Below are 49,034 nucleotides of genomic sequence, written 5' to 3'. Positions count from 1 at the left end.
TCAGGAAAATGGCTACCGTAGGTAGTCAGCTTATCTGTAAAAACAATAAAAAGACGAAGAAAAATGTTAAACATACATTTTTCTTCGTCTTTTTTTATAAGCTAGAACTCCTTATGTCCCAGACTCTTCTATTGCACATACAAAAGGCGGGTTGTTCTTCTGATTGATAAACCCGTACTGGATGATATGTGCGAGATTCTGATCGAATTCACTGAGAAACTGCAAGACTGCCTCTTTCTCAATCTGCCCCTCTGCATGACCCGGATAGATGACCAGGATGATGATGCCACCCGGCTTAAGCAGATTGAAGAGTTCAGTGATCGCTGTTATCGTCGTCTCAGGCAGCGTGGTGATGGATTTATCACCTTTCGGCAGATAGCCGAGGTTAAAGATAGCGCAGCTGATTGCCTCCGTCACATATTGACTGACGTGCTCGTGCCCATCCTGGATAAAGGTGATATGCGCGTGGTCCTGTGTCTTCAGCTGCGCATTCTGAATCGCAGCTTCCTGAATATCAAAGGCATAGACATGACCTGTCTCTGTCACTTTCTCGGCCAGATAGAGCGTGTCGTTACCGTTACCACAGGTGGCATCGACGACTGTATCACCGGGCGCTGCTGCCAGGTCAATGAGCTGTTTCGAGAATGGCAGAATTCCTTTAAGCTTCATGAACAGGCTCCTTATAGTGTTTGCCTTGCCAGCTATCGCGGCGGATAAGCTCCTGGTCAATCGCGTTCAGCACTTCCCATTTATTGACGCTCCACATCGGGCCGATCATGAGCTCAATCGGGCCGTCACCTGTGATACGGTGGATGATCATTTCGGGCGGTAGTATCTCCAGTTGATCTGCGACGAGATTCACGTAGTCTTCTTTTGACATAAATTCAAGCTTACCCTTTTCGTACTGCTTGATCATCGGTGTCCCTTTCAGAAGATGCAGCAGGTGAATCTTGATACCCTGGACGTCCATCTCAGCGACAGCTCGAGCTGTTTCCATCATCATGTCATAGTCTTCACCCGGCAGGCCGTTGATGATATGCGAACAGATATTGATATTGTGTTTACGCAGCTTGGCCACACCCTCGTAGTAGCACTGCATATCGTGCGCCCGGTTGATGAGGTCTGATGTTTCCTGATGGACAGTCTGCAGACCAAGCTCCACCCATAGATAAGTTCGCTCGTTTAATTCGGCCAGATATTCGACCACATCGTCCGGCAGACAGTCAGGCCGTGTCGCGATAGACAGTCCCACAACGCCTTCTTGAGCGAGCGCTGCTTCATATTTTTCCTTCAGGACGTGAAGGGGCGCATGAGTATTCGTATAGGCCTGGAAATAGGCGATGTACTTGCCTTCTTTCCATTTCTCGTGGGTGCGGTTCTTGATTTTCTCAAACTGAACAGGAATCGGATCGACCCGTTCACCCGCGAAGTCGCCGGAACCGGCTACAGAACAGAATGTACAGCCGCCGTGTGCAACCGTGCCGTCCCGGTTCGGACAGTCAAATCCACCTTCCAGTGCGACCTTGAAGATTTTCTGGCCGAATTTCTGGCGAAGATGGTAGTTCCATGTATGATAACGTTTATTGTCTAGTGCGTATTTAAATTGTTCCATTTAGTCTCACCTTTCTTATTGTAGGATTTTAACACAAAACATTGTCTTACAGTGAGAAAAAAGTTACGCTTGAAGAAGTGAGGTGAAAAAATATGAAGATGCCTAAATTAGTGTGGCTGCTGGTTATCGGTATGGCAGTCAATGTGACGGGGGCAAGTTTTATCTGGCCGCTGAACACTATCTATATACATAATGAACTGGGCAAGAGCTTGAGTGTCGCAGGGATTGTGCTCATGCTCAACTCCGGCGCCTCTGTCGTGGGTAATCTGATCGGCGGACAGATGTTCGATCGCTTCGGTGGTTATTTATCGGTCATGACCGGTATCATGGTCGCGCTGATCAGTCTGGTCGGCATGGTTGTGATTCATTCGTGGCCGTGGTATCCAGTGTGGTTGATTCTGGTCGGCTTCGGCTCAGGGATCGTCTTTCCCTCCATCTACGCGATGGCAGGAGTGGCATGGCCGGAAGGAGGGAGACGGACATTCAATGCCATCTATCTCGCCCAGAATTTAGGGGTGGCGCTCGGTGCTGCGCTTGGTGGTTTTATGGCGGATATCAGTTTCAATATCATCTTTATCGCCAATTTGGTACTGTTCGTTGTCTTCTTCCTGATTGCGCTATTCGGTTACCGGGAGGCAGGCCAGCTTCACAAAGGCCGTAAAGTTGAGGAAGTGAAGAAGATTGTGGATAAGAGCAGGTTCCATGCACTGCTATTGATCTGTGCCGCTTACTGTCTGTGCTGGATAGGTTATGTCCAGTGGCAGACCACCATCTCAAGCTATACGCAGACTATCGGCATCAGTCTGCAGCAGTACAGTATGCTGTGGGCGATAAACGGTGTGCTGATTTTAGTGGGTCAGCCATTGATCCGGCCTGTCATCCGTCTGATTGAAGACAAGATCAAGACCCAGATTGCGGTGGGGATCTCCATTTTCATCGTATCCTTTATCGTGACTATTTATGCTGAGAATTTTGTGATGTTTGTCATCGGTATGGTGATTCTGACCATCGGCGAGATGTTCGTCTGGCCGGCCGTGCCGACTGTTGCGAATATGCTGGCGCCTGAAGGACGGGTCGGGACGTATCAAGGCATCGTCAATTCGACAGCCACACTGGGCCGTGCTATCGGTCCGGTCGTCGGCGGTGTCATCGTCGACCTCTATAATATGCAGGTGATGTTTGGCGTGATGATTGCGTTACTCGTCGTGAGCTTCGTGTTCTTGAAGGTATATGATAGAGGGTTGGCCAAGTGATGGGGACGGAGAAGATAATATCGGACACTCAAAAGGTAACTTATACTTGAGTGTCCGATTTTTGATTTTTATGGGACACTCACCTCTGGATAATAGAATGAGTGTCCGATAAACGCAACTTACCGGACACCCGGCTTCACACTCGGCTACCAATGTCCGATATACTTAGTGCGAAGTATAATAGGCGCCTTTACAGTTGCTTCGTTTCACAAAATATTTACATAAAAATCTTCTGACTGTCCTTTTATCAAGGTTGCCGTCAATCCATTCATGGACCCTTTGAACTGTAAAGGATTCGTCATTAAATAGACGTCTTAATTCTTCGACAGCAAGTTTCAAGTAGTCCTCACTGGTATATACTTTGCCACACGAACATTTAAATTGTCGCTCAGTCATTCTTTGAATGAAGTCCTGTTCACATAAGCAAAGCACACCTTTTTTGGCTTCGTTAAAATGCAGTGCAGGGCATTTTGAATGTCGAGACGATAGCATGTGTTCTTGAAGTAAGATCGACTGAAGCTGTTCATGTGAGTAGAAGTTTGGGACTTTTGATAGCTGGCTGATCAGAGAAATACTATCGAAATAACTGAGACAGTTATTATTTTTCTGGACGCCATAAACTCTTTGCGCCGGATTAATGAAAACGTGAAAGTAGTGGACCTTGTAGTTGAGCTGATGGTAATCGAGGAAACGCGCCATCAGTTTTTGTGTGCGGACTTTCTGGAGTGCATAGCCTTCAATTTCAGCCATTCGATCAGTAAAATAAAAAGAGCCATTGTGCAGTGTGACGTCATAATGAGTCCATTTGACTTCGAAAATATAGATCTCGTCCTGCATGACAGCGAGACAGTCAATCTGAAATTCTTTGTTGAAGATCTGTAGATGCAGATCCTGATAGATAAGGCCGTTATCCATGTAAGTCTGGATGATTTTTTCAAAGAGTATTTCGCCGTTCAGTCCGAGAAGATTTTTATTTAAGTCACTTAATTCTTCTGCGCTTAATTCCGCACGATGCTTGATCTGCTGCCAGATGGGTTGAACTCTGTTTTTAACAATCTCCACCCTACACCTCCTGTCCTTTATTGTAACTGGTAATTTTTTTAACCTGTAAAAACTTCTTGCACAAACGCTTCAATCATTTTATAGTAGATAATAACTGGAGTAGTAACCTTGAATCATTTATAGAGAGTCAGTGGGGGTGTGAACTGACAATGAGTACAGGTGAACTTGCCGGGGTTCTGAAATTTAACACATTAAGCTGCACTTAACAGTGAATTGCGGGTGGTACCGCGGTTGTCTATAGAAGACAGTCGTCCCTCTTGATAGGGATGACTGTCTTTATTTATTTAAGGAGGAATGACCATGAGTTTTAATCATCAGGAAATTGAAAAGAAATGGCAGCAGTACTGGGCTGAAAATAAGACGTTCAAAACAGAGGAGCATTCTGACAAGCCGAAATTCTATGCCCTTGATATGTTCCCTTATCCATCAGGTGCAGGTCTTCATGTCGGACATCCGGAAGGTTATACAGCGACAGATATCATGTCTCGTTTCCGTCGTATGCAAGGCTATAACGTGCTTCATCCGATGGGCTGGGATGCATTCGGTCTCCCGGCAGAACAATATGCGATTGATACAGGCAATGACCCTGCCGAATTCACGCTGAAAAACATTCAGACGTTCAAACGTCAGATCCAGGAACTCGGCTTCAGCTATGACTGGGACCGTGAAGTCAATACAACTGACCCGAAATATTATAAATGGACACAATGGATTTTCATCCAGCTCTATAACAAAGGTCTCGCTTATGTTGATGAAGTGGCAGTGAACTGGTGTCCGGCGCTCGGCACTGTCCTGTCCAATGAAGAAGTGGTCGACGGCAAATCAGAACGTGGCGGCCATCCGGTCATCCGTAAACCGATGCGGCAATGGGTGCTGAAAATCACTGACTATGCAGACCGTCTGCTGGAAGACCTGGACGAACTTGACTGGCCGGAATCACTGAAGGATATGCAGCGCAACTGGATCGGCCGTTCAGAAGGAGCGGAAGTGACATTTAAAGTGAAAGATTCAGAACAGGCATTTGAGGTCTTCACGACACGGCCTGACACAATCTTCGGTGCCACTTATGCCGTCCTGTCACCTGAGCATGCCTTGGTCGAAGTGATCACGACAGCCGGCCAGCAGGAAGCGGTCAAAGAATACCAGGAGCAGGCAGCGCGTAAATCTGATCTCGAACGTACGGACCTCGCGAAAGAGAAGACAGGGGTCTTCACAGGCGCTTATACAGTCAATCCGTTCACAGGTGAAGAGATGCAGATCTGGATCTCTGACTATGTTCTCGCTTCTTACGGCACGGGTGCCATCATGGCGGTGCCGGCGCATGATGAACGCGATTATGACTTCGCGAAGCAGTTCGAGCTGCCGATCGTGCAGGTCGTTGAAGGTGGCGATATCACCACTGGACCGTTCACCGGTGACGGCGTGCATATCAACTCGGGCGAGCTCGATGGCCTGAACAAGGAAGAAGGCATTCAGAAAGCCATCGCCATGCTGGAAGACAAGAAAATCGGGCAGAAGAAAATCAGCTACAAGCTGCGCGACTGGTTATTCTCACGTCAGCGTTACTGGGGAGAGCCGATTCCAGTCATTACCTGGGAAGACGGCACGATGACGACAGTACCGGAAGAAGAACTGCCGCTGATGCTGCCGAAGACTGAGCATATCAAACCATCAGGTACAGGTGAATCACCGCTTGCGAATATTGACGACTTCGTCAATGTCGTTGATCCGAAAACAGGCATGAAGGGTCGCCGTGAGACGAATACCATGCCGCAGTGGGCCGGCAGCTGCTGGTATTACCTGCGTTATATTGATCCGCATAACGATGAAGCGCTGGCGGATCCTGAGAAACTGAAAGAATGGTTACCGGTCGACCTCTATATCGGCGGAGCAGAGCATGCGGTTCTTCATTTACTGTACGCTCGCTTCTGGCACAAAGTGCTGTACGATATCGGTGCCGTACCGACAAAAGAACCTTTCCAGAAATTACTGAACCAGGGCATGATTCTCGGTGAAGGTAACGAGAAGATGAGTAAATCGAAAGGGAATGTCGTCAATCCGGACGATATCGTCGCGTCACACGGTGCAGATACACTGCGTCTTTACGAAATGTTCATGGGACCGCTTGAAGCATCGATCGCCTGGAGTACAAATGGCTTAGACGGCGCACGTCGTTTCCTTGACCGTATCTACCGTCTCTTCATCACAGAACAAGGAACGCTCGCTGAGAAGGTGACGACAGAGGCGACACCGGCACTTGATAAGGTCTATCACCAGACCGTGAAAAAAGTGACTGAAGACTACGAGGCACTGGGCTTCAATACAGCTATTTCTCAGATGATGGTCTTTATAAATGAAGGCTACAAACAGGAGAAGATCAATAAAGAATATGTGGAAGGCTTTGTTAAAATGCTGTCTCCTATCGCACCGCATATCGCTGAGGAACTCTGGTATAAGCTGGGCCATACAGAGACTATCACTTATGCTGAGTGGCCGACATTTGATGCTTCTAAGCTGGTTGACGCTGAAGTGGAAATCGTCATCCAGATCAACGGTAAGCTGAAGAAGAAAGCATTGATCCAGAAAGATATGCCAAAAGAAGAGCTGGAAGCTTTTGCACTCGCTGAAGAAGAAATTAAGACAGCGATTGACGGCAAGACGGTACGTAAAGTCATCGCAGTGCCGAATAAGCTCGTTAATATCGTAGCGAATTAGGAGGAGACTATGACTTACGAAATATCGCCTCAGGAACTGATGCAGAAGCTGGATCATGAAGGGCTCCACATCATTGATGTACGTGAAGACTATGAGGTTCAGATGGGGATGCTTAAAGGGGCAAGACACATCCCGATGAATACAATCCCTGACTATATGCCGGAATTCAAGCAGGACGAATCTTATTATATCGTCTGTGCGCATGGCATCCGCAGTGAAAAAGTAACAGAATATCTACGCGACCATGACATTGAAGCATTCAACGTCACAGGTGGTATGGCAGCATTCTAAGAAAGCGGCTCTCAATTCAGAGAGCCGCTTTCTGTGCGTTAAGACCTGCAACATAACCGGTCACAAGTGCACTGGTAATATTATAGCCGCCGGTATAGCCGTGGATATCCAGCACTTCCCCGCAGAAGAAAAGATTATCATGCAGCTTTGACTGCATCGTTGCGGGATGGATTTCCTTGACACTGACGCCGCCACCAGTCACGAAGGCCTTTTCAATGGATAAGGTGCCGTTTACGGTGAACTGAAACTGTTTTAAGGCTGCGATAAAAGTGTTCAGAGCATCGCGTTTCAGATGGTGATAGCTTGTTGATTCCTCAATGCCGGCACGCTCGAGTAAGAAGAGGAGGTAACGCTCATGCACGAACCCTTTCAGGCTGTTTTTAATCGACTTGTCAGGATTGTGCTTGAGTCTGTCATGAATTCGCTTCGTCACCTCATGCAGTGATTCCTCGGGGAAGACATCGATGGTCATCTGAATATCTCTTGTTTTCTGCCGCTGCTGTTCCTTATAGACGAACTGTGAGCAGCGAAGAGCGGCGGGGCCTGAGATGCCGAAATGGGTGAAGAGCATATCCATCCGGTGGGTGATGGCAGGCTTGCCGTTCTTTCTGAGCACACTTAAGGCTACGTTCTGCAGACTTAAGCCCTGCAGTACTTTTGACTTGATGAACGGTTCGCTGGAAGTGATCGGTACTTCAGTCGGAAAGAGGTCTGTGATGGTGTGTCCAGCCTGTTCAGCGAAGCGGTAACCATCCCCGGTCGAGCCTGTCTGGGGCACACTTTTACCGCCTGTCGCAATGATGACGTTCTGACTGTGAAATGCACCGCGCGCTGTGTCGACGCCGATGATTCTGTTGTCGTCCATGATCAGCTGGTTGACCGTCAGATTGGTCTTGATCTCCACCTGATTGTCTTCTAAATTTTTCAGCAGGGTCGCTACTACATCTTTAGCGTTATTGGAAACCGGAAACATGCGGCCGTGATCTTCCTCTTTCAACTGGACGCCTTTATTTTCGAAGTAAGAGATAATGCTTTCATTGTCGAACGTATTGAAGGCGCTGTACAAAAACTTGCCGTTTCCCGGGATATGCTTGATGATCTCCTCATAAGGCAGTCGATTGGTGACATTACAGCGGCCACCCCCTGATATTTGCAGCTTGCGGCCGAGCTGGTCTTTCTTGTCGATAAGCAGAACGCGGCCGCCTTCTGCACTGGCACTGATGGCAGCCATCAGTCCGCTCGGACCGCCGCCGATGACTATGGTCTGATACATGTTGATGCTCCTTTTCTTAATTAAAAGTAGTTAACCTGATGTAAAGATGATAATATATGAATAGTTTAAAACTAGATAGTTAGGGATGAAGATATGTCAGAAAGTAATTCATTAGTGAGAAGTACCTTTATATTAACCGCCAGTATATTTATTACGAAGGTACTCGGCATTCTATACGTCATACCGTTTTACGCGATTATCGGCGGTGAAGAGAACTTAGCGCCCTATACTTATGCCTACCAGCCGTATGTCGTCATGCTGACGATTGCCGGTGCTGGGGTGCCGCTCGCTGTCGCGAAGTATGTCTCGAAATACAATGCGCTGGGTGCATACCGGGTCAGTGAGAAGCTCTACAAGTCAAGTCTGCTCGTGATGAGCCTCTCCGGTCTCTTAGGCTTTATTATACTTTATTTACTCTCTCCGATGATAGCAGAAGCGACTTTAGCAGGTGACGGCCAGAACGGTGTCTGGTCAGTCGATGATATCACCCATATCATGCGGGTGATTTCGTTTGCGGTTATCTTTATTCCGTTCCTTGCCACTTGGCGCGGTATTTTTCAGGGGTATGATTCAATGGGGCCGACTGCTGTGTCGACTGTCATTGAACAGATTGCCCGCATCCTTTTCCTGCTCGGTGGCGCTTACCTCGTGCTGCACGTCTTGGACAAAGGACTGTTACTCGCGAACGAAGTGGCGACGTTCGCTGCTGCTATCGGTGCGATCTTTGCACTTCTTACGCTCTGGTACTACTGGCGTAAACGTAAACCTTTTATCGATCAGATGATCGACTCAGACGAAACGTCAATAGATGTCGGCTATCGTGCGATGTATAAGGAGATTCTGCTCTACAGTGTACCCTTTGTCATTGTCAGCTTAAGTGTGCCGCTCTATATCATGATCGATCAGTTCACACATAATAAAGGTCTGGCGATTGCGGGAGTGCCGTCAGAACTCCATGACCAGTTGCTGACGATGCTGAACCTGACGACCAATAAACTGGTGATGATACCGACGTCCTTAGCAGGCGGATTCGCTATCAGCGTGGTGCCTTCCATCACACGGACGTATGCATCGGGCAGAATCAGAGAGATGCATCAGCAGATCAGAACGTCTCTCGGGGTTCTCATGTATCTGACAGTCCCTGCCTCACTCGGCATCATGCTGCTTGCAGCGCCTCTTTACACAGTGTTCTACAGCTATAGCGCAACAGCGACGCAGATTCTGATGTTCTACGCACCGGCGGGCATACTGCTGTCATTGACATCAGTCACGGCTGCTATTCTGCAGGGGATTGACAAGCAGGCACTGACAGTCTGGATCGTGCTCGGCTCGATCGCCATCAAAGCCATCCTTAATCTGCCGCTGATTATTCTGTTCCATACGAACGGGGCGGTTCTTTCTACCTCGATCGCTATGCTGTTCGCCATTATCTGCAATATGATGGTGATCCGTAAATATGGTCATTTTCCGCTCCGCTCAACCTTTAAAGAGATGCTGCAGATTGCGACTTTTACAGGCATCATGCTGGCAGTCGTCGGCCTGGTCTACTGGATACTGCTGCATTTCTTAAGCGTAGAATCGAAAGGGCAGTCACTGATTATTCTCGTCATCTGCGGCACTGTGGGTATTATGATCTACGCCCTGATCACGCTGAAAACCGGTCACGCTGAACGCTACTTAGGCAAACGTGTCGGTAAACTTGCCGGAAAGCTGCATCTCAGATGAGGCTCGATAAATTTCTGGCGAATCACGGCATGGGGACGCGGACAGAAGTGAAACAGCTGATTAAAAAAGGCAGCGTACAAGTCAATGAGGTCATCGTTAGAAAGGCTGATTACCAATTAAACCCGGAAACGGACCAGGTGCTCTGTCAAGGCGAAGAAGTGCGCTATGTCGACGAACTCTTCATCATTCTGAATAAACCGGCAGGAGTCATCAGTGCAACGGAAGATCATCTTCATGATACTGTTATTGACCTGATGCCGGAATATCAGCATTTTCAGCTGCATCCTGTCGGCCGGCTGGATAAGGACACGGAAGGTCTGCTCATATTAACGACAGATGGCCAGTTCACGCATGACGTGCTGAGTCCGAAAAAACATGTCAATAAGACGTATTACGCCGAACTGGATGGGACGGTGACAGATGAGACTGTCGACCAGTTCGCAGCAGGTATCACATTGGATGACGGTTACCGCTGTATGCCGGCAGCACTCAAGATCATCAAGCCGCATATCATTGAGGTTACGATTCAGGAAGGGAAGTTTCATCAGGTGAAGCGTATGTTTCAGGCGGTCGGCTCTACGGTCACTTACTTGAAGAGAATTCAGATGGGCGGTCTTGAGCTGCCCGCTGACCTCGCAACCGGTGCGTACCGCGAAATGACGGCAGAAGAAATAAATCGCGTACAGCATGTTTAAAGGTATAAGGGCTGGGTATATTTTAACTACAAATATACTATTCAGAGGTGGATGACCATGAACAACAAACCAAGTTTATTACGTACAGCTTTAGTTCTCGGAGGAACTGCTGTTGCAGCTATCCTTTCTAAAAAAGAAAACCGCGATCTGTTAATGAATGAACTCAACAAAGCGAAACAGGATCCGAATGCTTATAAAGCTAATCTGACAGAAAAAGCAAATAATTTAACACAAGTAGCTAAAGAAGAGGTTTCAAAAGCAAAAGAAGATCCAAACGCTTATAAAGCGGACTTAACAGACAAAGTAAAAGAAAAGGCAGCACCTGTTATCGATAAAGTCAAAGGTAACGAAGGTGACTTCCCTAAAAACCAGGCGAATACACAAGAGCAAGTGACGACGTTTGATGATGAAGGTGGCGCAAGCAACATTCATATCGTAACGGATCACAACAACGTGACGGATAATAATCCGACTGCAGTCAATAAAAACGACCTTAAATAATCTTTATGAAAAGCTGTCTATTAATAGACGGCTTTTTTGGTGTTTTCATTTTCAGAATATTTCATGTAAAATAATGAGTAATACAAGGAGGAATGTAACATGTGGAGAGAGAAAGTTGCACAATACGAAGACAAGATCATCGAAGATTTAAAGGGTTTGCTCGCAATTGAAAGTGTCCGTGATGACAGCCTGATGTCAAAAGAGACACCTGTCGGTCCGGGACCTAGAGCAGCACTCGAATATATGTACAAAATTGCTGAACGGGACGGCTTTAAGTCTGTCGATGTCGACCATATTGCAGGGCGCATCGAAATGGGTAAAGGGGATGACCTGTTCGGTATCCTGTGTCACGTAGACGTGGTTCCTGCCGGCAGCGGCTGGGAGACGGAGCCATTTGATCCGGTTGTCACTGAAGACCGTGTGATTGCTCGGGGCACACTGGATGATAAAGGACCGACCATCGCAGCGTACTATGCCGTGAAAATCCTGCATGATATGAACGTGGACTTCAAAAAGCGTATCCACATGATTATCGGTACCGATGAAGAATCAGGCTGGATGTGTACAGACCGCTACTTCCAGACCGAAGAGATGCCGGACCTCGGTATCGCTCCCGATGCTGATTTCCCGCTGATCCACGGTGAAAAAGGGATCACAACGTTTGATATCGTTCAGACGGCGTCACCAGAAGGCGAGACACCGGAGGTAGAACTGAAAGCACTTAATGCGGGTGAACGTTATAATATGGTACCTGATTTTGCTGAGGCGAAGCTGGTTGTCAGAGAAAAAATGGATCATACGATACAGTCATTTGACAACTTCCTCAGTGAGCATGAACTGACGGGTCAGTCATCTGTTGACAATGGCAGTCTGCTGCTGCAGGTCGAAGGGAAATCAGTGCACGGTATGGATCCTTCCATCGGGATTAATGCAGGACTATATCTCGTCCACTTCCTGAATACCTTGAAACTGGATGCAAAAGCTGCACAGTTCGTTCAGTTCGGAGATCGCTATCTCTATGATTCACATTTCGGCGAGAAGCTCGGCATGGCCTATGAAACAGAAGAGATGGGCCGCCTGACGACCAATATCGGTGTCATCAGCTATACAGACGTAGACGGTGGACATTATGGTGTGAACCTCCGTTATCCGACGGGCTTTGATTTCAATCAGCAGATTGCTGACTTTACAGAACGTATCAAGGATGAGTTTGAGATTGATGTCAATACACATCAGGAACCGCACTATGTCGATAAAAACGATCCGTTCGTGCAGAAGCTGCTGACAGCCTACCGCAATCAGACAGGTGATATGACCGAGCCTTATACGATCGGCGGCGGTACTTACGCCCGTAACCTTGAAAAAGGGGTGGCATTCGGCGCGATGTTCAAAGATTCAGTTGATCTGATGCACCAGAAGAATGAATATATCACGAAAAAACAGTTGTTTGATGCAACAGCTATCTACTTAGAAGCCATCCATGCTGTCTGCGTGGAGGACTGATATGGGTCTTATCTATTATAATGGTGAATACATCAATGACAACATAGCCATCAGCCCTGACGACCGCGGCTATCAGTTCGGCGATGGTATCTATGAAGTGGTCCGTGTCTATGAGGGCAGACTTTTCACTGCCGAGGCGCATTTCGAACGCTTATTGCGCAGTGCCTCAGAAATCCAGATTGAACTTGCATCAACCGTGGACGATTACATCGCTATCTGTGAGCGTCTGATAGCTGAGAATCGCGTACAAGACGGCTTGATCTATGTGCAGGTGACACGTGGCATCGCCAAGCGCAATCACATCTTTCCTGAATCAACAGAGCCGGTAACGTTAATCTATTCTTATGATTCAGCGCGTCCGGTACAGGGTATGGAAGAGGGAGTCAAAGTTATCACCCTGGAAGACATCCGCTGGCTGCGCTGTGATATCAAGAGCCTGAATTTGCTGGGCAATGTGCTGGCAAAGCAGCAGGCGCATATCGCAGATGCTGTAGAGGCTGTTCAGGTCCGGGATGGCATCGTGACAGAAGGGGCGTCAAGCAATGTCTTTATCATCAAGGACGGGACCCTCTATACACATCCTGCCAATCATCTGATTTTAAATGGCATCACGCGCAAAGTGATCAAGCGCTGTGCAGAAGAGCTGAATATACCGTTTGTCGAACAGGCATTCACGCCTGATGCGCTTTATGATGCTGATGAAGTCATTATCTCCAGTACGTCACTGGAAGTCACACCTGTCACTCAGATTGATGATCAGGTCATGGCGATCGGGCCCCTGACACGTAAGCTTCAGCAAGCTTTCAAGGAGAAGATTTATCCAGCTTCTTGATTTTACTCTTGAATTAATAGGTCAAAGGATATAAAATTTAAGCAAGTCGCTTTTTTGGCAATGTACTTGGATAAGGCTCTTGATTCTATCTCGAGCCTTTTCTTTTTTCTGAATGGAGGTGAACATGTTGGAACATTTCTATCAACTGGGCTGGACGCTCGACTCAGCTGGTGGTGCATCCGGCGAAGCATATATGGCGGAACAGGATGGACATAAGCTCTTTCTCAAAAGAAATTCCAGTCCGTTCCTCGCTGCATTATCGGCAGAAGGAATTGTACCTAAACTAGTGTGGACGAAGCGTATTGAAACAGGGGAAGTCGTGACGGCCCAGCACTGGAAGAACGGTCGAGCGCTCGAACCGGAAGAAATGGATTCCGAACGTGTTGCACTTCTTCTTCGTAAGATACACGGCTCTAAGCAGCTGTCCAGTATGCTCAAGAAACTGGAGATGAAGCCGATGTTTCCATCGATGCTGCTCACTAAGATCAATTCATCATTGTCCAGACAGGTCATGGCCCATCGCGTTGTCCGTAAAGCGCTCACTTACCTGGATGAACATATGCCTGTACTCGACAAGGCTTTCTATACGGTCTGTCATGGCGATGTCAATCATAATAACTGGCTCCTGTCCGAGCAGGACGAACTGTTTCTCGTGGACTGGGAAGGGGCGATGATTGCAGACCCTGCGATAGATATCGGCATGATCCTGTATACGTATATCAAGCCGGAAGACTGGCCGCAGTGGCTCCGGAAGTACGGGATAGATGATTCACTGGATCTGAGAAAACGCATGAAATGGTATACAGTGATCCAGGCTATTGCGATGGTGGAATGGTACGAGGAAAAAAACCGTTATCAGGACATGAACTACTGGCTCGTCTTCTTGGATGACGTGCTGTCGAGAAACCGTTTTATATAAGGAGATACGACATGAGAATGAGAAATAAACCATGGGCTGAAGATTTCCTTCTCGCTCATGCTGAAATCGTCAGTATTGACGAAGCTAGAAAAGGTCAGATGAGAGAATGGTTCAATAATGACCAGCCGATTCATATAGAAGTCGGCAGTGGAATGGGCCGCTTTATAACAGAGATGGCAAAAGCCCATCCTGACATCAATTACATCGGCATCGAACGTGATAAAAACGTCATGATCCGTATCGTCGAAAAAGCAGTCGAACAGAACATCACGAATCTGCGCCTGCTGACTTTAGATGCGGAACATTTGGCGGACTATTTCTCAGCAGGGGAAGTGGACCGTGTCTATCTGAACTTCTCCGATCCATGGCCGAAGACGCGTCATGCGAAAAGACGTCTGACACATGAGAATTTCCTGAAGCTCTATCAGGTCATCCTGAAAGAGGACGGCGAAGTTCATTTCAAAACAGACAATCAGCAGCTGTTCGAGTTCTCGCTGGAAAGTATGAGCCAGTATGGTATGAAGCTCAAGAATATCAGTCTCGATCTTCATACAGATGAGCCGGCAGATAATATCAGAACTGAATACGAAGATAAATTCTCAAGCAAGGGCTTCCGCATCAATCGATTAGAAGCCACTTTCTAAGACCGCCTAAAGGGCGGTCTTTTTTGTGGGCACGTGCTAAAATGAAATAAAAGGGGGAAATTAAAATGTACGATTTTAATGAAGTGATTGATCGCAGTCATACACAGAGCATTAAATATGAGGGCATGGACCTGGTCTATGAAACAACGGACATGCTGCCTTTCTGGATTGCAGATATGGACATTGCCACACCGCAGCCGATATTAGACGCGCTCCACGGACGGCTCGATCATCGGATTATCGGCTATACGAAATGGCAGCAGGACAAGTTCTATGAACCTATCAAACATTGGTATAGAACGAGATTTGATACGCGTGTCATGAATAATGATCTGTTTTACGCGCCGACCGTCCTTTACACGATCACTGAATCCATCCGCGCACTGACCCAGCCGGGGGAAGGTGTCATTGTCAATATTCCGAGTTACAACACATTTCTGACCTTGATAGAAGCGAACAGACGAGTCGTTGTCCCGTCACCGCTCGTATTCGACGGGCAGACCTATAAGATGGATTTCGATGCCTTTGAGTCACTCTGTCAGCGCCCTGATATGAAAGTCTTCCTCTTCTGTAATCCCCATAATCCGACGGGGAAAGTGTTTACGACTGAAGAGCTGGATGAAATCGTCAGCATTTGTGAAGCGCATGATGTGTTTATCATTGCGGACGAAATTCATATGGATTTTGTGAGACAGCAGCCTCATCAGTCTCTGATCAACTGGATGAAACCGGACAGTCCTATGATTGTGACCTCTTGTCTAGGAAAGACATTCAATATATCAGGACTGCCGCATGCCTATTATGTGACGAAAAACCGGTTCCTGAAGATGGAGCTTTCCCGCCAGATTCTGGCTGCCGGCATCGGAAATCCGAATGCCTTAGCGCTCAACGCGATAGAAGCGGGCTATATGGAATGTGCCGACTGGGTGGATGCACTCAATGACTTTATCCTGGAGAATATGAAGTTCGTGACAAACTATATAGAAACGCATCTTGATGATGTGCTGGGCGTCTATATTCCGGACGCAACATTTCTCATGTGGATAGACTTCAGCAAGAGCGGCTATAGTGAGGAAGAAGTCCAGCAGGCCCTGCAGACAGTAGGGAAGGTGGCAGTAGGCATCGGCAGTACGTATATGCACGGTGACAGTACTCATTTCAGGTTGAATGTCGCCTGTGACCATGCACGTCTTGAAGAAGGGATGGTCAGAATCAAGAAAGCATTCGATCACCTGAAAAATAACCACAGTTAGTTAAACTGTGGTTATCTCTGTTGTATCAATGAGTTCGCCGCTATAGGCATCTGCTATAAAATCATATTCACTCGTCGTCGTGATGACGCCGCCGCGATAAATAGTTGTTTCCAGGCCGAGTTTTTTATAGTTCTCCGGGGTATAGTCGATATAGCCCCCTTCGACATCAGTATATTGTTGCTTGATTTCAGCGAGTACTTTGGCAGGATTCTTCAGCTGGTAGCGCAGTGAGAAGAAGTAGCCTGCAATCAGAATAAGTGTCGTGCCAGCAATAATGGATTTAAGTTTCATCGTCAATCCTCCTTACTTCTATTATCGTCTTTCAACAGAAAAATTCAAGTTTCGACCCGACTTCAGCATCTTTTTGTTGACTTAACGTCACAATGCACTAGAATGAAGTTATTCCGAGTAAATCAATAAGAATAGGAGCGGACAAAATGAAGAAGTTTTTAATGATGATGATGGCAGTGCTCATCTTCCTTGCAGCATGCGGTCAATCAGACAAGTCATCTGACAGTTCTAAATCAGAGGACAAAGTTTTAACAGTAGGAACGGAAGGGACATATTCTCCTTTCACTTTCCACGACAAGAATGACAAATTAACAGGCTTCGACGTCGAAGTGACTGAAGCGGTTGCTAAAAAGATGGGTTACAAAGTGAAATTTGTGGAGACACAGTGGGATTCAATGTTTGCCGGCCTGAACTCAGGTCGTTTCACGACAGTAGCTAATCAAGTCGGTATCAATGAAGAACGTCAGCAGAAATATCAGTTCTCTAAACCTTACACTTATACGAACGCTGTGCTTGTGACACGCAAAAACAGTGACATCAAATCATTTGACGATGTGGAAGGTAAGAAACTTGCCCAGACTTTAACATCCAACTACGGTAAACTGGCGAAAGACAAAGGCGCACAGATTACGCAGGTAGAAGGTTTCAACCAGTCTATGGAGCTTGTATTATCTAATCGTGTTGAAGGGACATTCAACGAGAAATTATCAGTGCTGGATTATATGAAACAGAAGAAAAATGCAGATATCAAAGTCATTGAAGGTGACGCTGAAAAAAGTCAGTCAGCATTTGTTTTCACCAAGAAAACAGATAAAGCTTTAATCGATAAGGTCAATAAAGCTATTGACGACCTTCAAAAAGACGGCGAGCTGAAAAAAATCAGTGAAAAATGGTTCGGTGAAGATGTCACTCAACCTTAATGCAGAACAGCAGCACGCCCTGGACGCAGCTCAGCAAGCGTTTCTGCCTATGTTACAGGGATTGATCACTTGGTCAATCCCTATTACTATTATTACCTTTGTCTTAGGACTGATCATAGCGCTTGCTACAGCACTGAGCAGAATTTCTGATAACCGTTTTTTAAGGACTATTGCAAGAATATATGTCTCTATCATTCGTGGGACGCCGATGATCGTCCAGCTTTTCATTATTTTCTATGGTATTCCTGAGATCGGCCGGCTCATCACGGGCGACCCTGATAAACAGCTGACATTAGCACCCGTCGTCGCAGCGATTATCGGCCTGAGCCTGAATGTAGGGGCTTATGCCTCTGAAATTATCCGCGGCGGTATTATATCCATTCCTAAAGGACAGCGTGAGGCCGCTTATTCCATCGGCATGACAGAATGGATGACCATGCGTCGTATTGTCTTGCCTCAGGCCCTGAGAATTTCGATTCCAGCACTCGGCAATACGTTCTTAAGCTTGATCAAGGACACTTCCCTTCTCGGCTTTATCTTAGTGGCTGAGATGTTCCGGAAGGCGCAGGAAGTGGCAGCGACAAGCTATGAGTTTCTATCGATCTACACACTCGTTGCGCTGATGTACTGGGTGGTCTGCTTTATCATTTCATTTGTTCAGGGCAGATACGAACGTCGCATTGAAAGGAAGTATGTGTCATGATTGAAATGAGAGATATCCATAAAAGCTTCGGCGACAAAGAAGTCATTAAAGGCGTGGACCTGGATGTCCGTAATGGTGAGGTTGTGGTGTTAATCGGGCGTAGCGGTTCCGGGAAGACAACGCTCCTCCGCATGATGAATGCGCTCGAATTACCGACGACAGGGACGGTGACAGTGGACGGTCAGACATACAGCAATCAAGATAAGCAAAGTCAGATTGCCGTCAGAAAGAAATCTGGGATGGTCTTTCAGAACTATCAGCTGTTCCCTCATATGACAGCCCTTGAAAACGTTATGGAAGGCCTGGTCATCGTCAAGAAAATGCCGAAAGAAGAAGCGAGAGGCATCGCAGTGAACCTGCTGCAGAAAGTAGGGCTTGAGCATGTCATGAATCAGTATCCGTCTGGTCTGTCAGGCGGACAGCAGCAACGTGTCGGCATCGCCCGGGCGCTTGCCATGAATCCGAAGGTCATGCTGTTTGATGAACCGACATCTGCACTTGACCCTGAACTGGTCAACGACGTATTGAATGTCATGAAGGATCTGGCAGGAGACGGTATGACAATGGTCATTGTGACGCATGAAATGAACTTCGCGAAGAATGTGGCGAACCGTATCGCCTTCATTCATGAAGGGCAGATCGCAGAGATGGGGACACCGGATGATATCTTCAATCAGCCTAAGTCTGAGCCGCTCAAGCGATTCCTGAACATGATTGAGACACGTTAGACAGGTCAATGACCTGTCTTTTTTTATGTACACTTCTCCCTGCAAATCATTTATACTGAACGTTGAGGTGAAGGGATGAAAACATATTTGAAGCGATGGTTCATAGATGGGATGAGCTATCTGGCACTTGGACTGTTCAGTTCATTGATTATCGGCTTGATTATTGAGACAATCGGCACGCAGCTGAAACCGTATTTTGATACGTCTCTCTTTATTACGATTGGTCAGATGGCCAAAACTTATACAGGGGCTGCTGTCGGCGTCAGTGTCGCTTACGGGCTCGGTGCGTCACCTTTAGTGATCTTTTCGAGCGCTGTGACCGGCATGTACGGCTATGAGCTCGGCGGTGCAGCAGGGACATATCTGGTGGCACTGATCACATCAGAGATAGGCCGGCTGTACTCCGGGCGAACGAAGATTGATATACTGCTGACACCGCTTCTGACGCTTATCATCGGCGCGGTTGTCGCTAAACTGATCGGGCCGTTTATTGCGAGACTGATGACCGGACTCGGGGATTTTATCACATTCTCTACTGAGCAGCAGCCGCTGCTTATGGGGATTTTAGTGTCGGCTGTCTTCGGCCTGACGTTATCCAGTCCGATCTCAAGTGCTGCACTGGCCCTTATGCTTGGCATTGAAGGGACAGCCGCAGCAGCTGCGACAATCGGCTGCTGCTGCCATATGATCGGCTTTGCAGTGACGAGTTACGGTGACAATGGCATCCAAGGGGTCATTGCGAACGGCATCGGCACAAGTAAGATCCAGATTCCGAACTATTTAAGAAATCCGTTCATACTGGTGCCGCCGGTGATTGCGAGTATCATTACAGCACCGCTCATGACCATTCTCTGGCCGATGAAAAATGTGGCGGCCGGTGCGGGCATGGGGACGAGCGGCTTCGTCGGTCAGATCATGACGATACGGACGATGGGCACATCCGTCGAAACATGGCTGCAGATTCTAGTGTTTCATTTTATTCTGCCGGCCGTTATCAGTTATAGTGTATATAGACTGATGAAAAATGCACATATCATCAAACCAGGTGATCAGCAGATTATGACAGGAGAGCGAACATGAAAAATATAACAAGTGTAGAGAACTTCAAGGAAATGATCGATGCCCCGACGATTGCGATGTTTACAGCCGGCTGGTGTCCGGATTGTCACTTTATTAAACCGGCACTGCCAGAGATCGAAGCCTCTCATCCTGATTATCAGTTTGTCTCCATTGACCGCGATGAACTGATGGATCTGGCGGTGGAATATGATGTAATGGGTATTCCAAGCTTTATTGCTTTTAAAGACGGACAGGAAATCGGCCGCTTTGTTTCGAAGGACCGCAAAACTAAAGAAGAGATCAATGCCTTTATTGATGCTCTTTAATGACAGACCACGATGGCTACCGTTCATCGTGGTTTTATTGTACAATGAAGAGTACATGAATTGAGGAGTGTATAGAGATGAATGTCTTTGAAATACGTGACGCCATAACCGCAAAACTGGATTCATCAGAGCTGAATATCAAGTTCGACCGCAAAGAAGAGACGCTGCGTGTCGAGCGTGCTGATAACCAGAAAGGTCTGACGATCAAGCTTGCACCTATCGTCGCCAAACATAAAGCGCAGGGCGAGAAGATTATTGATGAAGTGCTGTATTACATCAGTGAAACGATAAAAGCGATGGCAGATGAACGTGAGAAATCCGTTGATGCCATCAAAATTATGCCGGTCATCCGCTCAACCAGCTTCCCGCAAGAAACGGACGGAAAGCCCTTCCTCATCACAGCGCATACGGCTGAGACCAATATTTATTATGCGCTGGACCTCGGTACGACCTATCGTCTGATTGACGAGCAGTTGCTGTCAGAAATGAAGTTATCAGCGGACCATGTCAGAGAACAGGCGCTGTTTAATATCCGCAAGCTCGATAACCCTTATAAAAAGGATCAGGTAGCGGGCAACGCTTTTTATTTCTTCAATTCCAATGATGGTTACGACGCCAGCCGTATTTTAAACGAAAGCCTTCTTGCTGAGTTTGACCGTAAGAAAGAAGGCGAGCTGCTCATTGCGACACCGCATGCTGATGTCCTGATCATTGCGGATATTCAGAATGAAACAGGCTATGATATCATGGCGCAGATGATGATGCAGTTCTTCAGCAACGGCCTCGTGCCCATCACTTCTCTGTCATTCCAGTACGACAAAGGTACACTGACGCCGGTTTTCATTCTTGGCAAGAACAACGCAAAACGAGATACAGAAACAATGAAACGAATTGAAGCGAACCGTAAAAAATTTGAACAGGAAAAAAAGGAGTAGACCACATGAATATTTTTTATAACAAGCATATTGGAGATGTTCTTCTTATCACAGTGAAACAGACGGAAGGACCATTCACCTATAACCGCCAGGGTGATGTGGTGACGATTCTGCAGAATGACGAGATTGTCGGTTACAATGTCTACAATGTCGCAGAGCTGAACATTCAATCAGACGGCCAGGTTGAACTGAACGAGGAGCGTGTCGCTCAGATTAATGACGTTTTAGCGAAGAAAGGGATCGGCCCACTCGAAGTGGATCTCTCTCCTAAATTCGTTGTCGGACACGTGGATGAGATGGAGAAACATCCTGATGCGGATAAACTCAATGTCTGCCAGGTAGATGTCGGCGATGAAGTGCTGCAGATTGTCTGCGGAGCGAAGAATATTGCGGCAGGTCAGAACGTCGTAGTTGCAAAAGTAGGAGCTGTCATGCCAAGCGGGATGATTATCAAAGATGCTGAATTACGCGGTGTGCCTTCCAGCGGGATGATTTGTTCAGAACGTGAACTAGGGCTTACAGATTCAGAAGAGAAAAAAGGGATTCTTGTTCTGGATGCGTCCATGACACCGGGAACAGACTTTTTTAATCAATTATAAAGGTGTGATTGAAGATGAGCTGGTTCGATAAACTTTTTGGACAAGATGAAAAAGAACAGCAGCCTGTCGAGACAGATGTTGATCAGCATCAGGATATTTATAGAAGGCCACGCGGGAAATTCCGCTTTCCTATCGACCTTGGTGATGACCGCAAAGAGCCCGTCTTAACAGAACAGCCTGAAGTTCAGGACAACGGCCGGATGAGTCAGCAGTTTGTTGACGACGAATACTTTGAGCGAAGAAGAGCGAGAAGACAGAAACAGGAACAGCCGGAGAAGCCGAGACCGCAGAGAACGAAAGAATACCAGCCGCAAAGAATACCTGATAAGAAACGACAGTTTACGGCAAGCGAAGTGCCGTCAGCTATATTCGGCACCCGTAAAAACCTGAAACCTAGCGAGGAAAAAGTAGTCATCACACCGCTGACAGGTAAGAAGCCGGAAAAAGTGAAGCCGGACATACCGACATACCGTCAGAAGGATAATGTGGTCAATGTCGAGAATATCTATGCGTCACAGATTGTCGCTGAAATCCGCAAGGAACGCGAGAAGAAAATGCAGGCAAGAAAGGCATTTGAAGAAGCGAGACGACAGCAGAAGGAGCAGGAGAAACTGGTAGAGATTCTAACAGCAGAATTAGAAGTGGAAACGATTGAGCTGCAGGAGGAATCATTTAAATCGCTTGAAGTGGAGGAAATCAGTGCACCATTAACAGAAGATGCGCCGATTGAGACCATTACTGTCTCATCTGATTCATCAGAAGATCATCTGATAGAGCCGGCAGTCACTGAAGTAGATTCAAGCAGAGCTCAGAATGACGCTGTGATAGAGAAAATGGTCTTTGAAGTCGGACGAAATCCTGAAACTGAACAGGCTGAAAGAGAGATAGAAGCTGTTACAGAAGCGGTGGAAGTAGTTGAAGAAAAACCCGTTGAAGCGGTGGAAACTGAGCCGGAAGTAATAGAAACAGAGATAATGGCAGGACAGGCAGAAAGTGCAGAACCACTATCTGAGTTATCAACTGAATCAGAGCCACAGCCTGAAGTGATAAAAGAACCTGAAATTGAGGAGGCAGTTTTCACTGAAACAGTGAAGTCTAGCGAAACCTCAGAACCTGCACCACAGCCCAAACGTAAAACATCACCGTTCAATGTCTTGATGACACCATCTGATAAAAAACGACTGATGAATAAAGCGTCAGCAACTTCAGTGACAAAGGAAACAGCTCCGGCATCATCAGCTGAAGAGAAGAAAGCAGAGACCGAAAAAACCAAAAGAATAGGGCCGAAGTATCTGCTGCCACCCGTCAGTCTGCTGTCACCGGAAGAGAAATCACATGAAAATGTTGAATGGGTGGAAGAACAGCGTCAGCAGCTGGATGAAGCTTTCTATCACTTCAATGTTCCGGCGAAAGTGGAAGAAGTGGTCATCGGCCCGTCTGTCACCCGCTACGAATTATCAGTGGAAAAAGGCGTGAAAGTCAGCCGCATCACTAACTTGCAGGATGACATCAAGATGGCGCTTGCCGCGAAGGAGATTCGCATTGAAGCACCGATTCCAGGTACGTCACGTGTCGGCGTGGAAGTCCCGAATATTGACACGCGCAAGGTCAATCTAAGTGAAGTGATCTTCAGTAAACGGTTTAAGTTCGCTGAATCGAAGCTGATGGTCGCGCTCGGTGCCAAAATCAATAATGAGCCGATGCTGATGGATATTGCGAAGATGCCGCACGCACTGATTGCGGGAGCAACAGGATCAGGTAAATCGGTCAGCATCAATGCCATTCTGTTATCGCTGCTATATCGCAATAATCCGAATGAACTGAAGCTACTGCTGATCGATCCCAAGATGGTGGAACTGGCACCTTATAATGAGCTGCCTCACCTGATTGCACCGGTTATCACCGATGTGAAAGCAGCGACAGAAAGTCTGAAGTGGGTCGTGGAAGAAATGGAACGACGCTACAAAGTGTTCTCTGACGTCCATGTCCGTAATATCACAGCTTACAATCAGAAATCACCTTATGACAAACGCATGCCGAAAATTGTCGTGGTCATCGATGAACTGGCAGACTTGATGATGATGGCACCGCAGGACGTTGAACATTCAATTGCCCGTATCGCTCAGAAAGCGCGGGCGGCAGGCATCCACATGATTCTCGCGACCCAGCGGCCTTCTGTCAATGTCATCACCGGTCTGATCAAAGCCAATGTACCGACACGGATTGCCTTCATGGTCTCGTCTTCCATTGATTCCAGAACCATTCTGGACAATGGCGGTGCCGAGAAATTACTCGGGAACGGCGATATGCTGTACCAGGGCAACGGCATGAATAAACCGATCCGTATTCAAGGCTGCTATGTTTCGGATGAGGAAATTGACGCAGTCGTGGACTACATCAAGGCGCAGGGGGAACCGCAATACCTGTTTCAGGAGAAAGAACTGCTCGAAAAAGGGAACGAAGTCCCGCAGGATGAACTCTTTGATGAAGTGGTGCAGTTCATGCTGGAAGAAGGGCACATCTCGACTTCCCAGCTGCAGCGCCGATTCCAGATCGGCTACAATCGTGCGGCTCGAATCATCGACAGTTTAGAATCGATGGGGTATATTAGTGGTGCAAATGGTTCTAAACCAAGAACTGTGTTAGTGAGTGAAAATCAATTATAGGAGTGGAACTATGACGTTATATCATTTTATCGGTATAAAGGGTTCAGGTATGAGTGCACTGGCACATATTCTGTTTGATATGGATCATGAGGTGCAGGGCTCTGATATCGACAAACATTTTTTTACGGAGGATGCACTTAGAGATAAAGGCATTCAGATCATGCCGTTTGACGCAGCTAATATTAAAGAAGGCATGACGGTTATTGCCGGTAATGCCTTCGGGGATGACCATCCAGAAGTCGTCCGTGCAAAGGAATTAGGTGTAGAGTACTATCGTTATCACGACTTTCTGGGTCGTTTCATGAGTCAGTATACGTCTATAGCGGTGACAGGGGCCCACGGTAAGACATCTACGACAGGACTCCTGTCTCATGTGATGAACGGCGACAAAAAAACGTCCTATCTTATTGGCGACGGCACAGGGATGGGCCAGCTTGAAAGTGAGTATTTCGCATTTGAAGCGTGTGAATATAGAAGACACTTCCTCAGCTACACGCCTGACTATGCTATTATCACAAATATTGATTTTGACCATCCCGACTACTTCAAAAATTTAGAGGATGTCTTCAATGCATTCCAGGAGATGGCACATAAAGTCAAAAAAGCGATCATTGCCTGCGGTGACGACAAGACTCTTCACAATCTTAAGGTGGATATACCGGTCTATTACTACGGTATAGGTCAGGATAACAGAGTCAGGGCTGAGAATATCGTCACATCCAGTGAGGGAACGTCTTTCGATGTACGCATTGATAACCAGTTCTACGGCAATTTCAAAACACCGATGTTCGGTAACCATCAAGTGCTGAACGCTCTGGCAGTCATCACCGTCTGCTACCTTGAGCAACTGGACGTCGACAATATCAAGGAAGCCTTGGCATTATTCGGCGGCGTGAAGCGTCGGTTCAGTGAGAAAAAGGAAGGCTCACAGATTCTGATCGATGATTATGCGCATCATCCCGCAGAGATTAAAGCGACAATCGAGTCAGCGCGTAAAAAGTATCCGGCTAAATCAGTCATCGCCATCTTCCAGCCGCATACTTTCTCACGGACAGAAAAGTTTCTGAATGAGTTTGCAGACAGCCTGAAAGAAGCGGATCAAGTGTATCTCTGTGAAATCTTCGGTTCGGCCCGCGAAAAGAACGGGACGTTAACCATTCAGGATTTAGCTGAACTGATCCCGAGTTCTCAGGTGCTGACGGAAGAGGGCATCGATGTGCTGAAGCAGCACAGTGATTCAGTCCTGCTCTTTATGGGTGCCGGAGATATTCAGAAATTTCAGCAATCCTATGAAAATTTGTTATAATGGTTTAACTAACATGTTTTAAGCCCTTTAACAGGGGTATAAAAAAAGAGTAAATTAAGGATAACCACACTAGGAGGGGCTCAATATGGAATGGATTTTACCAATCGCCGGTATTATCGCAGCAATCGCATTCTTGATTCTGTGTATCGGTATCGTCATCGTATTACTTTCAGTTAAGAAAAACTTAGACCACGTTGCTAAAACGTTGGACGGAGTAGAAGGACAGATTCAGGGGATTACTCGTGAATCAACTGACTTACTTCACAAAACAAACAGACTGGCTGAGGATGTTCAGGATAAATCAGCTCGTTTAAATACGGTTGTGGATGCGGTTCAAGGCATCGGTGGTACTGTCAACAATTTAAACAGCCACGTAGATCGTGTGACAACTTCAATCACGCAGAACATCGCAAACAACAAAGACCAGATTGCACAAGTGGTACAATGGTCTAACGTTGCAATGGAAGTGGCAGACAAATGGAAAATGAGAAAAGAGCGTCGTAACGCTTATGACTTCTCTAACCAAGTGGTTGTCAACCAGGACAAAGAAGTCTTCAATAAAGATACTGCAAACTACAATCATGTAGATGAAGACAGAATCAATGCAGGACTTCACAATAAATAAGTTTATGAATAAAATAATTGGGAATATACTTGATAAATAAGTGTATTCCTATTTTTTTATAATTCGAGGAGGAGAAACAACATGGTCAATACTTATAACAGAGAGCTTAACAATGGGAGAAACAATGAAACGGCAACGGTTTACAGATCAAACGGAGGTCATACCTATAATCGCGATTTACATACGCATTCTGTGAAGGAATATGAAGTACAATGCAGAAATACAATCGCTCGTGACTTCACTTTCGGTCTGACATTTGGTATTGCAATTGGTACTCTCGCAGGATTACTGCTCGCACCAAAGCCAGGTCGCGACCTCAAGAAAGATATCAACACTAAAGTGGTTACATTCAAGGACAGTGCAGTTAATGACTCAGTTGACAAAGAAGCGCAGCCTTCAAAAACGGATGAAATCAAAGCTAAAGTGACTGAAAAAGTCAGCGATGTCAAAGAAAAAGCACAGGAAATCAAAGAACAAGTCGTGCAAAAAGCGGGAGAAGTTCAAGAGCAAGTTGTACAGAAAGCAAACGAGGTGCAGGAGAAAGTATCAGAAAAAGCACCTGAAGTAAAAGAACAGGTCGCTCAAAAAGTGAACGAAGTGAAAGAACAGGCTGCGCAGAAAGCAAACGAGGTGCAGGAGAAAGTAGCAGAGAAAGCACCTGAAGTGAAAGAGCAGGTCGCTCAAAAAGCTGGCGAAGTGAAAGAACAGGCTGCGCAGAAAGCGAACGAGGTGCAGGAGAAAGTAGCAGAGAAAGCACCTGAAGTGAAAGAACAGGTCGCTCAAAAAGCTGGCGAAGTGAAAGAACAGGCTGCGCAGAAAGCGGACGAGGTGCAGGAGAAAGTAGCAGAGAAAGCACCTGAAGTGAAAGAACAGGTCGCTCAAAAAGCAGGCGAAGTGAAAGAACAGGCTGCGCAGAAAGCGGACGAGGTGCAGGAGAAAGTAGCAGAGAAAGCACCTGAAGTGAAAGAACAGGTCGCTCAAAAAGCAGGCGAAGTGAAAGAACAGGCTGAGCAGAAAGCGAACGAGGTGCAGGAGAAAGTAGCAGAGAAAGCACCTGAAGTAAAAGAACAGGTCGCTCAAAAAGCAGGCGAAGTGAAAGAAAAAGCACAGGAGAAAAAAGAAGAAGTAAAAGAAAAAGCACAAGAGAAAAAAGAAGATAACAAAAGTCAAACAACACAACCGCATTCAACTGTTAAAGTTGTAGAAATTGATGATAGAGATAAAAACAATACTGACGTTAAAACGGATACACAGTTAAAAGCTGATACTGACGCTCTTGCTGCACAACGCCGTGCCATCAAAGAAGAAGTGAATGATGATTCTTTAACTGAGCCATTAGCGATCGTTGATAAAGATACAACGAGTGATATTGAAGGACACAAAAAGAACAATACTGATGTAAGTGGCAACGTCAACAAAAATCAGAATAGCCAGAAAAAAAATAACAATAAAAACAACAGCAACAACAAAAACTACAATAAAAATAATAACAAACCAGGTAAAAACAAATAGCAAGTGATTCTGTTAATCCTGTGATAGAATAGTAGGGTGATTCTCGCCCTACTATTTTTATTTTAAATTTTTTTATGAAGAGGTGTAATAATGACAGAACTCAATCAATTAAGAACTAGAATTGAAGAAATCAACTTTGCTATACTCGAGCTTCTGACAGAGCGCGGAGAAGTCGCTAAGAAAATAGGGCAGGAGAAAATGAAGGCGGGGACAGACATATATGACCCGCAACGTGAAAAAGAGATGCTGAATCAACTGATAGAACAGAATAAAGGCCCTTATGATGATAATGTCATTAAACAGTTGTTTAAAGAAATTTTCAAAGCATCCACAGAACTACAGCAGGCCCAGAATGAGAAACACCTGCTGGTTTCCCGTAAGATGAAGCCGGAAGACACCATTGTCTCGTTCCCTAACGGCGCAGAAATCGGCGGACAGGAGAAAATATTTGTATTTGGTCCATGTTCTGTCGAATCTTATGAGCAGGTTGACGCGGTGGCAAGTCAGCTGGCTGCGAGAGGACAGAAGTTCATTCGGGGCGGTGCCTTTAAACCGCGCACATCCCCTTATGATTTCCAGGGGCTAGGTGAAGAAGGCCTGAAGATATTGAAAGAGATGAACAAGAAATATGGACTGAATATCGTCTCGGAGATTGTCAATCCCGCGCATTTTGAAATGGCCGATCAGTATGTTGATGTCTTTCAGATTGGTGCACGTAATATGCAGAACTTTGAGATTCTGAAGGAAGCGGGTAAATCCAATAAGCCTATTCTGCTGAAAAGGGGCTTAGCGGCGACCATTGAGGAATTTATTTATGCGGCAGAATATATTCACTCTAACGGCAACAGTCAGATCATCATGTGTGAACGCGGCATCAGAACGTATGAAAAAGCGACACGCAACACGCTGGATATCTCAGCGGTACCTATCCTGAAGCAGGGCACTCACCTGCCAGTGCTTGTTGATGTGACGCATTCCACAGGGCGCAAGGATATCATGCTGCCTGTTGCGAAAGCCGCCCTGGCAGTAGGGGCAGACGGTGTGATGGCAGAAGTTCACCCGGATCCGGCCGTTGCGCTCAGTGACGCTGGCCAGCAGATGGACCTTCAGGAATTTGATTCTTTCTTCACTGAAATTGACAAAGCCCGTCAGTTGTATTTATAATATAACATTGTCAAAAAGCGTGATATAATGAGAAAGAAAACGATTACAGGAGGTCATCATGACAATTACTATCTATGATGTCGCACGCGAGGCCAAAGTGTCAATGGCGACTGTCTCACGAGTGGTTAACGGCAATCCGAACGTTAAACCAGCGACAAGAGACCGGGTCAATGAAGTCATCAAACGTCTGAACTATCGCCCGAATGCTGTTGCCCGCGGACTTGCCAGCAAAAAGACGACAACTGTCGGTGTCATTATCCCTGATATCTCTAATATTTACTATTCGGAGCTTGCCAGAGGCCTGGAAGACATCGCAAAAATGTATAAATATCAGACGATTATCTCGAACTCGGATAATGATGCTGCAAAAGAAAATGATATTTTCAATAATCTGCTCAGTAAGCAAGTCGATGGCATCATCTTCTTGGGGGGGACATTGTCATCTGAGACCCTGCAGCTGATCCAGTCGACTTCTGTACCTGTAGTGGTATCTGGTACACACGATGTTGAAGAGACATTGCCGGCTGTCAATATTGATTATAAAAAGGCAAGTAGAGAGATCACTGAGCGCTTGCTTGAGCAAGGAGTTAAACGTTTTGCATTTGTAGGGGGCGGTTACTCTGAAAAAGCCCGGCTGGATGTACAGGCAGGTATGGAGGCCGTTCTGACAGAGCATCAACTGCACTTGGATCCTTCTGCTGTCTACATCGGCAATGAACAGTATCTTGATGGCGAAAAAGCTTTTCATCATATCAAGGATACACAACCGGAGGCCGTGCTCTGTATCAGCGATGAACAGGCTATCGGCATCGTCCATGCAGCGCAGGATGCCGGCCTTTCTATTCCTGATGACCTGCAGATCATCAGTTTTAATAACACGCGTCTTGTGCAGATGGTCCGTCCTAAGCTCTCCAGTGTGATGCAGCCGCTCTATGATATCGGGGCAGTCGGTATGCGACTTCTCACGAAATTCATGAATGATGAAGAGATAGAGGAGACCAATGTGGTGCTGCCTTATCGAATTGATTATAGAGGCACAACGAAATAAAGAATCAACTCAAGTTGATTCTTTATTTTTTTTTTGTAAATCGGTCGACAATGAAACCGCTTTATCATATCATTAAATAGGAGTTAAAAACATTTAAAGGAGAGACACAATATAATGGCTGAATATTTATCTGATTTAGAAATCGCTAAACGCTCTACAATTCGTCCCATCCAGGAAATCGCTGAAGAAGCGGGTTTTCCGAAAGAGTCAGTAGAACCTTATGGTTTTTATAAAGCAAAAATTAATACACAGTTAATTGATAAGCCTGTTAAAGGTAAAGTGGTATTAGTGACTGCGATGAGTCCGACACCAGCTGGCGAAGGGAAATCTACTGTAACTGTCGGGCTGAGTGATGCATTCAGAAAAATCGGTGAAAACGTTATGGTTGCTCTTCGTGAACCGTCTCTTGGACCTGTATTTGGTATGAAAGGCGGCGCTACGGGTGGAGGTTACGCGCAAGTCTTACCAATGGAAGAGATCAACTTGCACTTTAATGGTGACTTACATGCGATTACTACTGCGAACAACGCATTAGCGGCATTCATTGATAACCATATTTATCAAGGAAATCAACTGAACATCGACCCTCGTCGTATCTCCTGGAAACGTGTATTAGATATGAATGACCGTTCATTACGTCAGGTTGTTGTAGGTCTAGGCGGCCCGTTCAAAGGGGTACCTCGTGAAGATGGATTTGATATCACGGTTGCCAGTGAGATCATGGCCGTATTCTGTTTATCTCGTGATATTCATGACTTAAAAGAAAACATCGCTAAGATTACCATCGGTTTCACTTATGACCGTAAACCTGTGACTGTCGGAGATTTAGGGGTACAAGGTGCTTTAGCCTTAATCCTGAAAGATGCAATCAAACCTAACTTAGTCCAGACAATCGAAGGCACACCTGCTCTGATCCACGGCGGTCCATTCGCTAACATCGCGCACGGCTGTAACTCAATCATCGCAACTAACACAGCCCGTCAGATGGCAGACATCGTGGTGACTGAATCAGGCTTCGGTTCTGACTTAGGTGCAGAGAAATTCATGGATATCAAATCACGTCGTGCTGGTTTAGAACCAAGTGCTATTGTTGTAGTCGCAACCATCCGTGCGATGAAAATGCATGGCGGCGTAGCGAAGGATGAGCTTAAAGCTGAAAACGTTGATGCACTTAAAAAAGGTATTGTCAATCTCGAAAAACACTTAGAGAACTTAAAACAGTTCGGTGTTGAACCGGTCGTGGCTTTAAACGCGTTCGTTACTGATACAGAAGAAGAAGTGAACTTCGTTAAACAATGGTGTGCAGACCGCAATATTAAAATCGCGCTGACAGAAGTCTGGGAAAAAGGCGGAGAAGGCGGCGTAGAGCTTGCTAAACTCGTGAAAGAAGTCATGGATACTGAACAGAACTTCAAACCATTATACGAGCTTGAATTACCAGTTGAAGACAAAATCCGCAAGATTGTACAGGATATCTACGGCGGAGATGATGTAGTCTTCACGGACAGCGCGAAAAAACAGCTTAAAACAATCAAAGACAACGGCTGGGATAACTACCCGGTATGTATGGCTAAAACACAGTACTCATTCACAGATGATCCTAAGAAATTAGGCCGTCCAGCCGGCTTTGAAATCACGATCCGTGAATTAATCCCTAAAACAGGGGCTGGCTTCATCGTGGCGTTAACAGGCGATATCATGACAATGCCTGGTTTACCAAAACAACCAGCCGCACTGAATATGGATATCGACGCGGAAGGTAATGCAGTCGGTTTATTCTAATGATATGAGACGCATCCATATGGTTGCGTCTTTTTCTGTCGGCTGAATGGCACACTTTGATGAATATTGAGCCGTATAAAAACACCCCAAACGTCAGATGTCAGATCTAACGCTTGGGGTGCATCATTTTTACTGGGTTTTATCTTCGCTTTTCTTATTCTGGCCACGCAATTTATTGAACTGATCCGCGATAGGCGACTTAGGAGAAATCTTCGCTTTAACGTTGCTGTCAATCTTGTTACCTAAGCGGTTCAGCACACGTGAATCATCAATCGTTTTATTCGATAAGTCTGTATTCTTCCATACGAGACTGTCAGCAGCAGGTTCGCCCTGATTACATGAACCATTCGGGCTGTTGGTGATCTGACAGATTTTACGGGTTTCCACACTGTCAGGTTTACTGAACTGCTCGTTCACACCCATCTGCTCAGGATCAACTGCTGTAATACTGTTGTTGATATCCCGCCATAACTTCAGCTGATAGTGATTCTCCTCGTCAAAAGGTATGAGCTTATCATAGCCCATCCAGATGCCGAGAGTCACCTTCGGATTATAAGCGATGAAGAGACTGTCTGTACCGTTCTCAGCAGTACCTGTCTTACCTGCCCAGTCCTGGTTGAACTGGAAGGTGCCTTTCAGCTGATAAGCACTACCCGTGTCCAGGACACCACGCAGCATATCTGTCATGATATAGGCGGTCGCATCACTGAATACCCGCTCAGGGGCTGCCTGGTGTTTGTAGATGGTTTTACCGCTGTTATCTTTGATGGATTCAATCATATAGGATTCCTGATAATTCCCTTTGTTGGCGAATGTCGAGAAACCGTCCACATCGTCTTCAAGGGTCATATCTGTCGCACCGAGCGGCAGGGATAGGTTAGGTTTCTGGTTATCCGGGATATTGATGTGCATCTTATCAAGGAATTCCCATGGCTTTCTATCCTGAATGCTTGAATAAAGTCTTAACGTACTCAAGTTGAAAGAGTTGATAAGCGCCATACGTGTAGTGATCTGGCCGAACTCTTCACGCGCATAGTTCTCCGGTGAATATCCATTCACATCGAACCGTTTATCGAGCAGCATCGTTTCAGGGGTTGTGACGCCGTATTCAATCGCAGGGGCATAGGCCACGAGCGGTTTCATGGTAGAGCCGGGTGAGCGTCTTGTCTGCGTCACATGGTTATTCTGTGATTTTTCGTAGTCACGTCCACCGACAAACGCGATGATTTTTCCGGTTTCGTTCTCTTTTAACATGACACCGACTTCCTGCTGCAGGTTGACGGTCTTGCCTTCTACTTCAGCTGGTCGATCATAGGAATAATAATAAGGATTGTCTTTGATTTCGTTCATTTTATCAAAGATCGGTTTATTGATTGTCGTCTGAATCTTATAGCCTTCATTTCTGACTTTATCGTTAGCGAGAGCTGTATATTCGTCGTTGAGTATCGGGGTCTCATCGAGTTCCTGCGCTGATACTTTATCTTTTTTGGCAAGTTCATATTTAAGGATATCGACTGCACGATTTTCCACTTCCTTCGTCAGGAAAGGATATTCTACGTCCGGCTTGGATATCCGTTCAACGAATGATTGCTTCAGATTAAATTTCAGTGCATTCCGGTATTCCTGTTCGGTGATTTTCTTTTCTTCTTTCATCCGCTTCAGCACATATTTCTGACGCTGAAAGCCGTATTGAAGGTCAGCATCTTTTTTCACTTCCCCGGTGATCAAGAAGGGTGTATAGGCATAAGGGTTCTGAGGCATACCGGCCAGATAGGCACTCTGAGCGATATTGAGATCCTTCGCTTTTTTACCGAACACACCTTGTGCCGCCGCTTCGATCCCCGCGATATTCTGACCGTTAGTATTACGACCGAAACTGACCACATTTAAATAGGCTTCAAGTATCTGCTTTTTAGTCAGTGTCTTTTCGACTCTGAATGACAGCAGCATTTCTTTTGCCTTTCTCTCAAAGGAAGTTTCATTGGACAGCAACTGGTTCTTCACCAACTGCTGCGTCAACGTACTGCCCCCTGATGAAGAAGCGCTGCCGAGAAATTCCTGGGCGCTTGCCCGGATGAAAGCTTTAGGGACAATGCCGTTATGCTGATAGAAATTCTCATCCTCGGTGGAGATCAGGGCATCGACCACATGTGGTGTGACTTGATCATATTGAATGACGGTGCGCAGGGTATCCGCATTCAGACTCCCTAACGATTCCCCTCCCGCAAAATAAACAGTAGAACTTTGATTCATTGAGTATAATGAGTTCTTCAGTTCATTTTTAGAGGGGACAGGTTCATCTTTGACCAGTCCTGCAAAATAACCGATGCCGAAGCCGCCCAGTAACGTGGCAAGAAGAAAACCGCCGATCAGTATGAGGAGAAATAGATTCGCACATACTTTATAAATAGAATTGAATATGACATAGGGTGTCCATTTGACTGTCTTAAGATTAGACTTATTTTGAGTATAGATATTCTTCCCGTCAGAAGAACTTCGCTTTAGTTTTGACATCTCTAACCTCCTGAATTATATTCAGTATAGCACAGGAAGGACTTGACTTAGAAGCATTCCTTCATTAAACTAATAACATAATTATATACTTCAGACTATAGGACAAGTAAGACATAAACTTCTCTCTTAGAGAGTCAGTGGGGCTGGGAACTGACGGGAAGTTATGACTGAATACACCTAACTTTACAGTCTGGCGGCTCTGATGACCTTTTCATCAGTAAAGTGATGAGCAATCATAAGTTTGGTGGTACCGTGTATTCAAGCACCCTTACATAAGTAGGGGTGCTTTTTTTTATTTTATACAGGAGGGATTTATATGACGAATGAATTATTAAAGGACTTGAAATGGCGCGGTCTGATTTATCAGGAGACTCATCCGGAGGAAATTGAAGCGCTGCTTAACAAGGAGAGCGTCAGCATCTACTGCGGTGCCGACCCCACTGCAGATAGCCTGCATATCGGTCACTTGTTGCCGTTTCTGACGTTACGCCGTTTCCAGGCACATGGTCATCGTCCGGTTGTCCTGATCGGCGGGGCGACAGGGATGATCGGGGATCCATCCGGCCGGACAGATGAGCGGGTCTTACAGACACCTGAAATGGTCCAGCATAATGTTGACGGCATCAAGAAACAGATGGAACAGCTATTCGATTTCAGTGGCGACAACGGTGCTATCCGTGTCGATAATAAAGATTGGCTCGGTCAGATCGATCTTCTGACGTTCCTGAGAGACTACGGTAAACATGTCGGCGTGAACTATATGCTTGCTAAAGATAGTATTCAGTCACGCCTGGAGACGGGTATCTCCTATACAGAATTCACCTATACGATTCTGCAGGCGATTGACTTCGGCCATCTCAATCAAGCACATCAGGTCAAGATTCAGCTTGGCGGCTCCGACCAGTGGGGTAATATTATATCAGGCCTTGAACTGATGCGCCGTATGTACGGCGAAGTGGAAGCCTACGGTATTACGGTTCCACTCGTCACTAAAGCAGACGGCAAAAAGTTCGGCAAGTCCGAGTCAGGTGCGGTATGGCTTGACCGGACGAAGACTTCACCTTATGAGTTCTATCAGTTCTGGATCAACACACCAGATGCAGATGCGATCAAATTTCTTAAGTACTTCACATTCCTATCGAAAGAGGAGATCGAAGCGCTCGAGACTTCTCTCGAAACAGAACCTCATCTTAGAAAAGCGCAGAAAGCACTTGCGGCTGAAGTGACGAAACTGGTGCATGATGAAGCGGCCCTTAAAGATGCGATCCGCATTACAGATGCTCTCTTTAAAGGTGATTTATCACAGTTATCAGCTGATGAAATCCGTCAAGGCTTCAAGGACGTGCCTCAGAGCACAGTAGCAGAAGCCACTCATTTAGTAGATTATCTGGTTGAAGCAGGTGTCAGTCCAAGTAAAAGACAGGCACGAGAGGATATCACGAACGGTGCGATCTCCATTAACGGCCATAAAGTTATGGATACAGCCTATGAGATCACTGCGGCAGATAAAATAGATAACGCGTTCACCATCATCAGAAGAGGCAAGAAGAAGTACTTTATGGTCAACTATAAATAGCATGAAAGACTGGTTAAAGCCAGTCCTTTTTGGGTATTAGAGAATTAACTTACTTAAAGGAGAAATGTCATGAGAAAATTACTTATACCGATTATTGCGATTATCGCGGTCCTCGCTATCCTAGGAACGATGGTGATGGGACCTTACAACCGCTTAGTTTCACTTGAGCAGGATGTCAACAAAGAGGAGTCGAATATCGATACACAGCTTCAACGTCGTCTTGATTTAATTCCTAACTTAGTTGAAACAGTCAAAGGCTATGCCAAACATGAATCTGATGTCTTCAAATCAGTAGCAGATGCACGTTCTAAATTAGCTGGTGCGACAGCCAATGGTACAGCTGCCGACAAAGCAGAGGCAAATGCTGAAATGACGTCAGCTTTAGGACGTTTAATTGCTATCAGTGAAAACTATCCCGAACTGAAAGCAGATGCGCAGTTCACGGGTTTACGTGATGAACTGGCAGGCACAGAGAACAGAATCGCGGTTGCACGCCGTGATTACAATGACAAAGTAACGGAATACAATAAAGTCGTGAAAAGCTTTCCGATGAACCTGTTTGCAGGTATTGTCGGCAAACATGAGAAAGAATACTTCAAGGCAGATAGTGCTGCAAAAGATGCTCCTAAAGTTGATTTCAACAATGGAGATGAAAAATAATGACAAAAAAAATCGCGTTCTTAATCGCGATTTTTGTCTTACTTTATCCATTCTATGAGGTGAATGCAGCTGAACCTCTACCCAAGCTTAAGAACCCTGTCTACACGCAGGACCATATCGGTATTCTGAATCAGACACAGGTGGCTGAACTGAATGAGCTGGGTAATCGATTGGAACAAGGAACGACAGCTGAAATTCTACTGATGACCATGCCTACTATCGGACAGGAACCTAAAGGAGACTATGCACTTCGGGCAGGTCGTGAGTACGGGGTAGGTCAGAAAGAGAAGGACAACGGGATTGTCATCTTACTGAACCTTGATAATGGCAATGAATTCAGAAACCGGGGATTAAACGTCCAGGTCGGTTATGGTCTGGAAGGTGTCCTCAATGATGCAAAGGTCGGGGCACTGACCGATCAATATGCACTACCTGATATACAGAAAGCAGTGGCCATCGACCCGAAAGGTCAGGACCCTCAGGCTAAAGCGCTCTATGCTTCTGGTGTGACGAAGCTGTATAAAGCAATCTGGAAGGAAGTAGCTGACTCTTATGGCTATGATGGCAGCAAGTTTACACGTGAAGAACCGGTCAGTGCATCTGACAGCGGCGGTTCATTCAGTATATTTGATATCATCCTGACCCTCTTCTTTCTTTATCTGATCTTCTCCATGTTCTTTGGCGGCGGTGGTCGCGGTGGACGTGGCGGCGGACGTAGAAGAGGTGTGGGCCCTATTATCTTCTTCCCGACGGGCGGTGGCTTTGGCGGCGGTGGCTTCTCATCGGGCGGTTTCGGCGGCGGCGGCTTCGATGGCGGCGGCTTTGGCGGAGGCGGCTTCGGGGGTGGCGGTGCAGACCGCAGCTTCTAGACAGAAAAAAAGTGCTGAACATTTAAGTTCAGCACTTTTTTTGTTTAACTGAATGCATGTTGTGAGCCGAAGATTTTAGCTTTGATCGCTTCACCTGTCGGAGTACCTGCAATCCCGCCGAGACCTGTTTCACGTAGTTCACGCGGCAAGTTACGACCGACTTTATCCATCGCTTCGATCACTTCATCAGCCGGAATCTTACACTCGATACCTGCAAGCGCTAAGTCAGCAGAAATCAGGGCATTACCTGAGCCGACTGTATTACGCATGACACAAGGAATTTCTACTAAACCGGCCACTGGGTCACAGACAAGACCGAGCAGGTTGCCTAATGCAAAGGCGATTGCGTGGGCTGATTGCTGGGGCGTACCGCCGAATGTTGCAACAGCGGCAGCAGCAGCGATAGCAGAAGCACTGCCGACCTCAGCCTGACAGCCGCCCATCGCACCTGACACACTGGCATTGTTAGCGATAATAAGACCGCAGAGCGCAGCAGTGAACAGGAAATCAACCTGCTGATCATCTGTCAGATTGAACTTGTCCTCAAGAGAGGTGAGAACCCCCGGGATCGTGCCTGAAGAACCTGCAGTAGGCGTCGCACAGATCAGACCCATCGCCGCATTGACTTCATTCGTGGCAATCGCACCTTGGATTGCCAGTGCGACAGCATCACCTGATAATGACTGGTTTTTCTCACGATACTTCTGCATCTTGATGGCATCCTGTCCAGTCAGACCTGTTACCGATTTAACACCTTCACCGGTAGAACCGCGTTTAACGGCATCTTTCATGACTTGCAGGTTTTTCAGCATTTTAGCGCGAACTTCTTCACGCGTCATATCAGATGTTTCCATCTCCATCTGAATCATAATCTCAGCTAATGACTGATTCGTTTCAGTCGCATGGTCTACGACTTCTTTTATAGATTTAAACATAAATGAGTCCCCCTCATAAAATTAGATAATATTTGAAAAATCGATATCTGGATAAGCATTTTTAATCTCTTCAAATGTTTCCTCTTTGATCGGCTTGTAGAGCTGAATGGCAATGATATGGTAATCATTCAGGCTGGATTTGATCTCTTCGTTGATATCAACGCCTAAATCATACATTTTAGCGATGCAGTCATTGAATTCTGACATCGGGCTGTTGCCGTAAAGAACAAGCAGCGGTAATGTATGATTCATGACCACACATGCGCCGTTGATATGAATACTCCGTAACTTGATGGTGCCGCCACCGATTGAGTTCCCTAACACTTCAACGTGCTTGCCACCTGCATCGAGTTTGACAAGCGCTGTATTAGGATGGTCTCCAATACTCGTACCCGTTTCCTCAACAAATTCAATCTCAATTCCTTTTTCTTTTGCAATGTCGATAGATGTTTTGACACGTGGATCTTCCGGTTCGAAGTCGAGAAGGCCGGCAATGATCGCTAAGTCAGTGCCATGCCCTAAATGCGTTTCTGCGAATGATTCATAGTATGAAATATGGATTTTTTCAGGTTCAACCCCCAGCACGGTTCGCGCTGCAGAACCGATTCTTACTGCACCTGCTGTATGTGAACTAGATGGACCGACCATGATTGGTCCGATTACATCAAACGCACTTCTATAGTCTGCCGTTCTTGCCATAATGATAACCCCCGATAGATTAATGATTTATATGTGATGAATAATAAATAAGTCAGTTGATAAGTATGGATGCAATGCTTTTTACTGCCTAATTGATAATAGCATATTTTAAGCAAAAAAGATAAGTTTTTGTAAACGAATTCACAAAGAATTGATGACCTAATCATAAGTAAAATAACTCATAAAGTCAAATAGAGAATTGTTAAAAATAAATGAACAAATCACTCTGATTTGTTCATGAAAAAAACACTCTGGTAATCAGAGTGTTGACGTATCAGCGGACATTTTCGTCATCGCGGAGAATAAGGGAGACGTCCATTTCTTTGTTATCACGATAAATCTTCAACTTAAGAGAATCACCAGCTTTTTTGTTCTGGTAGAGATAGCTTTTCAGCTCGCTGTCAGAAGTGACCTTCTTGCCATCAACTGCGGTGATGATATCACCTTTTTGCAGGGTCTTGCCGGCGTATTCATCAGTCTGGACAACCAGCACACCTTCTTCAGTCGCATTCATTTCATTTCTATAGGGCGCAGGGATTGAATCCAGGGAGATCAGTGTGAGACCCATATACGGACGAATGACTTTGCCATTTTTAACAATTTCAGAGATGACAGTGCGAGCGTCATTGGACGGGATGGCAAATCCGATGCCTTCAACTTCAGCGGCGGCGATCTTCATTGAGTTGATACCGATAAGCTGACCTGCTGTATTGATGAGTGCACCGCCAGAGTTGCCGGGGTTGATAGCTGCATCAGTCTGAATCGCTTTAACAGTAGAAGCGCCGGCAGAAGTAGCGACGGTCATGGTCCGTTCTTTCGCACTGATGATGCCTCTTGTCACACTATTCGATAAATCCAGTCCTAGAGGGTTACCGATGGCATAGACGGCATCCCCTGTCCGGATCTTATTGGAATCAGCGAAGGCAAGCGGCTTGATATTGAAATTCCCTTTTATTTTAAGGACAGCAATATCAGTCAGCGCATCTGTTCCGAGAAGTTCTGCATCCACTTTCGTGCCTGAGGCGAGCTGTACTTTGATATCTGAAGCCCCTTCGACGACGTGATTGTTAGTCACGATGTAGGCGGCCTGATCATCAGCCTGATAGATGACACCTGAACCTGTCCCTGACTCCTGTTCAGTGGTGCTGACGTCCGGGAAGAGTCCATTGGTCTTCTGAAGATTGACGACCCCGACAATGGCAGGTGAGACTTTCTCAAGCATATCCGGTAAAGTCGCATTCTCCTTGTTCTGGACGGTCATATTATCGGCAACCTGCGGCACAGCGCTCGGGGTATCCGGCTGGCCATTCTGCTCGATGACATAATCTGCTCCAAGTGTTAGAGCAGAACCGAGCACACCTGCCAGTAAGAGGGGAATAAACTTAGGCTGCTGCCGTTCAGTGCGACGTTCTTCTCTATATTCTACATGTTCATCTTCTATGGTCATAGTAGCCTCCTTGTTTATGTTATTATATATTAATAGCAGATAATAATGAAAATTTCATGAAAAAGGGAGATATCCATGTATAAATTACTTGCGACGATTCTTTATGTCGTTATCGTTATTTTCAGACGAAAACTGAAAGTAGTCGATAAAAAGCATTTACCGAAAGACCCGGCTTATATTCTGACTTGTACACACAGAAGTATGGTGGAAATCATTGTGCTGGCTATGGCGGTTTATCCGCTTCAGATAAATTATATGGCGAAGAAAGAACTGTTCAGCAATCCCTTCCTTAACTGGCTTTTCACCAGCGTAGGCGCGTTTCCGGTCAACCGTGAGAATCCCGGTCCTTCCACGCTGAAGATTCCGGTTAAATTGCTGCGTAACAACCAGACAGTAGGGATGTTTCCGTCCGGCTCGAGAACAGAAGGTGCACCGATCAAGAAAGGGGCGGCAACTATTGCTGTGATGAGCAAGAAACCTATCGTGCCAGCCGTCTATAAAGGGCCGCTGACATTCAGAGAACTATTATTCAGCAAAGAGAAAGCTTATATTCAGTTCGGAGAATCCATCCATCCGACCGATTATCAGCTGCCGAAGAATGAAGCAATAGCTGCAATCACTCAGGCAGTGGATGATGCGATGAAGAGGATGAGTGCAGAACTTGAAAAAAAATAAAACGGCGATTGTGTATGCAATCGTCGTTTTATTCAGCTTTCATGACTATGGTCTCAGTATATTCGTCCGGATAAATAAATTGTAACGTACAGATATGCGGCCGATTGGTCTGCTTAGCAGTTTCTTTAGATTGTTTTCTATAATGATTGATGAATGTCTCTTTTTCAGATTCATCTCTTAAAAGCTGAAACTTGATGTTCTGATTGAGCAAAGTAGGTAATGATGCTTTTAAAAGTATGGCAGGCATCAGTATAACCTCCTTTTCGAATATGATGGTAGTTAACTATAACCTTAAAAAAGGGACATTAAACCTTCCCCTTTAAATATCGTTTTATAGTAAAAGAAAAAGACAAGTGCTCTTAGGCACTTGTCTCATTGTTGTTAACGGATGGAGTAAACAGTTCATTTTCCAGTTGAACGAGTTTATTGTATGAGCATTCATCAAGCTCGTTCATAGCATCCGCGTTCTCCATCATCTCTTCTATAATTTGAATGTCGACACCAGTCGCTGTAGCTATCTGATAGGCTGTTAACTTACCACTGAATAGATTAGAAAGGTGTTTCAAATTTATCACCCTTAATTAAGTTATATATTTAGTATATAGCATCCAGGTAATAAAATATAGACTTTACGTTAACTTTTATTTTTTTGTCATATATTATTTTACATAGGTCTCGTAATACTTGCGTCCTTTGTCATAATCCAGGCGATTTTCCCATTTGGCAATGACGAGCGTCGATAAAGAGTTCCCTACCACATTGACGACAGTACGGGACATATCAAGGATACGGTCAATACCGATGATCAATGCCAAGCCTTCCGGATGAAGACCCATCGCTGATAACGTCGTGATCAAGACAACGATTGAAGTACCTGGTACAGCGGCCATACCTTTAGAAGTCAGCATGAGCGTCAGTAACAGAATCAGCTGTTCAGTCAGCGATAAGTGCACACCATACATCTGAGCGATGAATAACGCGGCGATAGACTGATAAAGCGCTGAGCCGTCCAGGTTGAACGTATAGCCCGTCGGTACTACGAATGACACGATTTCTTTAGGCGCACCGAATTTTTCCATCTTATCCATAATGCTCGGTAATACTGTTTCTGAGCTTGAAGTTGAGAAGGCCAGCAGCAGCTCATCTTTTAGGATGCGCAGTAAATGGAAGATATTAATCTTACACATAGCGGCAACCGTACCGAGTACAACGATGATAAAGAAAATCATGGAACCGATGACAACAAGCGCTAATTTAAGCAATGGAATTAATGCATCGATACCGAAAGTCATGACAGTGACAGCCATGAATGCGAATACACCGATCGGAGCGTATTTCATGATCTGATTCGTCATCCAGAAGATGACATCCAGAACACCTTCCAGGAGCAGCTTAACAGGTTCAGCGCGTTTGCCCACTGCTGCGATCCCCAGTCCGAAGAACACAGAGAAGAAGATCACAGGCAGCAGCTGACCTTGTGCCATCGCATCAATGATATTGGTCGGGATAATGCCGACAATCGTATCGATCATATGGTTGCCATATGTAGAATGCGCAGCCGCTTCAGCATTTGTCGTATATTTTGAGACATCGCCTTTCGGCAGTTTAGTCGGATCGATCCCTGACCCCGGCTTGAAGATATTGGCAAAGATGATGCCGAGCGCAATGGCAAAAGTGGTGATGACCTCAAAGTAAAGGAGTGTCTTCCAGCCATAACGTCCGACAGTCTTCATATCTCCGGCACCTGCGATAGAGATGGCCAGTGAACAGAAGACAATCGGTACCACAATCATCTTGATTAAGTGAAGGAAGACATCACCGAAAGGTTGAATATAGTTCTTTAAGTCATCTTGTCCATACAGGAGAAAACCTACTATGATACCGAGGACAAGCGCGATAATAATCTGGGTAGGAAGGCTGATGCCTCTTCTCCGTTTTTTGATTGTTTCCAAAACGAATCCCTCATTTCTTTAGTATTTATAAATAGTATTGCTTTTATGTATCAAAGTCAATGGAAGTTTGATGGGTATCAGCATGAATCGCTGGCGCTGAATAATCGGACTTCTGAAAGCGGATACTTATGTATCATACCATTTATCAGACTATTTCGCACTTTAATCTAAAAAGATACTTCCTATTTAAAAGAAGTATCTTTTTTCTATGACGGGTTGATATGAATGTCAGTGATATTGACGGCGACATTCCCCTGTAAAGCGCGTGTGATCATGCAGCTCTCTTCTGCCTTACGTACAAACCGCCGTAACAGACTGTGCTTGCTGTCAGGTGCATCTGTCTGGATGGTGACGATATAATCAATTGATTCGTATGTGAGGACACCTTTTGACTGGTCAACAGTCGCTTTTGACTCTACTTTTAGATCAGTAAGGGGCATGCGGTTGCGCTCAAAGAGTACTGACAGTGAAATGATGAAGCAGGTCGTTGCAGCACCGAGCAGCATCTCATCAGGATTGGTGCCGATCTCAACGCCGCCCATAGAAGCGGGGATGGAGATGTCTGTTGTCAAATTCTGCGTTTCCAGCGTGCCGTGGGACTCGTAGCCGCCTGTAAAACGGGCAGTCCCTTCAAAATGATGTTTCATTCAATCACTCCTTTAACTTATGAAACCATAAAAAAACAGTCTTAAGCAAGTGCTTAAGACTGAGAGCATATTAACGTGAGTAGTACTCAACGATTAACTGTTCATTGATTTCAGCAGATAATTCTGAACGTTCTGGTGTACGGACGAATGTACCTTCTAATTTATCAGCATCGAATGTTAAGTATTCTGGCACGTGGTGAGATAATTCAACTGATTCAGCGATGATATCTAATTTCTGAGATTTTTCACGCACTGAGATCACTTGACCTGCTTTTAATGTGTAAGACGGGATATCGACACGTTTGCCGTCTACTAAGATATGACCGTGGTTAACTAACTGACGTGCTTGACGACGTGTACGAGCTAAACCTAATTGGTAGACAACAGCATCTAAACGAGACGCTAAAAGTGCCATGAAGTTAGCACCGTGGATACCTTTCATTTTACTTGCACGGTCGAAGATTGTACGGAACTGACGTTCGTTGATACCGTACATGTAACGTAATTTTTGTTTCTCTTGTAACTGAAGACCATATTCAGACATTTTTTTGCGTTGGTTAGGACCGTGTTGTCCTGGTGCGTAAGGACGTCTTTCGAGTTCTTTACCAGTGCCGCTTAAAGAGATACCTAAACGACGAGATTTTTTCCAAGTTGAACCTGTAAATCGAGCCATGGATTGACTCCTCCTCTTTTGTTTTTTTCGCGAAAAACAAAAATATGATAAATGCTTAAGGCGATATAGTATCTTTCCGTGCCTTCGCCTGTTAGCTTTGGTTACACAGCACGCCAACTAAGGGGACACCATAGAGCGCCTTAATATTTATCTGCTACTCTCGTTTATTCACATTTGTCTATTATAGTAGGTTCTGTCATGGATGTCAATATAATATTTTATACTGCCTGTGACAGATGTTTCTCGAGTATCCGGGCAAACGCCTCAAGGCCTGTCTGATCTTCTGCGGTAAAGCGGTCAGTCACCGGCGCATCGATATCCAGCACACCGTACACTTCTCCGTTCACAGTCAGCGGGATCACTATTTCTGACTTTGAATTTGCATCGCAGGCAATGTGACCCGGGAAGGCGTGGACATCTGCGATACGCATCGTGCGATTGTCGCTGACAGCTGTTCCGCACACACCGCGTCCGACTGGAATCGTCACACAGGCAGGCAGACCTTGGAAAGGCCCCAGCTGCAGCTGACCGTTCTTCATCGTATAGAAGCCGACCCAGTTCACATCGTCGAGAAAGTAATTGAGTAAGCTTGATGCGTTTGCCAGATGACTGATGGCATCTGACTCGCCTGAAAGCAGGTGGTCAAGCGCTGTATTAAGTGATTGGTAATCTTTGATTTGGCCAGGTTGAAACATCGGAACACCTCATTCTGTGGAATAAATATATCTGTACGTACTTCATTTTATACATCGACTTATTTTTTCACAATAAAATAGTTTTTTGCAACACTTTTTTACGTTATAATGTTGAAGAACAAGTTGGAGGGAAGAACGTTGATAATTTACTTGATTGTGTTACTGATTGTACTGATATTAATTGGGGTCGGCGTCCTGTTTTATTTAAGAAATCAGAAGCGGACGGCTGTTGAAAAAGTAGAACTGCGTAAGGAAGAAATTAAGGCACTGCCATTTCAGAATGAACTTGTGAAAGTGAAAGATCTCCAGCTTAAAGGTGAAGCGAAAATGAAGTTTGAGGACTGGAAGTACAGCTGGCAGAATGTCCTGAAAAATGACCTTGACGAAAGTGAAGTGCGTATCAACGAAGCAGATGAAGCACTGGATCGTTTCAGGTTCAAGGAAAGCAGCGAACGGATTGATGAAAGTCATCAGACGCTTGATGCCATCGAACAGAAATATCAGACGCTGTCTGCACAGATAGATGATTACGTCAGCCGTGCCAAGGAAGACCGTATCAAATATGAAGAATGTCGGACGATCTACCGTGAAGCGAAGCGTGATGTACTGGCCAACCGCCATCAGTACGGTGAGGCTGCACGGCCTCTGGAGGACAATATTGAACGTTTCTTACCGGCGCTGACGGAATATGAACAGCTGACGAGCGAAGGGAATTATGAATCTGCCCATTTTAAGATTACAGAAGTCCACGGGCAGATGACACGTCTGAAATCAGATATGGAAGAGATTCCGCTGTTGATCCGTGAGGTTCAGAAGGAACTGCCTGGCCAGTTCCAGGAAATCCGTTACGGCTGCCGTGACTTGAAGGTCGAAGGGTACAATCTGGACCACGTCAAAGTTGACAGTAACCTGCAGACCTTAAAAGGCAAGCTGAACTTAGTGGAGCCGCTGATTGCGAGACTGCAGCTGGATGAGGCGGAAGAAATCATTGCTGACATCAGCAGCACTTTAGATGAGATGCTCGAGCTAGTCGAGATTGAAGTGGTGGCCAAGAATCATGTCGAGAAATCTAAAGAGCTGATCACAGATGAGCTCTTCTACGCGAAAGATATGAACTATACGCTGCGCACTGAAATTGAGTATGTGCGCGATAATTATTATATCGATGAAGAAGATGTTCAGAAAGTACGGCAGTATGATAATGAGATACAGAGTCTCATTGCGGTTTATGATGAGATTTTAAATGAGATGGCGAAATCGGCCGTCCGCTACTCGGAAGTTGAAGATAACCTGACCTATATTAAAGATCATGTGGGGACGATCAACACCGAGCAGGAGAAATTGCAGCAGCATCTGACTGCGCTGCGTGAATACGAGCGTGAGGCCCAGTCACATACGCTGAAGATCCAGAGCCGCAAGGAAGATGTCTTCCGCAAACTGATGGCCTCCAACCTCGCAAGCATCCCTGAGCGTTTTATCATCATGAAAAATGAGATTGACATTGAGACGCGCGAGGCGCACGCCTTATTCAACAAACGTCCGATGCATGTCGAGCATGTAAGGGATAAAGTGCAGAAAGTGCTCGCAATGATGAATACGTTTGAGCAGGAAGTCTTGACAATGCTGCAGCAGGCATCGTATGCTGAAGCTCTTATACAGTATGGCAACCGCTATCGTAAAGACCATGCTGATGTCAATAAAGACTTAATTGAAGCAGAACGGTTATTCAGCAACAACCGCTATAAACGTGCAGTGGAGATTGCGGAAGCTGCTATTGAACGCGTCAGTCCTGGTGCATCTGCACAGATTGAAAAAAGAATAAACGGCATGAACTAACGCAGAAAAAAGACTTTCTTTAAGTCTTTTTTTCTTTTTGTAAGAGGAGAGAAGAAGAATGATATATTTTGATAACAGTGCCACCACTAAGCCCGATAAAGAAGTGCTGGCTGCCTTTAATAAAGTAAATGAAGAATTCTATTTTAATCCGGCAAGCCCGCATGCCAAAGGGATAGAGACAGAGAAGCTGCTGGATTCTGCCAGAGAGCAGATCAGAAAGCTGCTCAAACTGGATCAGCAGTCGGTCATTTTCACTAGCGGTGCGACTGAATCCAATAACTTACTGCTGACTGGTATGGCGCGTGCGAAAAAGCAGTTCGGTCGAACCATTATTACGACAAAGCTTGAACATCCATCCGTACTTGAGACCGTCCGTGCACTGGAAGAAGAAGGATTTAATATTGAATATATGCGCTTTAAGGAAGACGGTGCGCTTGACCTGGAGCATCTGGAAAGTTTACTGACCAGTGATGTGATACTGGTTGCCATGATGCATGTCAACAATGTCATGGGCGCCATTCTGCCGGTCGCAGAAGTAGCCGCCATGGTTCAGCACTATCCAAGGATTCACTTCCACGTCGACTGTGTCCAGTCATTCGGTAAAGTACCGCTGCAACTGGAAGGGGTTCATAGCTTCAGTCTGAGCGGGCATAAATTCCATGGACTTAAAGGTCAGGGTCTTCTGGTCTTCAGTCAGCTGAAGACCATCACCCATACGCTGTTCGGCGGCGGCCAGGAGTATGGCTTCAGAAGCGGTACGGTCAATGTCGCTTCAGCGGTGGCCATGAGCAGAGCAATCCGGCTGACACTCGACGATTACGAGATGCAGCGTGCACGCCTCTATCAGATGAAAGAAGAGATAGAACGGTACGTCAAGCAGTTTCCGGGTATTCAGCTGAACTCACAGCACAATGGTGCGCCCCATATCGTCAATCTGTCCTTTGTAGGCGTCAAAGGAGAGGTCATCGTCAACGCATTTTCAAAAAGAGGTATCATGGTGTCGACGACGAGCGCATGTTCATCTAAACGTGCTAAACTGAATGAGACATTGACGGCGCTGCACGTATCGGATGAAGCGATCACCGGCAGCATCAGAATATCATTATCCAAAAACAATACAGCTGAAGAAGTGCATACATTCAATGCCATGTTCAGGGAAATATATGAAGAAGTAGAGGAGCTACTGAAGAAATGAGATATGATCAGTTATTAGTAAGGTACGGCGAACTGACGCTTAAAAGCGGGAATCGTAATACATTCGTCAATCAATTAAAAGGCAACGTCAAGCATGCCTTGATTCCATTAACCGGATACCAGGTGCATGCAAACCGCGACCGTATGTATATTCATTTAGACGAAAACATCGATGTAGAAGAAGTGATTCGTCGCGTAACAAAGGTGTTTGGTGTCCATTCAGTCAGCCCGGTCATGCGGGTGGATAAAGAACTGGCAACCATCCAGGAAGCGGCCGTCTTAGTGGCGAAAGATGTTGACGAGGAAGGGCGGACATTCAAGGTGGATGTGAAGCGTTCTGATAAGAATTATCCGATGGAGACATTTGAGCTGCAGCAAGTCATCGGCGGCACAGTCTTGAAAGAAGTCGAGCATCTGACGGTCAATGTCAGACAGCCGGATCATAAACTGACCGTTGAAATCAGACAGGATGCTGCTTATCTCTATTCACGCATCGAAAAAGGTGCGGGCGGGCTTCCTGTAGGCACAGGCGGCAAGACATTACTGATGCTGTCCGGCGGAATCGATTCGCCTGTCGCTGGCATTGAAGTCATGAAGCGCGGGGTGACGATTGAAGCCATCCATTTCCATTCACCGCCTTTTACCAGCGAGGAAGCTAAACAGAAAGTCATCGACCTGACGCGTATTATGGCTGAGACTGCTGGAGAGATCAAGCTGCAT

46 protein-coding genes and 1 pseudogene (1 of these 47 running past the window's edge) are annotated in these 49,034 nt (G+C 45.9%); 32 read left to right on the top strand and 15 right to left on the bottom strand.

Annotated elements, in window-relative coordinates; all coding sequences use genetic code 11:
• Window positions 1-111 precede the first annotated feature (111 nt).
• Window positions 112-669, bottom strand: coding sequence for a tRNA 5-(aminomethyl)-2-thiouridylate-methyltransferase MnmM (mnmM, locus tag ERX55_RS02755; protein ID WP_133451043.1), 558 nt, complete (start codon window positions 667-669; stop codon window positions 112-114).
• Entirely contained in the window at window positions 659-1,612 is a 954-nt protein-coding gene (gene mnmL, locus ERX55_RS02750; RefSeq protein WP_133451042.1) for a tRNA modification radical SAM protein MnmL/YtqA, read from the bottom strand. Before mnmL ends, mnmM begins: the two co-directional genes overlap by 11 nt.
• A 92-nt stretch (window positions 1,613-1,704) precedes the next feature.
• On the opposite strand from mnmL, the gene ERX55_RS02745 reads away from it, so the two are divergent.
• Window positions 1,705-2,865: an MDR family MFS transporter gene (locus ERX55_RS02745; RefSeq protein ID WP_133451041.1), complete on the top strand. Its 1,161-nt coding sequence runs from the start codon at window positions 1,705-1,707 to the stop codon at window positions 2,863-2,865.
• A 165-nt stretch (window positions 2,866-3,030) separates the two neighbouring features.
• On the opposite strand, the gene ERX55_RS02740 is transcribed toward ERX55_RS02745, so the two are convergent.
• The gene (locus tag ERX55_RS02740) at window positions 3,031-3,927 is read right to left on the bottom strand and encodes a nuclease-related domain-containing protein (protein ID WP_133451040.1); all 897 of its coding nucleotides are present in this window, start codon (window positions 3,925-3,927) and stop codon (window positions 3,031-3,033) included.
• Between the two features lie 300 nt (window positions 3,928-4,227).
• Between ERX55_RS02740 and leuS the strand changes: the two genes are divergently transcribed.
• Window positions 4,228-6,642 carry a leucine--tRNA ligase gene (gene leuS / locus ERX55_RS02735; protein WP_133451039.1) on the top strand — a complete coding sequence of 805 codons (2,415 nt, stop codon included), beginning with the start codon at window positions 4,228-4,230 and terminating at the stop codon, window positions 6,640-6,642.
• Window positions 6,643-6,651: 9 nt separating this feature from the next.
• Window positions 6,652-6,933 (top strand): rhodanese-like domain-containing protein, encoded by a 282-nt coding sequence (locus ERX55_RS02730; RefSeq protein WP_133451038.1) that lies wholly within the window; start codon window positions 6,652-6,654, stop codon window positions 6,931-6,933.
• Between the two features lie 16 nt (window positions 6,934-6,949).
• Here ERX55_RS02730 and ERX55_RS02725 read toward each other — a convergent pair whose 3' ends face one another.
• Window positions 6,950-8,206, bottom strand: a complete 1,257-nt coding sequence (locus ERX55_RS02725) for a BaiN/RdsA family NAD(P)/FAD-dependent oxidoreductase (protein ID WP_133451037.1) — start codon at window positions 8,204-8,206, stop codon at window positions 6,950-6,952.
• Window positions 8,207-8,299: 93 nt separating this feature from the next.
• On the opposite strand from ERX55_RS02725, the gene ERX55_RS02720 reads away from it, so the two are divergent.
• The 8 genes from ERX55_RS02720 to ERX55_RS02685 all read left to right on the top strand — a co-directional run bounded on the left by ERX55_RS02720 (window position 8,300) and on the right by ERX55_RS02685 (window position 16,278).
• Window positions 8,300-9,931, top strand: a complete 1,632-nt coding sequence (locus ERX55_RS02720; protein ID WP_133451036.1) for a putative polysaccharide biosynthesis protein — start codon at window positions 8,300-8,302, stop codon at window positions 9,929-9,931.
• Window positions 9,928-10,626, top strand: a complete 699-nt coding sequence (locus ERX55_RS02715) for a pseudouridine synthase (protein WP_133451035.1) — start codon at window positions 9,928-9,930, stop codon at window positions 10,624-10,626. The genes ERX55_RS02720 and ERX55_RS02715 overlap by 4 nt, the downstream gene beginning before the upstream one ends.
• Window positions 10,627-10,683: 57 nt before the next feature.
• Complete coding sequence (locus ERX55_RS02710; RefSeq protein ID WP_133451034.1) at window positions 10,684-11,127, top strand: YtxH domain-containing protein; 444 nt, start codon at window positions 10,684-10,686, stop codon at window positions 11,125-11,127.
• Between the two features lie 99 nt (window positions 11,128-11,226).
• Entirely contained in the window at window positions 11,227-12,630 is a 1,404-nt protein-coding gene (pepV, locus tag ERX55_RS02705) for a dipeptidase PepV (protein ID WP_133451033.1), read from the top strand.
• Window position 12,631: 1 nt separating this feature from the next.
• Window positions 12,632-13,462: a D-amino-acid transaminase gene (gene dat / locus ERX55_RS02700; protein ID WP_133451032.1), complete on the top strand. Its 831-nt coding sequence runs from the start codon at window positions 12,632-12,634 to the stop codon at window positions 13,460-13,462.
• A 127-nt stretch (window positions 13,463-13,589) separates the two neighbouring features.
• Window positions 13,590-14,381: a phosphotransferase family protein gene (locus ERX55_RS02695; RefSeq protein WP_133451067.1), complete on the top strand. Its 792-nt coding sequence runs from the start codon at window positions 13,590-13,592 to the stop codon at window positions 14,379-14,381.
• A gap of 11 nt (window positions 14,382-14,392) precedes the next feature.
• Entirely contained in the window at window positions 14,393-15,025 is a 633-nt protein-coding gene (gene trmB / locus ERX55_RS02690; protein ID WP_133451031.1) for a tRNA (guanosine(46)-N7)-methyltransferase TrmB, read from the top strand.
• Between the two features lie 65 nt (window positions 15,026-15,090).
• Window positions 15,091-16,278: a MalY/PatB family protein gene (locus tag ERX55_RS02685; RefSeq protein ID WP_133451030.1), complete on the top strand. Its 1,188-nt coding sequence runs from the start codon at window positions 15,091-15,093 to the stop codon at window positions 16,276-16,278.
• Here the strand turns inward: ERX55_RS02685 and ERX55_RS02680 are convergent, their stop codons facing one another.
• Window positions 16,279-16,569: a hypothetical protein gene (locus ERX55_RS02680; RefSeq protein WP_133451029.1), complete on the bottom strand. Its 291-nt coding sequence runs from the start codon at window positions 16,567-16,569 to the stop codon at window positions 16,279-16,281.
• Between the two features lie 146 nt (window positions 16,570-16,715).
• On the opposite strand from ERX55_RS02680, the gene ERX55_RS02675 reads away from it, so the two are divergent.
• The 14 genes and pseudogenes from ERX55_RS02675 to ERX55_RS02610 all read left to right on the top strand — a co-directional run bounded on the left by ERX55_RS02675 (window position 16,716) and on the right by ERX55_RS02610 (window position 31,942).
• The gene (locus ERX55_RS02675) at window positions 16,716-17,489 is read left to right on the top strand and encodes an amino acid ABC transporter substrate-binding protein (protein ID WP_133451028.1); all 774 of its coding nucleotides are present in this window, start codon (window positions 16,716-16,718) and stop codon (window positions 17,487-17,489) included.
• Entirely contained in the window at window positions 17,473-18,192 is a 720-nt protein-coding gene (locus ERX55_RS02670; RefSeq protein ID WP_133451027.1) for an amino acid ABC transporter permease, read from the top strand. The genes ERX55_RS02675 and ERX55_RS02670 overlap by 17 nt, the downstream gene beginning before the upstream one ends.
• Window positions 18,189-18,920 (top strand): amino acid ABC transporter ATP-binding protein, encoded by a 732-nt coding sequence (locus tag ERX55_RS02665; protein ID WP_133451026.1) that lies wholly within the window; start codon window positions 18,189-18,191, stop codon window positions 18,918-18,920. The genes ERX55_RS02670 and ERX55_RS02665 overlap by 4 nt, the downstream gene beginning before the upstream one ends.
• A gap of 75 nt (window positions 18,921-18,995) precedes the next feature.
• Window positions 18,996-20,000 carry a PTS sugar transporter subunit IIC gene (locus ERX55_RS02660; RefSeq protein WP_133451025.1) on the top strand — a complete coding sequence of 335 codons (1,005 nt, stop codon included), beginning with the start codon at window positions 18,996-18,998 and terminating at the stop codon, window positions 19,998-20,000.
• A complete protein-coding gene (locus ERX55_RS02655; protein ID WP_133451024.1) occupies window positions 19,997-20,305 on the top strand; it encodes a thioredoxin family protein in 309 nt (102 codons plus the stop codon). The genes ERX55_RS02660 and ERX55_RS02655 overlap by 4 nt, the downstream gene beginning before the upstream one ends.
• 77 nt (window positions 20,306-20,382) lie before the next feature.
• Window positions 20,383-21,240, top strand: coding sequence for a DUF1444 domain-containing protein (locus ERX55_RS02650; RefSeq protein ID WP_133451023.1), 858 nt, complete (start codon window positions 20,383-20,385; stop codon window positions 21,238-21,240).
• 5 nt (window positions 21,241-21,245) lie between these two features.
• Window positions 21,246-21,839, top strand: a complete 594-nt coding sequence (ytpR, locus tag ERX55_RS02645; RefSeq protein ID WP_133451022.1) for a YtpR family tRNA-binding protein — start codon at window positions 21,246-21,248, stop codon at window positions 21,837-21,839.
• A 1,274-nt stretch (window positions 21,840-23,113) separates the two neighbouring features.
• Window positions 23,114-24,505, top strand: a pseudogene (locus tag ERX55_RS11680) (DNA translocase FtsK); the annotation flags it as partial.
• Between the two features lie 10 nt (window positions 24,506-24,515).
• Window positions 24,516-25,811, top strand: a complete 1,296-nt coding sequence (gene murC / locus ERX55_RS02635) for a UDP-N-acetylmuramate--L-alanine ligase (RefSeq protein WP_133451020.1) — start codon at window positions 24,516-24,518, stop codon at window positions 25,809-25,811.
• A gap of 85 nt (window positions 25,812-25,896) precedes the next feature.
• Window positions 25,897-26,436 carry a DUF948 domain-containing protein gene (locus ERX55_RS02630; protein WP_133451019.1) on the top strand — a complete coding sequence of 180 codons (540 nt, stop codon included), beginning with the start codon at window positions 25,897-25,899 and terminating at the stop codon, window positions 26,434-26,436.
• Between the two features lie 81 nt (window positions 26,437-26,517).
• Complete coding sequence (locus ERX55_RS02625; protein WP_133451018.1) at window positions 26,518-27,948, top strand: apolipoprotein A-IV repeat region-like domain-containing protein; 1,431 nt, start codon at window positions 26,518-26,520, stop codon at window positions 27,946-27,948.
• Window positions 27,949-28,038: 90 nt separating this feature from the next.
• On the top strand, window positions 28,039-29,112 hold the full coding sequence (locus ERX55_RS02620) for a bifunctional 3-deoxy-7-phosphoheptulonate synthase/chorismate mutase (RefSeq protein ID WP_133451017.1): 1,074 nt from the start codon (window positions 28,039-28,041) through the stop codon (window positions 29,110-29,112).
• Between the two features lie 58 nt (window positions 29,113-29,170).
• Complete coding sequence (gene ccpA / locus ERX55_RS02615) at window positions 29,171-30,160, top strand: catabolite control protein A (protein WP_133451016.1); 990 nt, start codon at window positions 29,171-29,173, stop codon at window positions 30,158-30,160.
• Between the two features lie 114 nt (window positions 30,161-30,274).
• Window positions 30,275-31,942: a formate--tetrahydrofolate ligase gene (locus ERX55_RS02610; protein WP_133451015.1), complete on the top strand. Its 1,668-nt coding sequence runs from the start codon at window positions 30,275-30,277 to the stop codon at window positions 31,940-31,942.
• A 129-nt stretch (window positions 31,943-32,071) separates the two neighbouring features.
• On the opposite strand, the gene ERX55_RS02605 is transcribed toward ERX55_RS02610, so the two are convergent.
• Complete coding sequence (locus tag ERX55_RS02605) at window positions 32,072-34,456, bottom strand: transglycosylase domain-containing protein (protein ID WP_133451014.1); 2,385 nt, start codon at window positions 34,454-34,456, stop codon at window positions 32,072-32,074.
• A 316-nt stretch (window positions 34,457-34,772) separates the two neighbouring features.
• Between ERX55_RS02605 and tyrS the strand changes: the two genes are divergently transcribed.
• The 3 genes from tyrS (at window position 34,773) to ERX55_RS11595 (ending at window position 37,561) form a co-directional block, all read left to right on the top strand.
• On the top strand, window positions 34,773-36,032 hold the full coding sequence (gene tyrS / locus ERX55_RS02600; RefSeq protein ID WP_133451013.1) for a tyrosine--tRNA ligase: 1,260 nt from the start codon (window positions 34,773-34,775) through the stop codon (window positions 36,030-36,032).
• 69 nt (window positions 36,033-36,101) lie between these two features.
• Window positions 36,102-36,692, top strand: coding sequence for a LemA family protein (locus ERX55_RS02595; protein WP_133451012.1), 591 nt, complete (start codon window positions 36,102-36,104; stop codon window positions 36,690-36,692).
• Window positions 36,692-37,561, top strand: coding sequence for a TPM domain-containing protein (locus tag ERX55_RS11595; RefSeq protein WP_133451011.1), 870 nt, complete (start codon window positions 36,692-36,694; stop codon window positions 37,559-37,561). The genes ERX55_RS02595 and ERX55_RS11595 overlap by 1 nt, the downstream gene beginning before the upstream one ends.
• A 44-nt stretch (window positions 37,562-37,605) precedes the next feature.
• On the opposite strand, the gene sdaAA is transcribed toward ERX55_RS11595, so the two are convergent.
• From sdaAA to ERX55_RS02575, 3 genes are all read right to left on the bottom strand, one after another.
• Window positions 37,606-38,496 (bottom strand): L-serine ammonia-lyase, iron-sulfur-dependent, subunit alpha, encoded by an 891-nt coding sequence (gene sdaAA, locus ERX55_RS02585; RefSeq protein WP_133451010.1) that lies wholly within the window; start codon window positions 38,494-38,496, stop codon window positions 37,606-37,608.
• A gap of 21 nt (window positions 38,497-38,517) precedes the next feature.
• Window positions 38,518-39,195, bottom strand: coding sequence for an L-serine ammonia-lyase, iron-sulfur-dependent subunit beta (gene sdaAB / locus ERX55_RS02580; protein WP_133451009.1), 678 nt, complete (start codon window positions 39,193-39,195; stop codon window positions 38,518-38,520).
• 274 nt (window positions 39,196-39,469) lie between these two features.
• Complete coding sequence (locus ERX55_RS02575; RefSeq protein ID WP_133451008.1) at window positions 39,470-40,642, bottom strand: S1C family serine protease; 1,173 nt, start codon at window positions 40,640-40,642, stop codon at window positions 39,470-39,472.
• Window positions 40,643-40,717: 75 nt separating this feature from the next.
• Here ERX55_RS02575 and ERX55_RS02570 point away from each other — a divergent pair, with 75 nt between their 5' ends.
• Complete coding sequence (locus tag ERX55_RS02570; RefSeq protein WP_133451007.1) at window positions 40,718-41,317, top strand: lysophospholipid acyltransferase family protein; 600 nt, start codon at window positions 40,718-40,720, stop codon at window positions 41,315-41,317.
• Between the two features lie 28 nt (window positions 41,318-41,345).
• On the opposite strand, the gene ERX55_RS02565 is transcribed toward ERX55_RS02570, so the two are convergent.
• The 6 genes from ERX55_RS02565 to ERX55_RS02540 form a co-directional block, all read right to left on the bottom strand.
• Complete coding sequence (locus ERX55_RS02565) at window positions 41,346-41,564, bottom strand: hypothetical protein (protein ID WP_133451006.1); 219 nt, start codon at window positions 41,562-41,564, stop codon at window positions 41,346-41,348.
• A 112-nt stretch (window positions 41,565-41,676) separates the two neighbouring features.
• Entirely contained in the window at window positions 41,677-41,883 is a 207-nt protein-coding gene (locus ERX55_RS02560) for a hypothetical protein (RefSeq protein WP_133451005.1), read from the bottom strand.
• A gap of 93 nt (window positions 41,884-41,976) precedes the next feature.
• Window positions 41,977-43,260 carry a cation:dicarboxylate symporter family transporter gene (locus ERX55_RS02555; RefSeq protein WP_133451066.1) on the bottom strand — a complete coding sequence of 428 codons (1,284 nt, stop codon included), beginning with the start codon at window positions 43,258-43,260 and terminating at the stop codon, window positions 41,977-41,979.
• Window positions 43,261-43,475: 215 nt separating this feature from the next.
• Window positions 43,476-43,916, bottom strand: coding sequence for an OsmC family protein (locus tag ERX55_RS02550; protein ID WP_133451004.1), 441 nt, complete (start codon window positions 43,914-43,916; stop codon window positions 43,476-43,478).
• A gap of 70 nt (window positions 43,917-43,986) precedes the next feature.
• Window positions 43,987-44,589 carry a 30S ribosomal protein S4 gene (rpsD, locus tag ERX55_RS02545; RefSeq protein WP_133451003.1) on the bottom strand — a complete coding sequence of 201 codons (603 nt, stop codon included), beginning with the start codon at window positions 44,587-44,589 and terminating at the stop codon, window positions 43,987-43,989.
• 218 nt (window positions 44,590-44,807) lie between these two features.
• Window positions 44,808-45,284, bottom strand: a complete 477-nt coding sequence (locus ERX55_RS02540) for a GAF domain-containing protein (RefSeq protein WP_133451002.1) — start codon at window positions 45,282-45,284, stop codon at window positions 44,808-44,810.
• 138 nt (window positions 45,285-45,422) lie between these two features.
• On the opposite strand from ERX55_RS02540, the gene ERX55_RS02535 reads away from it, so the two are divergent.
• The 3 genes in view from ERX55_RS02535 to thiI are tightly spaced (at most 58 nt apart) and all read left to right on the top strand, a layout consistent with a single transcriptional unit that may run on beyond the window.
• Entirely contained in the window at window positions 45,423-47,120 is a 1,698-nt protein-coding gene (locus tag ERX55_RS02535) for a septation ring formation regulator EzrA (RefSeq protein ID WP_133451001.1), read from the top strand.
• 58 nt (window positions 47,121-47,178) lie between these two features.
• Window positions 47,179-48,315 (top strand): cysteine desulfurase family protein, encoded by a 1,137-nt coding sequence (locus ERX55_RS02530; RefSeq protein ID WP_133451000.1) that lies wholly within the window; start codon window positions 47,179-47,181, stop codon window positions 48,313-48,315.
• Window positions 48,312-49,034: the 5' portion of a tRNA uracil 4-sulfurtransferase ThiI gene (thiI, locus tag ERX55_RS02525; RefSeq protein ID WP_133450999.1), read on the top strand. It continues 483 nt past the right edge of the window; 723 of the gene's 1,206 nt are visible here — the first part of the coding sequence; its start codon is at window positions 48,312-48,314; its stop codon lies beyond the right edge, outside the window. Before ERX55_RS02530 ends, thiI begins: the two co-directional genes overlap by 4 nt.

The organism is Macrococcus bovicus (assembly GCF_004359575.1).
GTDB lineage: Bacteria > Bacillota > Bacilli > Staphylococcales > Staphylococcaceae > Macrococcus > Macrococcus bovicus.
The sequence above is the reverse complement of the archived record's forward strand: the minus strand, read 5'-3'. Positions and strand labels throughout refer to the sequence as shown.

Coding starts and splice junctions, on each gene's coding strand:
- pepV (WP_133451033.1), top strand. CDS start 11,227: ATGTGGAGAGAGAAAGTTGCACAATACGAAGACAAGATCATCGAAGAT.
- ERX55_RS02665 (WP_133451026.1), top strand. CDS start 18,189: ATGATTGAAATGAGAGATATCCATAAAAGCTTCGGCGACAAAGAAGTC.
- ERX55_RS02745 (WP_133451041.1), top strand. CDS start 1,705: ATGAAGATGCCTAAATTAGTGTGGCTGCTGGTTATCGGTATGGCAGTC.
- ERX55_RS02570 (WP_133451007.1), top strand. CDS start 40,718: ATGTATAAATTACTTGCGACGATTCTTTATGTCGTTATCGTTATTTTC.
- ERX55_RS02630 (WP_133451019.1), top strand. CDS start 25,897: ATGGAATGGATTTTACCAATCGCCGGTATTATCGCAGCAATCGCATTC.
- ERX55_RS02565 (WP_133451006.1), bottom strand. CDS start 41,564: ATGCCTGCCATACTTTTAAAAGCATCATTACCTACTTTGCTCAATCAG.
- ERX55_RS02575 (WP_133451008.1), bottom strand. CDS start 40,642: ATGACCATAGAAGATGAACATGTAGAATATAGAGAAGAACGTCGCACT.
- ERX55_RS02680 (WP_133451029.1), bottom strand. CDS start 16,569: ATGAAACTTAAATCCATTATTGCTGGCACGACACTTATTCTGATTGCA.
- ytpR (WP_133451022.1), top strand. CDS start 21,246: ATGAATATTTTTTATAACAAGCATATTGGAGATGTTCTTCTTATCACA.
- ERX55_RS02610 (WP_133451015.1), top strand. CDS start 30,275: ATGGCTGAATATTTATCTGATTTAGAAATCGCTAAACGCTCTACAATT.
- ERX55_RS02550 (WP_133451004.1), bottom strand. CDS start 43,916: ATGAAACATCATTTTGAAGGGACTGCCCGTTTTACAGGCGGCTACGAG.
- rpsD (WP_133451003.1), bottom strand. CDS start 44,589: ATGGCTCGATTTACAGGTTCAACTTGGAAAAAATCTCGTCGTTTAGGT.
- ERX55_RS11595 (WP_133451011.1), top strand. CDS start 36,692: ATGACAAAAAAAATCGCGTTCTTAATCGCGATTTTTGTCTTACTTTAT.
- murC (WP_133451020.1), top strand. CDS start 24,516: ATGACGTTATATCATTTTATCGGTATAAAGGGTTCAGGTATGAGTGCA.
- trmB (WP_133451031.1), top strand. CDS start 14,393: ATGAGAATGAGAAATAAACCATGGGCTGAAGATTTCCTTCTCGCTCAT.
- ERX55_RS02670 (WP_133451027.1), top strand. CDS start 17,473: ATGTCACTCAACCTTAATGCAGAACAGCAGCACGCCCTGGACGCAGCT.
- ERX55_RS02620 (WP_133451017.1), top strand. CDS start 28,039: ATGACAGAACTCAATCAATTAAGAACTAGAATTGAAGAAATCAACTTT.
- ERX55_RS02685 (WP_133451030.1), top strand. CDS start 15,091: ATGTACGATTTTAATGAAGTGATTGATCGCAGTCATACACAGAGCATT.
- ccpA (WP_133451016.1), top strand. CDS start 29,171: ATGACAATTACTATCTATGATGTCGCACGCGAGGCCAAAGTGTCAATG.
- tyrS (WP_133451013.1), top strand. CDS start 34,773: ATGACGAATGAATTATTAAAGGACTTGAAATGGCGCGGTCTGATTTAT.
- mnmL (WP_133451042.1), bottom strand. CDS start 1,612: ATGGAACAATTTAAATACGCACTAGACAATAAACGTTATCATACATGG.
- ERX55_RS02530 (WP_133451000.1), top strand. CDS start 47,179: ATGATATATTTTGATAACAGTGCCACCACTAAGCCCGATAAAGAAGTG.
- ERX55_RS02710 (WP_133451034.1), top strand. CDS start 10,684: ATGAACAACAAACCAAGTTTATTACGTACAGCTTTAGTTCTCGGAGGA.
- ERX55_RS02655 (WP_133451024.1), top strand. CDS start 19,997: ATGAAAAATATAACAAGTGTAGAGAACTTCAAGGAAATGATCGATGCC.
- sdaAB (WP_133451009.1), bottom strand. CDS start 39,195: ATGGCAAGAACGGCAGACTATAGAAGTGCGTTTGATGTAATCGGACCA.
- ERX55_RS02720 (WP_133451036.1), top strand. CDS start 8,300: ATGTCAGAAAGTAATTCATTAGTGAGAAGTACCTTTATATTAACCGCC.
- ERX55_RS02660 (WP_133451025.1), top strand. CDS start 18,996: ATGAAAACATATTTGAAGCGATGGTTCATAGATGGGATGAGCTATCTG.
- ERX55_RS02595 (WP_133451012.1), top strand. CDS start 36,102: ATGAGAAAATTACTTATACCGATTATTGCGATTATCGCGGTCCTCGCT.
- ERX55_RS02730 (WP_133451038.1), top strand. CDS start 6,652: ATGACTTACGAAATATCGCCTCAGGAACTGATGCAGAAGCTGGATCAT.
- ERX55_RS02725 (WP_133451037.1), bottom strand. CDS start 8,206: ATGTATCAGACCATAGTCATCGGCGGCGGTCCGAGCGGACTGATGGCT.
- leuS (WP_133451039.1), top strand. CDS start 4,228: ATGAGTTTTAATCATCAGGAAATTGAAAAGAAATGGCAGCAGTACTGG.
- sdaAA (WP_133451010.1), bottom strand. CDS start 38,496: ATGTTTAAATCTATAAAAGAAGTCGTAGACCATGCGACTGAAACGAAT.
- ERX55_RS02675 (WP_133451028.1), top strand. CDS start 16,716: ATGAAGAAGTTTTTAATGATGATGATGGCAGTGCTCATCTTCCTTGCA.
- mnmM (WP_133451043.1), bottom strand. CDS start 669: ATGAAGCTTAAAGGAATTCTGCCATTCTCGAAACAGCTCATTGACCTG.
- dat (WP_133451032.1), top strand. CDS start 12,632: ATGGGTCTTATCTATTATAATGGTGAATACATCAATGACAACATAGCC.
- ERX55_RS02650 (WP_133451023.1), top strand. CDS start 20,383: ATGAATGTCTTTGAAATACGTGACGCCATAACCGCAAAACTGGATTCA.
- ERX55_RS02625 (WP_133451018.1), top strand. CDS start 26,518: ATGGTCAATACTTATAACAGAGAGCTTAACAATGGGAGAAACAATGAA.
- ERX55_RS02715 (WP_133451035.1), top strand. CDS start 9,928: ATGAGGCTCGATAAATTTCTGGCGAATCACGGCATGGGGACGCGGACA.
- ERX55_RS02540 (WP_133451002.1), bottom strand. CDS start 45,284: ATGTTTCAACCTGGCCAAATCAAAGATTACCAATCACTTAATACAGCG.
- ERX55_RS02605 (WP_133451014.1), bottom strand. CDS start 34,456: ATGTCAAAACTAAAGCGAAGTTCTTCTGACGGGAAGAATATCTATACT.